The following is a 54,663-nucleotide window of genomic DNA, read 5'->3' as shown; positions in this document are numbered from 1 at the left end:
GCCCAGGCTCTGGTTTTCAGGGGAATTGACCCGTCCTCGCCGCGCGGCAGACTATCGCGGAGCCGCTCCATCAATCTCTGGCGAGCTGCGGGTTCGAGACTCATGCAATAGCCGGGCGCCGGCCCCGCACCCAGGGTGAAGGGGTGCCAGTAGTCTTCAAAGTCCTTGAACACAGCGGGCATCTCAATCCTCGTGGACTCGATGGAAATGAGGCCGGCCTTCTCCGCGAAATCGGTCAGTCCATCTTGTGTGCAAAATGGAAAACGCCTGTCCTCGGTGAGGTCGATGGCACCGGGGTCAAGCGCCGTCGCAGCGGTCCAGAAGGCCCGCATGAATTCCACCCCGCCGCCAGGATAATCCCACACGTAGAACCCGATCGTCGCTCCGCGGCGGGCCACCCGCCGCATCTCGGCGAGCGCCTTTTGCTTGTCGGGGATGAAGTTGAGAACGAGCGCCGAAACGACCATGTCCTTGCTGCCCGATTCGCCAGCCAGGGCCTGCGCATCGCCTGCGAGAAACGCGACACGCTTGTCCGGCACGTTTGCCCGCGCCTTGGCGAGAAAACCCTCCGACGGGTCTATGGACACCAGGCTCCTGGGATTGCAACGGGCCAGGATGGCTGCCGAGAGCGCCCCGGTTCCGCAACCTACCTCCAGCCAGTCCAGCCCTTCTGCCGGATCGAGCCAATCCAGGAACAATGGAGCGATCTGACCGCTCCATCGCCCCATATAGAGGTCGTAGCTATCTCCGGCCTGCCAAGCGTCGTGACGCGTTGCCTCAGTCATCGCAATCTCCTCCCCGGGACAATTTCACCATTGGACCGCAGCGAGAATACGCTCGCCTCTCTCGCAGGAACAGAGGGCCAGGAAAGTGTAACCCGGGTCATACTCGGATGCCTCGACTGGTTCTCCGCCCACCAGAAGCGGTCGACCCGAACTTTGCGCAAGACAGCTATACCGTTCGCGGTTAATCTTCTCAGGCTGCAATCCGGGCGGTGTTCGATGAAGAGCGAAGATCTGCTGGCCAACACCACCCGTCTCGGCCCGGTTCATCTGCGCGTCATCGATATTCCAGCTGCCTTGCCGCTCTGGCGTGACGTGGTCGGTCTCGCCGTCCTCGCCAATGATGGCGGGATCGCCGATCTCGGCGTCAATGGCAAGTCTCTGATTGTGCTGCATGCCGGAGCGACGACCGCCCTGCCGCCAAAGTCGCGCGATCTTTTTCATGTCGCCGTCCACGTGACGACGCGCAAGGAATTGGCCCGCGTTGCCGCGCGGCTTCGGGCATCCGGCGTCAGGCATGGCGCCCAGGATCACCTGGTATCCGAATCCCTGTACGTCTCCGATCTTTCCGGCAACGGCATCGAGATCTGTTTCGATACGCCCGACCGCTTCGCATCCAGCGCGGTGACGGCGGACGGCAGCGTCTCGCTTCTCGCCAGGGACGGCACCGCGCATTCCGGCCTCGAGCCGCTGGACCTCGACCGGTTGCTGCTCGAGCTCGACACTGCGGACGATTTCAAAGTCCCGCTGGCGGCGGATGCCTTCATCGGCCACATCCATATGCGCGCACGCTCGCCCGAAACGCTGATGGCGTTCTATCTGGGCGTGCTTGGTTTCAAGCCGCACATCCAGTCCAGATCGTTCGGATTGTTTGACTGCGGGACCGACGAACGCCGGCACATGGTCGCATTCAACATCTGGGCCGGCGCCGAACTGAAGGAACCTCCGCCTGGCTCGGCGGGCCTCGAGCATTTCACAGTCATGCTTTCTTCCCGGGAGGATATGACAGCCGTCGCGCAGCGGCTGCGCCATGCCAACGTGCCCGCAAGGCAGACGGAACGGACGCTGGACGTCTCCGATCCGGAAGGAAATCGCCTGCGGATGGTGGCCGCAGGCGACTGATTGGTCATCGGTCCGCTAAGCGGCTTCCGTCCGCACCGCCGCGAGCACGACCCCGTCAACCGCCACGACAAACACCGCCGACCAGAGCGCGCTCATGCCGAGTTTCGCGCAGGAAATATCCGAACCAGAAGGCGCCGATGGCGATCGGCACGTTTGTCAGAGCGAGCGGCGCGCGCCTCCTTGTGGCAGCGCGAATTGGCTCGGAATGCCCGGATTGCCGGTCGAAATTGCAGCCCACCCAATGTCACGCACAGTCGGCGAAATCCAGCATTCCGCTTGATTTTCCGCCGATCTTCACGCATTGTTGCGCTGCACAATATCGGGGTCGTGCCTACCGTTCTCGCGAAAGGCAGCCGGCTCCAGTCTGTTGAAATCGATCGCGCTTTGACGTCGGATCGGCCAGGCCGATTTTAAGCAGCAAGGGATTACCATACCAGGATGCTTCGCGACTTGTCCGCCTACAAGAAAATGATGATGCTCGGCATTATCGGGCTGCTGTTCGTCGCTGTCCTCGATGCCTTCAGCAACCTGCCGGTCGTTTCCGGCTGTGCGTTCTACGGCAATTGCGCGATCGCCGAAGCACCGATCGAGCTCAGTCTGGATCCGACAGAGCAATGAAGCCACCTGGGAAGACGGCGCTTATCGTCTATGACGGCGACTGCATCTTCTGCCAGAGCTATGTCCGCTTTGCCCGGCTGCGCGACGCGGTCGGTCCTGTCGAGTTGCTCGACGCGCGCTCCGGCGACCCGCGTGTTGTCGGGTTTCAGCGCCAAGGCTTCGACCTGAACGAGGGCATGCTCTTCGTTTTCGAGGACCGCGTCTATCACGGCGAGGAAGCCATCAATCTCCTGGCGATCCTCAGCTCCTCTTCGACGCTTTTCGGCTGGCTCAACCGCAGGATTCTCTCAAACAGGACGGCCGCGCGGCTGATCTATCCGGCGCTCAAGCTCGGACGCCGGGCCACCCTGAGGCTGCGCGGCCGCTCGCTCATCCCTGCCGACCTTGACCGGCGCTAGACATTTCCGGGCGAAATGTATGGCTTAAGCCGACTGCCCGGCGATGGTTCTCCCAGGGCGCTCAGTGCGTGCAGACCTTCGGCCGCGAGAAATCCACGAACTTGAACATAAGAAACTTGCGTTCGAGGAGGTTGGGCATTTCGTCCGCGAAGGTCGATGTGTTGGCGCGGGTAATCGTCTCGCCATCCTTCACGTAAGTCACCCAAGCCTCGGGCTTCCGGCGCAGTTGTTTCTTCAGATCGACGAGGACGTGGTAGTTGCCCGCCCGCGACTGCCGGACGAGATGGGGCTCCGAGGAATCAATGATCTTCACCACCTCGCTCTGATAGTTGAACAGGTATGGTGGTTTGGGAAAGAGCAGATGGTTGGTCTGGCCGCCTTCCGTGTGCAGATTGCTGAACATGTTGATAGAACTTTCCGTCTTGAGCCCGACATAGGGTGACAGGCAGGAGAGGAAGAACAAGCCCGGCACCAAATAGACCCAGAGCGGCTGGCGCGGCGAGGAAACGGTCCGGCAAGGCAGGTTCTGCAGAGCCACATAGGCCAGCACGACCATCGCCGCGCCGCCCACTACCGCCCAAATGAGGATCCAGACAGAGTGGACCATCATGTCGAAGGACCGCCCGGGAAAAGTATAGGTGAGCAGAATGACGAGAGTGACCGCGAATAGCATCACGGCCGCGCCCGGCAGCAAGATACCGATCCGGCCGAACGTTCGCGCAGCGGATTGGTAAACTCCAACGAGGTGCGATAGAGCGCCTCGCTAGCGGGCGTGGGGATGCTCAGCACATACAGCGCGAACACCAGGCCGGAAAAGTCCATGTACCAGGAATAGGCCGAGATCGGGATCACGTAATGGAAGACGAGTGCGAGGATGAACCCCACGGCGAAATAGCGCTTCCAGTGAGAGACACGATCGCGATCGCCTCAATGACGAAGGTGGCGAAGATGGCAAGATACCGGCCAAAGAGATTGTCCTCGAGGCCGAACGGACGAGCCAGCGGAGCGTATAGGCCCACCGCGCAACTCACGGAAGGGTCGAGGAAGTCGGTGTTGATCTTGTGGAAGATGCCGTAGAAATACATGATGGCGAGCAGCGACCGGGCGACGATCCGGATCTGTTGATAAAGGCCCATCCGGGCCAGGGCGGCGCCACGGCCGGCGGCCCGCAGATAGAGCACCGCTGCGCTGAGCAGGATAGCCCCGTTCATCACCGCCGTGATCGTCTTGTTATTCGAAGCGACCGGCATGCGCAGCGCGTATAGCACAAGCGATACCATCACGAGCCCGATCAAAAACTCGGTCCGCCGTGGGTACAGCAGGAGTAGCAAGCTGAACAGGACGACCGACCAGCTCAGAGCGGCAAAAAGCGGCCCCTTGTAGCCAAGCATGGCGTAGATATCACCGGCGATACTGAAGATCGCCGCCATTGCCCAGAAAGGGGTAAATGCGGTCAACCCGTCAAATGTGTCGTCCCGACCGCTGACGTTCGCGATTTTGCCGCGACCAATGTTCCATGACGGTATGGCGCCTGAGGACTGCTGCTGCCCTATAGACACTAGTTAGGCCCCCTCAAGGATCCTTTTGGCGGTTCTTTCGACGTCCAACTGGGGACGGCTTGCCGCCTTCGGAACCTTTGCTCTATGTTGCACTGCAACATCAGCACGGGTTTAGATAAGAGTCAATTCGGTGTCGTCGGTAGCTCCTCCTACTGGGCATCAGCCATTGAGAGACTGCTAGCAGGCACGGTGTAGAGCGGGATGCGTTCAAATTGAACTGGCCATCCCGCTCTATCTATTGTTTAGCTGTATTTCTGCGACGCCAAACTTAAAGCCACGCACGGAGCCCTTCGGATGCGACGCGCTTTAAGAGTTCGCCGACTATCGCTGTCTTGCCGTTTTGGGAAATTCCACTACGTCCGCCGGCGGGCGCTTGTACTGGGCTGCGGCAATTGCATCGATCAGAATATCCAGAGCCGCGCGAGCAGCGCTGCTCGTCTCGTCATCGCCGCGCAAATAGTGGCAGGCTCGTTCAAGATGGAGGTGGGCGGCGGCAAAGTCGCTGGTCATGGATTCTCCTTTTGCCCGCCTCCGACAAGGATGGCCCATTTCGATTTACCCAAAGGCGAATATCCACAGCTGGATTTGAATCAATTTTGGCCGATTAACCAGATCTTCAGCATCGCGAGGCGACCTTGCTGCTGCGGACATGTGTTGAGTTCCGCCTCAGGCAACAGACCCGCTCCGGAGACCGGGGCGGGTTTTTGCTTGAATGCTTCGGGTCGAAGCCGGCATCCGCAATTGGCGCGCAGGCTGGCGTCAGTTGGGGGACAGAAGAGGCCGAACGCCTATCCAAAGCATCCGTGGGCGTGCGCGGCAGAGCGACGAACCCATTACCACCGCAGGCCTCGGAGCCCGTTCCCGGGCCGGCGTGCTGCCCGCGTCAGGCCGCTTTGCGCTGCGATTTCCATGTCTCGTGGTGCTTGCCCCACGCCGACATGACTGTCACCGCATCGTTCAGGCTAAAGCCGAGCGGCGTGATCGAGTATTCCACGCGAGGCGGCACCTCGTCATAGGCGCGCCGGCGGATCAGCCCGTCGGCTTCCATCTGCCGCAATTGTTGCGTGAGCACCTTTTCGCTGACGCCAGGCAGCAACCGGCGCAGTTCGGCAAAGCGGTATGGCCGCAGGTGCAGTTCCCATAGCAGCGAGGTTTTCCACTTTCCGCCGATGGCCTGCAGCGCGGCAGCAAAACCGCAGCTGTCTGGTTCCTTGCGCCTCATTTGGCAGCTCCTGTCATGATGGCGATAGCTTACCTCAAGGTGCGTACTTCTCAACGCAGCAAGAATTTATATCTTCGGATCGAGCGCGCCAAACACAAAACGGACCCTCGGCGAGAGGGCCATCAGTCTATCGGAGAAGTTACTATGGCATCGAATGTCTGCGTGCTTGGCGCGGGCCGAATGGGCTCGTCCATTGCTCGAACGCTGCTCGACCGCGGCTATCCAACATGGGTCTGGAATCGAACCGTGGCAAAGTGCGACCCATTGGCGGCCCTTGGCGCGAAGGTCGCCCCGTCAGTGGAGGATGGAATCCGAGCGGCCGACGTCGTGATCATCAATGTTCTCGACTATGCCGCCAGCGACGCTTTGCTAAAGCGGGATGGCATCGCTTCGGCATTGGCCGGCAAAGCCGTCGTACAACTCACCTCCGGATCGCCGCGTCTGGCGCGGGAAGAAGCGCGCTGGGTGGAGGCACATGGTGCCGGATATCTGGACGGGGCGATCATGGCCACTCCGGATTTTATCGGGAAACCCGAAACCGCACTGCTTTATTGGGGTTCCCGCGACGTTTATAAGAAGCACAAGCCCCTGCTTTTCGCACTCGGCGGCGGAACGAGCTATGTCGGGGAGCTGCCGGGTCAAGCCTCTGCGCTTGATACCGCTCTGCTCACCCAGATGTGGGGCGGGCTCTTCGGAGCACTCCAGGGCATGGCCGTCGCCGAGGCCGAAGGTCTCGACCTGGCGACGTTCAGGAGCCATCTTTCCGGATTCAAGCCTGTTGTCGATGCCGCTCTGTTGGACCTGGTGGATAGAACGAATGCACGCCGTTTTGCCGGCGACGACGCGACGCTGGCGTCATTGGGCGCCCACTACAGCGCCTTCCAGCATCTGCTTGAGGCATGCGAGGAGCGAGGGCTCGACGCGGCTATGCCGCGCGCCATGGATATGATCTTTCGACAGGCGCTTTCGCTCGGGCGCATGGAAGATGATTTTGCATCTCTCGCGCCCCTGTTTCGAAATGGTTCGCCGCGCCAGAGCGGGGAGCCATCGAATGCATAGCAGCAACACGAAACGAACCGCGACCTGCTCATGCCGGAGCGTGGAACTTGTCCTCGCCGGAGAGCCGCGACGCGTCTATGCGTGCAGTTGCATGGAGTGCCAGCGCTGCACCGGAACGGCGTTCTCATACCGGGCCATCTACGCCGGTTCCGCCCTAGTCGGCCAGAAAGGCGAGACCAGATCCTGGCGCAGAACCGGCTCGTCGGGACAATGGCTGGAGCAGACATTCTGCACCACATGCGGGTCGGTCGTCTTGATGCGGGCAGAAGGGCTGAAGGATGCGCTGTCGGTATCGGTCGGCTGCCTGGAGGACCCGGAATTCCCACCCCCGATAATGCTCCATTGGCCCGAGAGAAAGCATAAATGGCTTTGCTTGGAGGGCGTGCCCGAAGCCGCCACCTCTTGAGCGGATCACCAAGCGCGATGCTTGGCTTGTAGCAGGCTCGGCATCCCAAGCTTTCCCTCGCAGCCCTCCTTTGCAACACTTTGCGCTCCTCGACGTTCTCCCAAGGCACGCTCCGAAGTTGCGGTTTGGCACCTGCATCGATGTGACGCTGGAGGAGACGCCATGGACATGGGCAACAGGAAGACACAGTTCAATATCTGGTACTGGATCGCCGCCTTCGTCGGGCTGATGATCTTCCAATATGTCTACACTGCCACGCAGCACGTCGCGCAGATTCCCTACAGCCAGTTTGAGACCCTGCTACGCGACGGCAAGATCGCCGACGTGCAGGTTTCCGATCGCTTCATCCAGGGCCGCTTCAAGCAGCCGCAGGACGGGAAGCCGCTATTCATAACCACGCGCGTCGAGCCGAATCTCGCGCGGCAGCTGCAGGAACACGGCGTCACCGTCACTGGCCAGATCGAAAGCACATTCCTGAGCGACCTGCTCTCCTGGGTCGTCCCGATCCTCGTCTTCTTCGGCTTGTGGATGCTGCTGATGAGACGCATGGGCGGTGGCATGGGCGGCTTGATGCAAATCGGCAGGAGCAAGGCCAGGGTCTACGTCGAGGCCAATACCGGCGTGAGGTTCGACGACGTGGCGGGTGTCGATGAGGCCAAGGCCGAGCTGCAGGAGATCGTGGATTTTTTGAAAAGCCCGCAGGAATATGGCCGTCTTGGAGGGCGCATGCCCAAGGGCGTGCTGCTGGTCGGACCGCCAGGCACCGGCAAGACGCTGCTCGCGAAGGCCGTTGCAGGCGAGGCGAAAGTTCCGTTCTTCTCGATCTCAGGCTCTGAATTCGTCGAGATGTTCGTGGGCGTCGGCGCCGCCCGTGTGCGTGACCTGTTCGAGCAGGCACGCGCCAGAGCCCCCGCAATCATCTTCATCGACGAGCTCGACGCGCTGGGCCGCGCCCGGGGTGCGGGCCCGATGATGGGCGGCCACGACGAGAAGGAGCAGACACTCAATCAGCTCCTGGTCGAGCTCGACGGTTTCGATCCGAAAATCGGCGTCGTGCTGCTCGCCGCGACGAACCGTCCGGAAATCCTTGACCCGGCACTTCTTCGCGCCGGCCGTTTCGATAGGCAGGTGCTGGTCGACCGGCCGGACAAGCAAGGCCGCGTCCAGATACTCCAGGTCCACATGAAGAAGGCGAAGCTGGCAGCGGATGTCGAGGCCGAGAAAGTTGCCGCGCTGACGCCGGGCTTTACCGGCGCCGACCTCGCCAATCTGGTCAACGAGGCGACCCTGCTTGCCACGCGCCGGAAGGCAGATGTCGTGACGATGGACGATTTCAACAATGCGGTCGAGCGCATCGTGGCGGGGCTCGAGAAGCGCAACCGGCTGTTGAACCCTAGGGAACGTGAGGTCGTCGCCTATCACGAAATGGGCCATGCTCTGGTAGCCATGGCGCTGCCCGGCGTCGACCCGGTGCACAAAGTATCGATCATCCCCCGCGGCGTCGGCGCGTTGGGCTACACGATCCAGCGGCCGACCGAGGACCGATTCCTCATGACGCGCGAGGAACTGGAGAACAAGATGGCGGTGCTGCTCGGCGGCAGAGCGGCCGAGCAGATCGTGTTCGGGCATCTGTCGACGGGGGCCGCCGATGACCTTGCCAAAGTGACCGATATCGCCCGCGCCATGGTTACGCGTTACGGCATGTCGGAAAAGCTCGGCCATGTGGCGCTGGAAAAGGACCAGCGCTCCTTCCTGAGCCCCAACCCACTCGCCGGCGGTCCGCGCGAGCACGATTACGGCGAGGCCACCGCCGAAGCTATCGACGCGGAAGTTCGCAGCATCGTCGACACAGCTTTCGCGCGAACCGTCGGCCTCCTCACTGAGCGACGGGATCTGCTGGAAAAGACGGCGCGCAAGCTGCTCGAAATCGAGACGCTCAGCGAGGCTGAACTCGCATCGCTCATCGGAGACGCCTCGGCACCGGAGGCATCCGAACCGGAATCGGGGAAGCGACCGACACGACGAGGCAAGGCTGCGGCTACAAACTTCTCGCGCCGGGCCGAGTGATGACCTTCCCCGTCCCGACGTGGTCCCCGGGTCCGAACCGCTCGTCCAAGAGCCCGATACGGGCTGCAAGATCGCCGTACATCGTCATGTTGCAGCCCAGGACAAAGCCGCCGGGACGGACATCAGGGGTCAGTCGCTCGCGGACCGGCGACCGTTTGATCGTGAACGGCAGATCCCTGGCATCGCCAATCTCGACGCGGCCTCCCCAGGTGACCCGTTCCCAGTGGCATAGTGTCGCTGCCAATCACTGAGATAGTCGCCCAGGAACTCGCAATCATCAACAACAAAGACCAGCACGGCTCTCGCACGCGCCAGGCCGGCGTTGCGGGCCGCCACCAATTCGCGTCGTGCGGCGCCGGTTGACCGGCTTATTCAGTAAAGGCTAATGAGGCAGCGTTACGCGACAGAACCTTGTGTTTTGTTTTTCGGATTTGGCGTTGCTCCGTCACGCTCCGAATCCGCCAGCTACGATAGGAGGCTGAATGACCGACCTCATTTGCCTCGAATTCGCCCCAATCACTGAAGAGCGGTGCTGATTGCAATGCTGGCGCCATCCGTTTACCAACTCTTGCAGACAAAACGAAGGCTCCAATGATCCAGGACAATGCCAGGGTAGGCGTCGTGGTGCCGATGTTCAATGCCGAGCGAACCATTCGCGCCACCTTGAGCAGCATCTGCCAGCAGGACCATCAGGCGCTGGACATTATCGTGGTGGACGACGGGTCGACGGACCAGTCCGCTTCGATTGTGGCCTCCTGTGCTGAGAGAGACCGGCGTATACGCCTAATGAGGCAGTCGAACGCCGGTGTTGCGCAGGCCCGCAACAGCGGTGCGGCCTCTACCGATGCGGAGTTTCTGGCGTTTGTCGACGCGGATGATCTCTGGGCCCCATCCAAGATCGCACTGCAACTGCGCGCCCTGCAGGAAGGCGGCTCTTCTGCGGGCCTGGCATATTGCTGGTTTGCCCAAATCGACGAGGACGGCCGGGTATTCTCACTATACCGACCCGATGCCGATGGCCGCGTTCTGCAACGGATGTGCAGAATGAATTTTGTCGGCAACGGAAGTTCGATGCTGATGCGTCGCTCCGCATTCGAGCAGGCGGGACAATTCGATCCCTCCCTGAGGGCCAGGAATGCACAAGGCTGCGAGGACCTTCTCATGTGCCTCAGGATAGCGGAAAGTTACGAATTCCGTGTCGTGCCTCAGCACCTGGTGGGCTATCGGATGACGAACGTCAACATGTCGAGCGATGTCATGCAGATGCTTCGTTCATGTGAAATCGTCCTTGCCGAGTATCGCGAAAAATATCCGCAGTTCGGCAGCGATCTCGATGCGCATCTGGTCGACATGATCCATTGGCTTGCCATCAGAGCCTTGGTCGGCGGGCGGCTGTTCGCAGCCGGCGACCTGCTGAAGAGATACTTCGTCCTGGAACCGCGCACGGCAATTTCCCGCCTGCCCAACATGATCGCCATGTACTGCCGGGCCAGGCTGGTTCCCCGCTGGGTCAAAATTCGAGTGAAGCGGATGCGAAACGAGAACGCCGAGTTTCGGCGCCTTTATGAAGAGACTATCTGGTGAATGCGAGCGTATTCCTGTTCGCGCGCTTGCAGCGGCTCTTCCGCCACGGGGGTCTAGGTGCACCTCGTGATCTGAGACCTTAAGCGCCGTCTTCGACGAGAGCGGACGGATCAATACTCCTCGGACCTGACTCGCGAAGCTGGCGCGGCGTCGGCGTCTTGAGGGCCACCTGGACTCGCCTTCGAAGCCACTCCGGAGGAAATGGCTGGCAGATGAAGGTCGGATCGGCGTCGAAAAAACGCCCGGAGGTACAGATGGAATGCGGTGAGGTCGGAACCATGCGCTGTTTAACGGCAAGCAGTCTTGGCACAAAGCGACACAGCCGCCGCCACAGGTCTTGTGCGGACGGCTTTGCGAAGACATGAAACAGCGCGGCCGGATCGATCCGTGTTGCGTGGACAAGCGGAGCAATGGCCGCGCCTGGCGACGTGCGGGCGGCTTCGCTGCCATAATACGCTGAGGCCACGCCATCGGACCAACGAAACAAGAAAGACGCTAGCTTGGGATGTCGCGTGCGGACTGTTTCAAGGACGATCCGGTGCGATGTCAGCATGACGACATACCTGGTCGACATAGAAGATAGTGATCGCCGGTAACCAATCAGATACTCGGGAACGACATCATAATCGCAGATCGCGGCAATGTTGAGCTGCATCTGCAAGTCTTCGGCTCCTTGGGCGCCTGCGGCTCTGAGCGAGGGGTCGTATCCCCCGGTTGCCGTAAGAACTGATCGCCTGATTAGCGGTGAACTTGCGTTGCCGATAAAATTCTCAACCAGCAGCCAGTTGTGGACGTCCCCGCGAGCGAGAGTTGGCGGGGAGCATTCGATCACCCAATCATCATCATCGATGACCCGATACCATGCGTAGACAAGGCCGAGAGACGGCCGCGACTGAAAGTGGCTGTGCTGCTTTTCCAGCTTTGTCGGGTGCCACACATCATCCGCATCAAGTGGCGCTATAAATTCACCCTTCGCCGCATGAATTGCCAGGTTTCTGGCGACAGCAACCCCTTGGTTCTGCTGTCTCAGAAGGGAAATACGCGGATCACTGGTTGCAAATGCCTCGACGATCTCAGCGGTCCGGTCGGTCGACCCGTCATCGACCACTATGATCTCTAGCTGTTTGAAAGTTTGCGAGGCGGCCGACTGAAGGGTGTGTCGGATGGTCTTTTCCGCATTGTAGGCAGGAATGATGACGGAAACTGCGGGTTGCATATCGAAAAAAAGCCTGCTTTTGATGAAGGATGAAAGGAAGACGGGAGCGCCACCGGCCCAAATACTAGCATGCTCGAGCGGGATAGTATCAAGCCGCCTGTCCCTACCGGCTACTTCAACATCTGAGAATTCGCCCGGTATTCGCACTTACGGCGGCGACATGTGCTAATATGCTGGTTTCAATCCGCCGAAACTCGTGGATGCCTTCATGCTTCCTCATTTCGCTCACATCCGTGCCCGTGGCCTCGTGGTCTTATTGCCATCAGCTATATGCTTGAACACTCACATGTATCGCGTTCCTGCCGATCGGGATGGCATCCGCGATCGGACGTGACCGTGGTTTTTACGGTTCCTGCGGCGGGAGACCGATGGTGATCCCGCGCGTTCTCCTGCAGCTTGGTCGGCTGGTGCGGCGTCGACGCCTGCGCCGTGCTCCCATCATACTGATGTACCATCGCGTTGCAGATATCGCCGTCGATCCGTGGAGCCTAGCCGTCCATCCGGCGAGGTTCGACGAACAAATCGAAGCGCTGACGCGGAGCCGGCGGGTGGTGCATTTGCATGAGCTGTTTGATGTCATCGCACGGGGAAAGCCAGGCAAACCGCTTGCGGTTGTCACGTTTGACGACGGCTATCACGACGTCTACAGCAACGCTCGCCCGATCCTGCAGCGTCACGACTGCCCGATGACGCTGTTTGTTGCGACGGGAGCAATCGGAAGCGGCAGAGAATTCTGGTGGGATGCGCTCACGCGCATCTGTCTTGAGACGCCTGAATTGCCTGACCAACTCGACATCACGATCGAGGGAGGCAGGCATCACTGGCTTATCCCGAAGATGGTGGATCAGGCCGGCCGTGACAAAGTCTACCGGGAGGTGTGGTCGGCGCTCCGAACGCTGCCGTATGAGCGACAGAACGCACACGTCGAAGACATTGCGAAATGGGCGGGCGTTGGTCTCGACGCCCGGCCAGAGCACTGTATTATGACTCCCGCGGAGGTTGGTGACATCAGTGACGACCTGATCACGATCGGCGGTCATACTGTCAGTCATCCCACGCTTCCTGCCCATTCCTTCGCGACCCAGCTTCGCGAGATCGTCGACGGCCGTTCGGCCTGTGAGCAAATGACCGGAAAACGCGTCCTCTCTTTTGCATATCCATTCGGAGACCATGACGCTCTGTCGGTATCTGCCGTCAGGGAAGCGGGATTTGAGTTCGCATGCACGACGCGCGCCGGGTGCGTTGCGCCCGAGGCAGACGTGCTGCGTTTACCTCGATTGTATGTCGGCAACTGGTCAGGGGACGAATTCTTGCGAAAAATCGAGGATCATCTGTTCTGATGAACGCACAGCAGATTACCATTATCACTCCTCGACGCGGCTGGTTTGACCTCGATTTCTGGCACCTGTGGCGCTATCGCGATCTGCTGCTCCTGTTCGCGATGCGCGACATCAAAGTCCGCTACAAGCAGACCTTGCTTGGTCCGGCTTGGCTGATCCTGCAGCCCCTGGCGCTTACCGCAGCCTTGACCACCGTCATCAGCGGTATCGCGGGCATTTCAACCGGTGGCCATCCCGCGCCAATCTTTTATCTGACAGCGCTGGTGCTGTGGTCGTATTTTTCCCAAGTCGTCTCCACCGCGAGCCAGGTCTTCATTGCTAACGGTCATCTTTTCAGCAAGATCTACTTCCCGCGACTCGTCGTTCCCGTGTCGTCGCTGCTGTCGAACAGTGTGGCTCTGGTGATCCAGCTTGGCGTCGCATTGGCCTTCTTGCTCTGGTACCAGCTGACAGGAAAAGTGGACGGGTTGTCGTGGCGCCTCGCGTTCTTTCCGCTGGTGATCATCCAGATCGCGGCATTCTCGTTGGCTGTTGGGCTTTGTCTAGGAGCGTCAACCGCGAAGTACCGCGACACAGCTCATATGACTCCGTTCTTGATTCAGATCTGGCTGTTCGTGACGCCGATCATCTTTCCTTTTTCGGCTATTCCCGAGCAGTACCGGACGCTGACCGGCTTTCTGAATCCGCTCGCTGTCATAATTGATGAAGGGCGCTGGTGCTTCTTCGGCACTTCGGCAGTCGGTGCGCCACAAATCGCTGCAGCGCTTGTCACGACCTCGGTCGTGCTGTTCATCGGCGTCGTGATCTTTCAACGCGTCGAACGAACGGCCATGGACATGCTGTGAAGGGAAAAGACAACCCTTGCGGCCCCGTAGAGAGTGAAGGTCGCCTTTCGTCGGCCGCCGCGCATTCTGAACAATGGGCACGACGCCGATGCCATTGATCTCCGTCATCACGCCTTTCCTCAACGTCGAGCGGTTTCTTCCGGCTGCGATCGAAAGCGTGCGCGCGCAAACCTTCACCGACTGGGAAATGCTTCTCATTGACGACGGATCATTCGACGGGAGCGTTGCAATCGCGGTGGCTGCAGCAACCGGCGATCCGCGAATCCGTTTCATTCGATCGAACGGCCAGCGTCGCGGTGCCGCCGCGGCGCGCAATGCCGGAATCGCGGCCGCGTCGGGCATGTTCTTCACGTTCCTGGATGGCGACGATATATTTGAGCCGGAAAAATTCGAGACGGAACTTGCGATCTTTGATGCGCATCCTCGCGCTAAGGTCCTTTACGGACCGACCCTGTGGTGGTTCCCCGATGAGCCGCACAGGAACTGGACCGACTCGATGCCACGCCAATCGGACCGTCTGCACATGCCGCCCGACCTGCTCGACCAGGTCATCGTGCGCCAGCGGGCTCATGTGCCGTGCATCTGCTCGATCATGGTTCACCGCGAAGCTTTGGTAGCGGTGGGCGGCTTCGATGAGGCGTTCGAGCTCTACGAAGACCAGACCCTTCTAGTAAAGCTGCTGTTGCGCTATCCGGTATTCGTGACATCCACGCCCACCGGCCGATACAGGCAGCACCTCGATTCGACATCGGCCAAGGCGACTGCTTCCGGCATCTACGATCGACTGCGCCCGCATGCTGCTCGCATTGGCTTCCTCGAATGGGTTGAGATGCATGCGTCGGCCTCGGGATTGATGACGCCGAAGTTGCAGCGGGCGCTCCGCTTTGCATTTGCGCGCTATCCGGCCCAGCGTCGGCCCCTGACACTTCGCGATAGGTTTGACCTCGCCATCGAAGCCGGACGCCGGTTCGCTCGGCGGCTGACGCCACGCCGCATCCTGTCGAAGGTGTTCAGGCTGCTGACGAGAGCCCGGAAGTAGTGGGCGGGACCGGTGGCGCGGATTGGATCGCGACCAAGCCTGAGATGTCTGATATTAACGATACCGTTTTACGTGAATGACAAGTCGCATCGCCTCGCTGGGGGCGACGTGCTAAAACTGACGAGTGTCCATCATTTCTGTGCCAAAATTCTGTTTGTGAGGCCTACGGTCGCGTTCGATTTCTGGCAACGAACACCCGCCCGTTGCCTCTCTGCGAAGCTAAGGAGAATTTGGCTGTTTCATGATCGCAGTCGTCATAACAACTTACAACCACACTCGCTTTCTCGAGGAAGCCATTCAGAGCTGTCTTCGTCAAAGTCGGCCGATGGATGAAATTATTGTCGTCGACGACGGATCCACCGACAATCCGGCATCGGTTGTCGAGCGTCATCCAGGCGTGCGCCTGATCAGGCAGGACAATTGCGGGCTCGCGGCCGCCCGAAACACCGGACTGGCAGCTTCCAGATCCGATTACATCACCTTTCTGGACGCGGATGATCGTCTCCTTCCGAATGCCATGGAGACGGGCGTGCGAATGCTGGTTGCGCATCCAGATGCGGTTCTCGCTTACGGAGCTCATCGCTTCATCAATGGAAGCGGTGCGATCGACTCAGACAAGCATCACATCGCGCTTATTGAAGATCCTTATCTTCAGTTACTGCGGACGGGAAACTTCATTGCGATGCATGCGACCGTGGTTTATCGGCGGGAGAGGCTCGCAGCCATGGGCGGGTTCGACGTTTCAATGCGGTCCTGCGAAGACTATGAGCTATTCTTGCGAATCGCCCGGCGCGGTTCGATCGTAACGCACGACGATGTCGTCGCCGAATATCGCATGCACGGCGACAACATGTCGAAGAATCGATCGATGATGCTCGCTGCAGCATTGTCGGTGCTTGACAAGCAGTTGGCAGGCCCGGTTGACGACGATGTGCGTCTTGCAGTCCGCGATGGTAGGCGGTTGTGGAAGACCTACTATACCGAGGAGTTGACTACTGAGGCCTTGCGCGCGATCCGCGCCGAACCCGCCAAAGCGATTCGCATGCTGCGGCAGGCTTTGCAGATGTCGCCGCCGACTACGCTGCAAACGGCGGCATTTAGGATAAAGCGCAAGGTCGGCAGGCATGTGCGACGGCTGCTCGGAGCTTCCGGCGCCGATTGGCGGGCTCCGCTCGTCGGTTCGGTGCGGTTTGGGGATTTCGCACGCACGATGCCGATGAGCCACTCATTTGGATATGATCGCGGCAAGCCAATAGATCGGTATTATATTGAGAATTTCCTACAATTGAATGCGGCCGACATACATGGCCGTGTGCTGGAAATCGGCGACAACAGCTACACGATGCATTTTGGCGGTGCTCATGTCGTCAAGAGCGACGTGCTGCATGTTGATCCCGATAATCCAAACGCGACCATCATAGGCGACCTGTCGCAGCCCGGAGTCCTGCCGTCAAACGCCTTCGACTGCATCATCCTCACGCAAACACTTCATCTGATCTTCGACATGTCGGCCGCGGTCGCTGCACTGGCCGAAGCGCTCAAGCCCGGGGGCGTGCTGCTGCTAACTGTTCCTGGCATCACCCCGGTCGATCGCGGCGAGTGGGGCAGCACGTGGTTCTGGTCATTGACGCAGGCGGCGTTGGCGAAGTTGCTTGCGAAATCCTTCAGCACGGCGAATATGGCGCTCGAAACCCACGGCAACGTCTTTGCGGCAGTCTGTTTTCTCCAGGGACTCGCCAAGGAAGAAGTTTCTGACCAGAAGCTCGACGTCCGGGACACCGCCTATCCTATCGTTGTCACGGCGCGCGTCGTGAAGGACGGGCTGACCGCGGATCAACCCGGCAGTCGAACCGCAAATGTTACGGCTTGAGATCGATGACAGAATTGCCAGCCGTTGAGGTCCGAGGACTTTCCAAGCGCTACCGGCGCGGCGCGATCGGCGTGCGCTCATTGCGTGAGGAGGTCGAACAACTTGTCGCGCGTTTGCGCTCGCGGGAAGCCAAAGCTTCCCTCAACGAATTCTTCGCCATCAAGAACATCACTTTTTCCGTTCCGACTGGCACCGTGTGCGGCATCATCGGACGCAACGGCTCGGGAAAGACCACGCTGCTCAAGGTTTTGACCTCGATCACGGCTCCGGATGAGGGCGAGGCAGTAATGCGAGGCCGGATCGGAAGCTTGCTGGAGGTAGGGGCCGGATTCCATCCGGATCTCGACGGGATCGAGAACATCTACCTCAACGGCGCGATCCTCGGCATGAGTAAGGCCGAGATCACGCGTAAGCTAGACCGGATCATCAAATTTGCCGATATCGGCAGCTTTCTCGAAACGCCGGTCAAGCGTTATTCGTCCGGCATGTATGTTCGGCTCGCCTTCGCGATCGCTGCTCATCTGGAGCCGGAGATTCTCGTCGTCGACGAGGTGCTTGCTGTCGGCGATGCTGAATTTCAAAGGAAATGTCTCGGCACGATGAAGAACGTCGCGGGTGAAGGTCGGACCGTGCTGTTCGTGAGCCACAACATGGCCATGGTTCGGCAGCATTGCACAAAAGCGATTTATTTGGACCGCGGCCTTCTGAAGGATTTTGGCGAGGCATCATCGATCATCGATGCGTACCTGTCGAACACCGCCCCGAGCAGCAACGGAACCGAGCGCGTTGGCGATGATGACCTCTGGATGCAAGTGGCTATTGTGTATCCGGGTACGCGCGAGCGCTGCAGCCAGCTCAAGTTTGGCGGCGATTACGATTTTGTGCTGAAGCTGGGCGCGAGGAATTCGTTTCACCGAAGCGTAGTTCATATCCAGATTTTTGATCAGGAAGGCAACTTGATCTCTGTGCTCGAAAGCCTCGCGGAAGGTGTTGGTCAATTTGACATAGTTGGGCAGGCAAAGGTCGTATTCAGCGTGCGATCGTTGGGATTGTTGCCTGGCACTTATAGCGCTGGAGCGGCTCTCTATGCGTGGGGAGAGGATGACCCGGACCTCGCAAGCGAGAACTTGCTAACGTTCGACGTTGTTGCGGCAACAGTCAATGACTCCTATTGGCCATATCTGAAAGAGCACGGGATTGTGCGACTGTCGCATTCTGCCCAATTGCTTGAGGTGGATTGAAGGCGCGTGGAGAGACGTCCTGGCGAATAAATCTTCGATGTAGTTCAATCCGTCGACCGCGCGACCGCAACGCTGAAATCGCGCGCCCTGCAAACTGAAGGACAATCCGGGCTTGCGGGAACGCCTGGGTCGGGCGGCGCGAAAGCGGATAGAGGAAAATTTCTCGCTTGCCGCAGTTGCCGCCGCTCTCGATTGCTTGTTGAGCAAGCGGTAGGGCTCTTCCGCAAAAAAGATCGTCACAACCGGCGGCGATACCAGGCCAGCGCCGTTTCGACGATCCGGTCGATTCCGGATTGCCCGGGTACCCAGCCGAGTTCCCGGGTCGCCTTGCTGGCCGCGGCTACAAGCGCAGGCGGGTCGCCTGCCCTGCGCGGACCGTAGGCCACAGGAAGGCGCGTTCCCGAAGCCCGGCTCACCGCATCGACCAATTCGTTCACCGTCGTTCCGGTTCCGGTGCCGAGATTGTAGACGTGGACTCCCGGATCGCGCAGAAGCTTCTCCCCTGCCAGAACGTGCGCACGGGCGAGATCGGTGACGTGGACATAGTCCCGCACCGCGGTTCCGTCCCTTGTGTCGAAGTCGGTGCCATTAATGGTAAAAATCCGGCCCGACCTAATCGCCGCCTCGATAGCGAGCGGAATGACATGCGTTTCCGGTTCATGCCGCTCACCGATCTCGCCGTCGGGATCACATCCGGCCGCGTTGAAATACCGCAGCACGACCGCGTTCAGGCCATGGGCAGAGGAGAGATCGTCCACCATTCGTTCTACGATGAATTTCGACCATCCATAGGGATTGATGGGCGACTGCGGGTGCGTTTCGTCAATCGGAGAACGAACGGGAACGCCGTAGGATGCGCAAGTGCTCGACAAGATCAGCTTGTCGACGCCGATCTTCAGCATTTCCTCGAGCAAGACCAGCGTCCCAAAACTGTTATTTCGGTAGTAGAGTTCCGGGCGCTCGACGGACTCGCCGACATAGGCGTAAGCGGCGAAATGCGCCACCACATCTGGCCGATATTGATGCAGCGCTGCCGCCACCGCTGCGACGTCGCAAATATCGCCCTCGACAAGCGGTCCCCATTTGACCGCGTCGCGCCAGCCGCGCGAGAGATTGTCATAAGATATGACCGACCAACCGGACTCCGCGAATGCCTTGCAGCAGTGCGACCCGATATAGCCGGCCCCGCCGGTGACCAGGACTGTCTTCATTCGGCAGCGGCGGGAACATTCCCCGATGAAACCAGGGTTTCGAAATAGGCAATGGTCGTGACGAGACCATCGCGCAACGCGATTCTTGGCTTCCAATTGAGCTCGCGCAAGGCACACCCGATATCAGGCTGTCGCTGCCTTGGGTCATCGACGGGCAAAGGTAAAAACCTGATCTTGGATCGGCTTCCGGTAAGTTCGATCACGAGATTGGCAAGTTCGAGCATCGTGAATTCGACCGGGTTGCCGAGATTGATTGGGCCGGTAACATCGTCGGCCGTGTGCATCAGGCGAACCAGACCGTCGATGAGATCATTGACGTAGCAAAATGAGCGTGTCTGCTGGCCGGTGCCGTACACGGTTATCGGCTTGTTTCGCAGTGCCTGCATGATGAAGTTGGAAATGACGCGGCCGTCGTCCGGACGCATTCTCGGACCGTAAGTGTTGAAGATGCGCGCTACCTTGATCCGCAGCCTGTGCTGCCGCCAATAGTCGAAAAACAGGGTTTCGGCACACCGCTTGCCTTCGTCGTAACAGGAACGGGGACCTATCGGGTTTACCCTGCCCCAATAGTCCTCGGTCTGCGGGTGAATCTCGGGATCTCCGTAGACTTCAGACGTGGACGCCTGAAGGATCTTTGCGCGAACCCGCTTGGCGAGCCCCAGCATATTGATCGCCCCATGGACGTTGGTCTTTGTCGTCTGGACCGGATCGAACTGATAGTGAACCGGGCTTGCCGGGCAAGCAAGGTTGTATATTTCATCAACTTCTATGTAGAGCGGAAATGTCACGTCGTGGCGAATGATCTCAAAGGATCTGTTGTCGAGCAAATGCGAGACGTTTCTCCGACTTCCTGTGAAGAAATTGTCGACGCATACAACCTCGTGGCCTTCAGCAAGCAACCGCTCGCATAAGAACGATCCCAGAAAACCTGCGCCCCCCGTCACCAAGACTCGCTTTGCCTGCTGCATTTTAGGGATCCTCACGCCAGTTCTTCACGCAATCGAATGCGCAAAGCCCTGAGGCGAGGATAGGAAAAAAATGCTGCGCAGCAAACACAAAATGTTAACGCACTTGAAATGGTCGCGTGAGTGCGCGGCGCACAATCCATGAAAAAGCCCTTAATTTGCCATTCTTTGACGGTTTTCGTCCGAACCTCAGCCTACCGGCAATCGACATTTGGGCGCTGCGCTGCATCATGATCGATTGCTAATTAAGGGAGATGGGTCCTGCACAGTCTTGACCCGGCTCCTATCACCGCCGATGAACGCCTCGCGACTGGGGGTCAAAAGCTGACATATGCGATGTCCACTTTCGACCCCCTGCATCCTCTCTCCGCCGTGCTACGCCGGTTGCAACTCCCTGCGCGGCAGCCGCGGGAAGGCGATCGCCACCGCCAACGCGCCGAGCCCGACCAGGGCCGAGCCGATGAACAGCCAGGAATAGCTGGCATAGGCATCGAACACCATGCCGCCGGCGAGCGGGCCGAAGGCCATGCCGATGCTGGACAGCATGGTTACAGCACCAAACACCGTGCCGAGGATGCGCTGGCCGAAATATTCGCGCGCCAGCACCGCATAGAGCGGCATCACGCCGCCATAGGTGGCGCCAAAGATGACGGCGAGCGTATAGAACTGACCAAGCTCACTGACGGCAAGGTAGGCTGCGATCACCACCGACTGTATCGCCAGACCGGTAATCAGCACCGGCTTGACGCCCAGCCGGTCGGCAAGCACGCCGTATAAAAGCCTGCCGCCCAGCCCCGCCAGGCCCTCGATGCTGTAGATGCTGACCGCCGCCATCGGCGCTATGCCGCACAGCATCGCATAGCTCACCATGTGGAAGATTGGCCCGGAATGCGCCGCACAGCAGGCAAAGAAGGTCAGTGCCAGAACGATGAATTGCGGCGAGCGCAGAGCCTGCGGAACCGACATGCCGGTATCGTCGGCGGCAAGAGCGGAGGCGGCGCCGTCAGCGGCAGGCTTGGGCGGCTGACGCACCAGCAATGCGGCCGGCACCAGCAGCGCCCACGCCGCGACGCCGATGACGAACATGGCTGTGCGCCAGTCATAGGCCGAGATCAGCCAGCGCGCGAAGGGCGAGATCGTCATGGGTGCCACGCCCATGCCGGCCGAAACCAGCGAAACGGCAAGGCTGCGGTTCTTGTCGAACCAGGCCGTGGTCAGCGCGATCATCGGCGCAAAGAAGGCGCTTGCCGCGAGGCCGACGAGCACGCCATAGGTGATCTGGAAGACAAGCAGCGAGCCGGTGCGGCTGGCCAGTACCAACGCCAGCCCGAGCAGCACCGCACCTATCATCACGACAATGCGAGCGCCGTAGCGATCGTAAATGGCGCCCCAGGCGAAGCCGCCGAGGCCCATTACCAGGAAGTTCAGCGTCATCGCGCTCGATATGCCGGCGCGCGACCAATCTGTGTCGAGCGCCATCGGTTCGAGGAAGATCGCCAGCGAGAACATCGCCCCGAGGGCGACGCAGGTCATCAGGGCGCCAGCCGCGACGATGACCCAACGATAGGAAATGCGCATATTTTTCTCCCGAGATCGTTTGGACACGGCGCGACTTCTTTCGAGCTTCGCCACACCGCTTGCGTCCGAAGGACGATGGCGACATTTCGAATCCTACAATCCGGTTGCATTTTTTATCCAGTCAGGAAATCGCGCCACTCAATTGCTCCATTGCATTGACCGTGCACCGCCCTGAGCTAGATTTCCAACCTGGCGATCAGGAGCTAACAGGCATGGAACTTCATCGCGGCCGTCTCATCGACCACGTCCAGCTGGTGGTCAGGGATCTCAAGGCCAGCCGCCGCTTCTACGAGGCGGTTTTCAAGGTGCTCGATGTTCCCATCGGCGGAAGCGCCGAGGATTATTTCTGGGCCGACGAGCTGTTCGTCTCCAGCATCGACAGCCGGGCGGCCAGCGGGCAACTGACGGGGCGCCACCACCTTGCCTTCCAGGCAAGGGACCGCGCGATGGTCGACGCCTTCTATAAGGCCGGCCTTGACGGCGGCGGCACGGACAACGGCGCACCGGGCGAGCGGCCCTACCATCCCGGCTACTATGCCGCCTTCCTGCTCGATCCCGACGGCAACAACATCGAGGCCGTCTTTCACGGGCCAGCCAACCGCAGCGCCGCTTCGGTGAAGATTGCGTTTTGATGACCTAGGTGACGAGGACAAGGTCTTGCTTGCGACGGCTATCCCGCCCGCCCTATCGCGTCAGCACCGCCATCTGGCTCGCCAGGAAGTCGACGAACAGCCGGCCGCGGACCGGTAGCTGTCGCCCATACGCATGGACGATGTGCACCGGCATGGTCGGCATCGCCACCTCGGGCAAGATGCGGACTAGGCGGCCGGCGTCGAGATCGTCCTGCACGGCAAACTGCATCAGATGCGCGATGCCGGCTCCGGCAAGCGCCGCTTGCCGGATGGCGCCGCCGTCATCGGTATCGAGCCGCCCGTTCGGCACGACTTCCGTGCCGTCGGCCAAGGTGACCGGATAGGGACGGCCGGCCATCTGGTAGCGGACGAAGTCGTGGCTCTGCAACGCCTCGATCGAGGCCGGCCGGCCACGCTGTTCGACATAGGCCGGCGAGGCCACCAGCACGATCGGCAGATTGGCGATCTTGCGCGCGATGAGCCCGGTGTCGGACAGCGCCCCCATGCGCACCGCGACGTCATAGCCTTCGCGGATCAGGTCGGCGTGGCGGTCGGTGACGCTAAGCTCCAGTTTCACCTCGCCGTGCTGAGCCAGGAACGCTTGCGCCCATGAGGCGATCAGGCCGCGCCCGAGTTCGACGGCTGCCGTGACGCGCAGCAGGCCGCGCGCCGTATCGGCCATATGGACGATGTCCTCGGCATCATCGAGCGCTCTGAGCAAAGGCGCGACCCGCTCGTAATAGGCGAGGCCTTCGCTGGTCAGCCCGAGCCGGCGCGTCGAGCGCTGGATCAGCCGCACGCCCAGCCGCCGCTCGAGCCGCGCCACGCTTTTCGACACCGCCGACGGGCTGGAGCCGACCAGCCGGCTGGCGGCATGGAACGAGCCGGCGTCGACTGTACGCACGAAGGCGACGAGACCGGCGGTCTTTTCGAGGATTGTGGTCATTCAAGAGTTCCAGGCACGAAAGAACCGATCGAGATGATCCTAATACGCTATCCGATCACTATTAAATACCGCCCATCATCAACAAAGGAGAAATTTGATGAGCAAGCTGAACGGCAAGGTCGCCATCGTCACCGGCGCCTCCAAGGGTATCGGCGCCGGCATCGCCAAGGGTCTTGCGGCGGCCGGTGCCGCCGTGGTCGTCAACTATGCTTCGTCGCGGGAAGGTGCGGACCGCGTCGTTACCGCGATCAAGGACGGAGGCGGCCGAGCCGTTGCCGTCCAAGGTGATGTGTCGCAAGCGGCTGACGTGCGCCGCCTGTTCGAGGCGGCCAAATCGTCGTTCGGCGCGGTCGACATATTGGTCAACAATGCCGGCGTGTTCGCGTTCGAACCGCTGGAAGCCGTGACCGAGGCCGAGTTCCACCGCGAGTTCGACACCAATGTATTGGGCACCATCCTGGCCATCCGGGAAGCGGTGAACCATTTCGGCACCAGAGGCGGCAGCGTGATCAACATCAGCTCGGTCGCCAGCCTCAACCCGCAGCCGAACTCGCTGGTCTACGCCGCCACCAAGGCCGCGGTGGATTCGATCACGCTGTCCATGTCGCGGGAGCTCGGCGCCCGCAACATCCGCGTCAACGCCATTGCCCCGGGTGGCGTCGACACTGAAGGCCTGAAACGTATCGGTATCGTCGGCAGCGAGTTCGAGAAGCAGGTCATCACCATGACCCCGCTCGGCCGCTTCGGCCAGCCCGACGACATTGCCCGCATCGCGGTGTTCCTGGCCTCCGACGACGCGTCCTGGCTGACCGGCGAGCGCATCACCGCCTCGGGCGGTTGGCGGTAGGCATAGAGGGCGAGGACCTGCCGTTTCACGGACCATGCCCTACGCAGCGCGATGACGGGAGCGATCTAAGCCCTATGTTGCGGCGAGGGAGGAGCGCCGTGCGATATCGATCACGGCGAGAAGCCAGGGAGATAACGGATGACGGACGACGAAAGAGCAATCCGAAAGCTGGTCGAGACCTGGATGGATGCGAGCAGGCGTGGAGACACCGCGACCGTCCTCAGCCTGATGACGGACGACGCGATCTTCATGGTTCCCGGCCGGGAGCCCTTCGACAAGGTGATCTTCGCGGCGGCCGCGCAGGAGATGGCCGGCGTTCATGTCGACGGCACGAACGAGATCGTTGAACTACAGCTTCTCGGCGACTGGGCCTTCATGCGCGGTCGTATCGATATGACCGCGACGCCGCCGAACGGGAAGCCGGTGCGTCAATCGGGATATACGCTGACGCTCCTGCGCAAGGAGGCTGATGGTGCGTGGCGGCTCGCGCGCGATGCAAACCTGCTGACCCAGCAAAGCTAGAGCCGGTCTCCGGCATCTCTGCACCGGAAGGCGCGCCATGGGGAGCGATAAGATGGCAAAGATGCGACGCAGGTCGTCTGAACAGCATTCCCCTCCTCCACCTGATCACACCGGCAAGAGGGCGTTCGGCTTGACATCGGCGATGGAGGCGAAAGTGTGCGTTTCGCGCACGCCGGGCAGTGGCAGGATGACCCGCTGCAGGAAATCCTGGAACACCGCCATATCGGCGATCCGCGCCTTGACCAGATAATCGAAACCGCCAACCACCATGTGGCACTCCAGAACCTCCGGAGCTTTCGCCACGGCTTCGGCGAAGCGGTCAAAGACGTGCGGCGCCGTGTGATCAAGCCGGACCTCGATGAACACCAGCGTTCCCCGGCCGACCTTGCGCGGATCGAGCATGGCCCGGACCGCGGTGATGAACCCGTCGCGGAACAGGCGCTTCACCCGCTGGCTGGTTCCGGTCGGCGACAGCCCGACACGCCCGGCAAGATCAAGCGTCGTCCGGCGCCCGTCCTCCTGCAGCAGCCGGAGCAGGCTGCGGTCTATCTGGTCGAGGTCGCCCATTTCACAATCCACGCTATCTAAGGGATCTGTGTGCTGATTTCACGCAGAGACGCCAAAATCAACGTATTTCATCACATAAAACCTCGCAATACCCTGCGCTTCCCTCACCCATTCAGGACAAACGTGGCGAGCCGATTTCGACGAACACAGGAGTGCAGGATGACCAAGGAAGCGTTCAGCCCAGCCGGCAAGAGTGCGGCGGAGATCAGCAAGGGAGCGACCGAGATCCTGGTGCTGAGCGAAGCCGACGTGATGGCGTGCATCGACCTCAGCCAGCTTCTCGATGTTCTGGAAGACGGCTTCAAGGCGCTGTCACAAGGCAAGGTCGTCAATCCACCCCGACCACAACTCGACATCCCCGGGGCCGGCTACAGCCTCGCCATGCCGGCCTGGATGGAGGGCATGAACCTGACCGTCAAGATCGTGAACGTCTTCGAAGGCAACCTGACAGTCGGCCTGCCCAGCCACCTCGCCACCATCAGCCTGTTCGATCCGCTGTCCGGCCTGCCAGTCTGCATCATGGACGGCACTTTCATAACCGCGGTGCGAACCTCCGGCTCCGCCGTGTTGTCGGTGCGCGCGCTTGCGCGCCGGGAGGCCAGGATAGCGACAGTGGTCGGCGCCGGCGTGCAGGCCAACCAGCACCTGCATCTGTTGCCGCTGGTGCGCGACTTTGCCGAAATCCGCGTCACCTCGAAGAGCTTCGACGACGCGGCGGCGCTTGCCCGGCTGCATCCGTCGGTGGTGGCGGTCGCCGACCTCGAGGCGGCAGTGCGCAGTTCCGATGTGGTGTGCCTGGCGACCCACTCCTATCAACCGGTGATCGACGCAGGCTGGGTCCAGCCGGGCACGCATGTCTCGTCGGTCGGGGTGGCGCCGCCCGGCGGTGAAATGCCGATCGAGCTCATCGGCAAATCCAGTCTTTTTGTCGAGACCAAGGATGCATTCAAACCGACCCCGGTCGGTTCTTGCGAGCTTGCCGGCATCGACCCTGATTTCGGCACCGAGCTTGGCGCCATGCTGCTCGATCGCGCGCCAGGCCGCGTTTCGGATCAACAGATCACCACCTACAAGGCGATGGGCATTGCGATGGAAGACATGGTCGCCGCCGATCTCGCCTATCGTTGCGCCCGGCGTGTGCGCAAGGGAAAGCTCGTCGTGCTGTAGGCGCGTGCCGCGAGCCAGGCTGGGATCGACGTTGCAGACAATGGCGCTTTCGCGGAGGCGGTCGGGCTAAAGGCCGACCCCTCAGGCCGGCTCGCGCTTCAGCGCCTGCGCCATGCAGTGGATGCCGCCGCCGGTCTTCGAGATCTCGCTCATGTCGACGGCCGCCACTTCGAAGCCGCGCGCCTTGAGCTGACCGATCAGCGTCTGGCTGGATGTCGGCGCGATCACCCTGTCCTTGCCCAGCGACATGAAATTGCAGCCGAGCGCCATCGTGTCCTGGAACGGCACGTCGATGATCTCGTGGCCCTTGCCCTTCAGCCAGTCGACGATGCCAGGCTCCGTGCAGGCGAGGCAGACGGCGGTGAGCTTCTCGGCGATCGGCACCACCATCAGGTCGATATGGACATAATATTCGTCGATGAAGGCGATGCGGGTCTCCCAGCCCTCCTTGTCGAACCAGGCCTGGACCTGGCGCGCGCCCTCCTCCTGCGTGCGGGCGCCGCCGCAGCCGATCAGCACCACGCCGTCCTCGATGACGTTGAAATCGCCGCCCTCGAAGGTGCCTGCGGTGACCATGTCGTAGATCGGGATGCCGAGCTTCTCATAGGTTCGGATCGCCGCATAGTTCTCGCCGCGCCGCCACCATTGGGACATGGCGGTGATGATGGCGCCATACGGCGTCATGACGCTGGAATCGCGCGAGTAGACCTGCATCGGCAGTTCCGGGGTCGGCTCGTGCCAGTGGATGTTGACACCGAAATGCTCGTAGGCTGCGACCAGGTCCTTGTGCTGCGCCTGCGCGATCTGGACGTTGCACGGCGCCTCGCGCAGATGCTTGCGCGACAGCGAGCTGGTCGAGAGGTGGCGCAGGAAATTCGGCGAGCCGAGCAGCACGTCGGTCAGGGCGTCGGTCTCGTTGGCGAAGCCCCAGGCGGTCAGCGGCTTGGTGTCGCCGGCCGGATTGCGGCGCTGCAGTGAAAACGGTTCGGTGACGATGCGATCATGGACGGTCATGGGGTTCTCCTGGCTTGAATGATCACGCGGCTTGATTGCTTGGTATCCACCAGTCCCGTCCGCGCGGGGTGGTGACATATTCCGGCCAGCGGAAATGGATCGGCGGTTCGTAGTCGCAGAGCGGCGCCAGCCAATTACTGCCACCAATGCCACCGCCGGTGCGGCTGACGAATTCGTCCATCGCGGCATCGCGGGCGGCCTTGTCTTCCAGCAGGCGAAGTGCCGCCAGGGCGATCGTCTTCGCGGCGCAGATGACCATCGGATCGATGGTGGCGGAAATGCCGCCCAGCGCGTTCATCGCCCAGGACGGATACGCCTGGCCGTTCTCGGACCGCAGCGCCGGCCGGGCGACATAGAACCGCGCCGTCGGCGCGTGCCACGACATGTCGGTATAATCGTCTGAGGTCGAATTGAGCTGCGATGGCGGCAGGTCGCGGCGCAGCAACGCCTCCGCTTCCTGCGGCGCGATCAGTTGCTCCAACTCGGCGATAAACGGCTCGTCGGTCGCCGTGCCGCCGGCATTGACCTGGATTTCGCGCGCGATCGCCTTGGCCGTCTCGTCCCAGCGCGGCGGCCCGACCGTCGACAGCGCCTCGTAGGCAATCATTGCCATGGCGTGGTTAGCCAGCCCCGGCCGCGACTTCGACACCCAGTGCCGCTCGTAGCGGCAGCCGCTCATTTTTGCGGCGGCTTCCGCATTGCGGTCGAGCACGGCGGTCACCTGCTCGGCCATCTCAAGCGTCGGCACGCGGATCATGTACTGGATCTCGGCCAGACCCGCCGGCAGGTTGTCGGCGGTCGCCTGCCCTGCCGTCAGGATCGCTTCGCTGATCGACCAACCGCCCTGATGCGGCAGCATGGAATCGCGCAGCGCCTTGGACGCCATGTACATCATCACAAGCGCGTCGTTGGCACCCGGCGCCCGCACCGCGGAATGCGCCTGCGGGATCGGCGCGCCATCGCTTGCGCGAACCCAATTTTCGGGTTCGTCGCACACAAAGCGGTAGATCATCGCGTAGGCCGCTCCGCAATGTGTGTCCCAGCGCGCCGTGTTGCAGAGCGGCAGCATGTAAAAGGGATGGAAGGAGATCATGCCGGCGAGGCCATCATAGTAGCCCTTTGCCGCATGGATCGGCTTCGATCCTCGCACTTTCTCCGCCGGCTCGCCGGTAAAATGCAGGGTGCCCGATATGCCGTGGCGCTGCATCGCCGCCTTGGCCGCCAGCAGACCACCGAGGCTGGCAATGCCCAGCCCCGAATGCGGATCGGTGTGGCCGCCGGCCTCAGCGCCTAGACCCGGACGCGGTCGCTTGACGGTCGCCGCATCCTGGCAATTGCCGGGTACCGCGTCATACTCGGCATACATGCCGATGGTCGGCCCGGCGCCGTTGGTCCAGTGGGCGCAGAAGGCGGTGGGCATCCCGCCGGAGCCTTCCTCGACCGAAAAGCCCTCGTGCTTCAGATGCTCGACATACCAGGCGGCCGACTGGTATTCGCGCCAGGCGGTCTCGCCGAAATCGAAGATCGTCCGCGTCCACGCCGACAGCGACGGCTGGATATCGTCGAGACAGGCAAGCGCGGTTGCTTGGGCCGAGGTGGTCACCGGTTCCTCCATGGGTGAAAGAAAGCAGTGAAGCGCCTCGCCAAAAAGTGATATGTTTTCCCGGCTCATGCAAATTCGGTTCACCTCTTGAGAATTCCATCGACGCAGGCGCTGCGCGCCCTCGACAGTTTTGCCCGCCACGGCAGCGTCTGGCGCGCCGCGGACGAACTGCATCTGACCCGCAGCGCCGTCAGCCATCAGCTTCGCCTGCTCGAACGCGATCTCGGCTTCGATCTGCTCGAGCGCATCGGCAAGGGCGTGGCGCTGACGCCGCGCGGCCAACGCTATGCCAGTGACGTGCGCAAGGCGCTGACGGTGCTGGGCGATGCGGTAACGGGCCATGCCGGCACCGGCGTCGGCGGCTCGTTCAGCGTCAGCTGCACGCCGGGGTTCGCCTCGCTGTTCCTGTGTACTCACATTGGCGAATTCCGGCAGATGTACCCCGATGTCGCGCTGCGTATCCTGACGCCGCGGCGGCTGGACGATGTCAGCAATGCCGACGCCGACGCCTTCATCGCCTTCGGCGTCGGCAATTGGCCGAACCGCGCGGTCGAGCTGTTGTGCGAAATCTCGTTCACGCCGCTGTGCAGCCCGACCCTGCTCAACAAGATCGGCGGGTTTTCCAAGCCCGCCGACGTGCTGCGCGCCAATCTCCTGCATCTCGGCGACACCGAGGACTGGGCGCGCTGGCTGGCGCTGTCGAAGGTCGAGAATCCCGACATCGAGGGCGGCATCTTCTTTTCCGACATGAACCTGGTCTTTTCGGCGGCGATCGCCGGCCAAGGCATCGCCATGGGCGACGAGCTGACCAGCCGCCGGGCGCTGAGCGAAGGCCGGCTGGTGCGCCCGTTCGACATCGCGATTAGTTCGCCGCGCTCCTATTTTCTCGTTTCCGAACATGCCAAGGCGGCGCATCCGGTGCTGAATGTTTTCAGTGGATGGTTGCGGTCGAAGCTGTCGGAGAACCAGCGTTAATCTCTCCCCTTGAGGGGGAGATGGCCGCGAAGCGGCCAGAGGGGGGTCGCTTCGGCTGGGCTCGGCCCGGTCTGCTTTCAAAGAAAGAGGAAGTCGCCACTCCACGCGAGACGACCCCTCTGTCGCCTTCGGCGACATCTTCCCCTCGAGGGGGGAGATTGGCGCCATAGATGAATCAAATTTGCCGGTCAGGCGAAAACTATTCGGTTGCGGTGAGCCGCCGCCCTGCCTACGATTTCAATCAGCATTGAGGACAAAGGCAGGATGCAGCAACCCGGCCGTGCCGCAGAGATCAAGGCAATCGGGATCGGCAAGAGCTTCGGCTCGTTCCGTGCGCTGGACGGCCTGACGCTCGATATCGGCCGCGGCGAGTTCCTGACCCTGCTCGGGCCGTCAGGTTCGGGCAAGACTACCTTCCTGATGATCCTTGCCGGTTTCGTGCAGCCGACTGACGGTCGCCTGTTCAGCGACGGCGTCGACATCACCGAGCGGCCGGCCGAGCAGCGCGCCGCCGGCATGGTTTTCCAAGGCTACGCCCTGTTCCCGCATATGTCAGTCGAGGCCAACATCGCCTTCCCGCTCAAGGTGCGCAAGAAATCGGCGGCCGACATCAAGCGACGCATCAGTGAGATGATCGAGCGCGTCGGGCTGAAGGGTCACGAGAAGAAACTGCCGTCGCAATTGTCCGGCGGCCAGCAGCAGCGCGTCGCGCTGGCGCGTGCCTTGGTGTTCGAGCCGGGCGTGCTTTTGCTCGACGAGCCGTTCTCGGCGCTCGACAAGGGCCTGCGCGGCCAGATGCAGGCCGAGATGAAGCGGCTGCACCAGGAAACCGGCACCACCTTCGTCTTCGTCACCCATGACCAGAGCGAGGCGCTGGCGCTGTCGTCGCGCGTCGCCATCTTCAACCACGGCAAGTTGCTGCAGGTCGGCGCGCCTGACGAGGTCTACGACCGGCCGGCCAACCGCTTCGTCGCCGAGTTCCTCGGCGAGATCAACATGCTGCCGCTGAAGGACGTGCGCAATGCCGACAACGGCGCCACCGGCCTGTGCGAAGACCGCACCATCACGCTGCGCGGCAATGCAAGCGCCGTCGGCAGCAACGCCATCCTGGCGATCCGGCCCGAATACATGTCGATCGCGCCCGAAGCGACAGCCGGCGAGAACGGCATCGCCGCGACTGCGGTCGCCTCGACCTATCTCGGCGCTGCGACACGGCTCGATCTCACGACGCGCCAGGGTGCCAAGGTGACGGTCTCGGTGCCGAACGAGGTCGCCGCTTCGGCACTCAGCAAGGGCAATTCCGTGTGGCTGACATGGCCGGCGGAAAAAGGTTTCCTCCTTCCGGATGGAGGACAATGACGATCGGTGTGGCGAAGCTGAAATCGCCAGGCTGACTTTCGGGAAATATCAACGACAAAAAGGGGAACTGACATGACTAGCAATTCGAAGATGAGCGAAACCAAGAAACACTCGATCGAGACGCTGTCCGCCAGGGCGGTGCGCGGCGAGATCTCGCGCCGGCAGTTCACGCAACTGGCCGCACTCGTGCTGGCCGGGACGCCGATGCTGCTGCGCTCGACCGGCGCCTTCGCGCAAGCCAAGGAACTGGTGCTGGTCAACTGGGGTGGCGACGCCATCACCGCCTATGACGCGGCCTATGGCCAGGCCTTCACCAAGGAGACCGGCATCACCGTCAAGATGGATGGCTCCGGCCCGACCGAGGGCGCGATCGCGGCGCAGTTCAAGAGCGGCGCCCCGACCTGGGACCTGGTCGACGTCGATCCGTTCTCGGCGATCACGCTCGGTGCGCAAGGCATGCTGGAGCCGATCGACTATTCGATCGTCGACAAGAAGAAGATGCGCGAGGGCTTCGGCTGGGAGCACGCCGCCTCGACCTATTTCTTCTCCTATGTCATCGCCTATGATTCCGAGAAATTCGGCAGCCAGGCACCGACCGGCATGGCCGACTTCTTCGACGTGACGAAATTCCCCGGCAAGCGCTCGCTCTACAAATGGGGCGTGTCGAGCTGGGAAGCGGCACTGCTCGCCGACGGCATCGCGCCGGCCTCGCTCTATCCGCTCGACCTCAAGCGCGCGCATGACAAGATCGCCGCCTTCAAGGAAAACGTCGTCGCCTATTGGGGCGGCGGCGCCGAAAGCCAGAGCGTGCTGCTAGACGGCGAGGCTTCGATGGCGATCGTCTGGTCGACCCGCGCCTCACTGATCGAGCAGGATTCCGGCGGCAAGATCAAGTTCATCTGGGACCAGGGCCTGATCTCGCCCGGCGCGCTCGCCGTGCTCAAGGGCAATCCCGGCGGCAAGGACGCGGCGATGAAGTTCATCGCCAGCGCCCAGGACCCGGAGAAGCAACTGATCATGTTCGACAAGCTCGGCCAGGGTCCGGCCAATCCGGCCACCGACGCGCTGATCCCCGCCGACAAGAAGCGCATCAACCCGGTCGACCCCGAAAACATGAAGAAGCAGATCCCGCTCGACATGGAGTGGTACGCCAAGAACTACGGGGCCGCACTCGACGAATACACGAAGATCATCTCCGCCTGATAGACCGGGGTAACCGGGGCCGAGATGAAAGCATATCTCTCCGACAGGATGGGCGCGGCGCTGCTGATGGCGCCGCTGCTCCTCTTCCTTGGCGCCGCCTACGCCTGGCCATTCTTCGGCGTTGTCAACTGGAGCTTCACCCTGCCCGAGCCGGGGCTCGGGCAGTATGGCACGCTGCTTAGTGACCCGCTGGTTCAGTCGGTGTTTGTCCGCACGCTGCGCATCGCCGCGATCGTCACGATTGTTTCGGTTGCCGCCGCCTACGCCATCACCGTGGTCTGGGTGCGCGGCACGCCGGCCCAGCGCGTGATCGCCGAGTTCTGCATCCTGGTGCCGTTCTGGATCTCGGTGCTGACGCGCGCCTTCGGCTGGGTGGCGCTGCTTTCCAATCGCGGCCTGTTCAACACCTGGCTGCAGGCGATCGGCTTCATCTCAGAACCGCTGACGCTGGTCCGCAACGAATTCGGCGTCATCGTCGGCATGACGCACTTCCTCATTCCTTTCGCCGTGTTTCCACTGGCGTCTTCGATGCGCAGCCTTGACGACCGCGTGCTGCTGGCGGCGCGCGGGCTGGGTTCCAGCCGCATGCGCACCTTTTGGTCGGTGTTCGTGCCGATGACCCGGTCCGGCATCATCGGATCGGCGCTGATCGTCTTCGTCTTTTCGCTCGGCTTCTTCGTGACGCCGGCGATCCTCGGCGGCGGCCGCAGCGTGATGGTCGCCGAGCTGATCTATCTCAGGATCTTCCAGAGCCCGGACTGGGGGCTGGGGGCGGCGATCAGCGTTGTGCTGGTGCTGTTCGTCGGCGCACTGATGGCGCTGGTGTTCCGTTATGTCAGGCCGAGGCAGCTGATCTGATGCCGACCTACCGCCCCGGCCCCGTCTCGCTGATCCTCGCCGCCTTGGTGGCGCTGTTCCTGCTGTTGCCGCTGCTTGCCGTCATTCCGGTGTCGCTGACGCCGACCCGCATGCTGGCGATGCCGTCCGGCGAATTGTCGCTGCGCCATTACCGGGCGCTGATCGAGGATCCGCGCTGGATCAACTCGATCCTGCTCTCGATCAGGATCGGCGTCTTCAGCAGCGCCTTTTCCACCGTGCTGGCGCTGTGCTTCAGCCTTGGCGTGTGGATGTTCCAGCCGCGCTTTACCGCCGCGCTGGTCGGCTTCGTGCTGCTGCCGATGGTGGTGCCGCCGGTGGTCTCGGCGATCACGCTCTACTTCCTGCTGACCTCGATCTCCGGTGCCAGCTCGTTCTTCGGCTACGATACCTGGCTCGGTGTCGCCATGGCGCATGCGGTGATGACGGTGCCCTTCGCCACGGTGCTGATCCTGGTGTCGCTCAGCCAGCTCGACCGGCGCATCGACCTTGCCGCGCGCGGCCTCGGCGCCACCGTGTGGGAGCGCGCCACACGCATCATCATGCCCAACATCAAATTCGGCATCGTCACCGCCGCCCTGCTGTCCTTCGTGCTGTCATGGGAAGAGATCGGCGTCACCCTGTTCATCACCTCGGTCAACGCCATCACGCTACCCAGGCTGATGTGGATGGGCCTGCGCGACAACATCGACCCGGCGATTGCCGCACTCTCGGTGATCCTGATCATCATCACGGTGCTGGTGCTCGCGGCGCGCAGTGCTGTGGTCAGGCTGCGCCGGGCGCAGTAGTGGTAGGCAGACGCGTGCCTGCCCTACCCGGGGTCGGCATGCGTTCGTTGCTATGCTGGTGAGTGGCTCGTTGGGACTCCGATTGGAACGGGACGCCCGCCGACCTTCTGGCGGCGGAACGCCGCTTTCACGCCATGATGACAGCCGCAAATGAAACCTTGTACCACGGCATGCGTTTTGGTGGGTTCAACTCACCAAAGGTTCCACCCATGGATCAAGGATGGTTTTCCAAGCCGGTTGCTGTTTCGGTCGGCATCACGGGAACGATCCGACATATTTCCAACGCACAACAGGCTGTCGAATTGCTGACAGGCCAGTGGCGCGACGCTGGCAGCCTGCAACATGGCGCCGCACTTCGCGCATGCCGCCGGGCCATGAGCGGCGATGTTACAACCGAAGCCGCAAGGGATGCCTTTGTCGGCGCCGCGCGGGAGGCGCATGTTCTGGTCGAGTGAGCGGCCGGGCCTGCTCGCCCTAGCCATCGAGCATTCGTCGTGAATTCAGGAGCCGGACGGAGCGCGGCTCGCCAGCGCGTCCCTTGGGCGCGCGTTTCAGGCACCATGCAGCCTTGGAATGACACTGACGTCTACTTCGCGTTCAGCATGCCAGGCATCGTAGCCGGCCTGCATCCTGAGCCAGATCGCGGCGCCGTCGCCGAACATCTTTCCAAGACGGGCGGCGACAGCCGGACACCGGCTTCTTCTCACGGATGATGTCGTAAAGCTGCTGGCGCGAGATCCCGAGCAGGTTGGCGATTTCCACCTTGGTCTTGCCGGTTGCGGGAATAATGTCATCGAGAAGCGCGCCGGGATGGGAGGGGCAGCGCTCGATCGGCCTTTTCGGCTCATAAGAGGTCATGGTTGATTATCCTTCGGTTTGGGCGGCCATGTCCCTTAGTAATATTGGATTGCCGGACCGGACCGAATACCTAGCAGAGCTATGACACGGCGTCGCGCTATCCCATCGCGTGGCGGATTGTCTTGGACAGACGGCTGAGGAATTCCGGCCTCGACGAGGCGTCAAGCTTCCACGACAGGACCGCCGTCGCCATTTTCCGCGGCAACACCCCGACCGACAGGAACCAGGCGGCAAGGACGGCGCGCCGGCGCAGGGACGCCGTCATTTCGAGGCTGGCGACGGCGCCCGCCGCCCCGAGCGCCAGCCGGGAATCATTGGCCACGGGGTGCTGGCGCCTGTCCGCGCAGAGCGACGCCAGCCGCTCTTCCAGGTGGACCGGATCGTGGCGGACAGCCTCCGACGGCACAATTGTTAGGCCAATCCCGGAGGCTTGATCCGACAGCGCCTGCATGCGGCGGAAATCGTGGGTTACCCTCCAGCGTGCCCGCTCGGCGAGCTTTTCACCGAAGACCGAATGGTTGGCGCCATGGATCCGGTAGGCGCCGACGCATTCCTCGATGGACTGGACGTGCCCATACATGGGCGCCAGCGTTGCAAGATAGCCATCGGCGCCCTGGCGGAACTCCGGCTCAGGAATCGGCATGATCGATTCCAGGGTTGTGCGGTCGAAGGCCAGCCCGCTGGTCACGGTTGTCTGGTAGCGGCCCTTGTGCAGCAGTTTCGGCATGACGTCACCGCTGTCGAAAGGCAGTTCGGGTGGCGGAAAGACATCCTTGATGCGTTGCCGCTCGTCGACGATATGCAGCCTGGACTGCACCTGGGCGGTTGCCGCATCCCAGGTGTCGACGATCGTGGAAACGGCGGTTGGATAAAGGTAATCGTCGGCGTCGAGGAACAGGACGATCTTGCCCGAGCTTGCCGCAAAGCCGGTGTTGAACGCGGCGGCATGCCCGCCATTTTGCGCTCGCGGGCATGAGAGGATCCTGTCCCCATATGATTTCATGACTGTCGTGGAATTGTCCTGCGATGCGTCGTCGACGACGATGACTTCGACGTCCGCGTAGTCCTGCTCGAGGGCGCTGTCGATGCTGCGTTTGAGGAAACGCGCGTAATTATAGTTCGGGATGATGATGGATACCGGAATCCTCGGGACAGACTGCATCGCACTGGACCTCGCATCTTGCTTTGGTTTCGGCAAAATCCCGCTCACGGGCCTGCCCCCTCTTCAAGTGCCCGACGAGTTTCCTGAGGAAAAGCCTGCGGTTTTCCATCAGGAGACGGGCTCGCTTTGCGACTTCGTACCGAGGCCGCCATCGCCTTCGAGGGCTGCCGCCTTGGTCGAGGTTGTGGTCGGCGGCAGCAAAAGCTCCGACGGTTTTCGGCCGGTCGCAACCGAGCCCGACGGAAATGTCTCGCCTTCGGTCGCGATCAGGTCGGGATCGAAGTGGACTGGCACCTTGAAGGCATGGCGGATACTGACCTTCAAATACGGCCGGAACAAGCCCCGCGCCAAGAACAGAACTCACAAGCCTGTTACATCTGAGGCAGCGCGCAGCGGCGTGGACTGTGGATAATCGCAGATATTGGAGGTTGGCGGCGGCTATCCCGAAGCCGGCGGCAGCCGGCTTCGGGATATGACCGTGCAGCCTGAACGGTCAGGCTGCCTGCAGCCCCGGCAGCGACAGATCGGCTTCCTCCGGCAGATCGCCGGCCATCGCGGCGGCAAACTTGGTCTGGTCGAGTTCCCCTTCCCAGCGCGCCACGACCACGGTCGCCACCGCATTGCCGACGAAGTTGGTCAGTGCCCGGCACTCCGACATGAAGCGGTCGACGCCGAGGATCAGCGCCATGCCTGCGACAGGCACGGTGGGAACTACCGAAAGCGTCGCAGCAAGCGTGATGAAGCCGGCGCCGGTGATGCCGGCGGCACCCTTGGAGCTCAGCATGGCGACGGCGAGCAGCAGGATCTGGTCGCCGAAGCTGAGCGGCGTGTCTGTCGCCTGCGCGATGAACAGCGCGGCCAGCGTCATGTAGATGTTGGTGCCGTCGAGGTTGAAGGAATAGCCGGTCGGGACGACCAGGCCGACCACCGAGCGGTTGCAGCCGGCGCGCTCCATCTTGGCCATCAGGCCCGGCAGTGCCGCTTCCGAGGACGAGGTGCCGAGCACCAGCAGCAGCTCTTCCTTGATGTAGCGGATCAGCGCCAGGATCGAGAAGCCGTTGTAGCGGGCGACCGCGCCAAGCACGACCAGCACGAACAGCAGCGCGGTCAGGTAGAATGTGCCGATCAGCATGGCGAGGTTGGCGATCGAGCCGATGCCGTATTTGCCGATGGTGAAGGCCATGGCGCCGAAGGCACCGATGGGCGCGGCCTTCATCAGGATGGCGACGAGGCGGAAGATCGGCGTGGTCAGTGCCTGCAGGAAATCGACGACCGGGCGGCCGCGGTCGCCAACCAGCGCCAGAGCGAGCCCGAACAACACCGAAAAGAACAGCACCTGCAGGATATCGCCCTTCGCAAAAGCGCCGGTGATCGTGTCGGGGATGATGTTCATCAGGAAGCCGACGATGCTGGTGTCGTGCGCCTTTTCGGCGTACGTCGCCACCTTTGTGGCGTCGAGCGTGGCCGGATTGATGTGCATGCCGGCGCCGGGCTGAACGACATTGGAGACGACGAGACCGACGACAAGCGCCAGCGTCGAGAACGTCAGGAAATAGATCATCGCCTTGCCGGCGACGCGGCCCACCTTCTGCAGGTCGGAAACGCCGGCGATGCCGGTCGCCACCGTGAGGAAGATCACCGGCGCGATCACCATCTTCACCAGCTTGATGAAGGCGTCGCCGAACGGCTTCATCGCCTCACCGGTTTCGGGATAGAAGTGGCCGAGAAGCACGCCGGCGGCGATCGCCGCCAGCACCTGCACATAGAGATGCCGGTAGAAGGGAATTTTGCCGCGCGGCTCGGCGGCAGCGAATGCTGTCTGCATGACGTCCTCCATTGTGCTCCGATCGAAAGCTCGACCTCCCGGAGCAATTGCGTTGACCCCCAGCAGCCTCGCGACCGCTGAAGTCGTGTTTGCAACTGCCGTGCCAAGTGCGCGGGAAAGAGCCTCCCCATTGATTTTATTGAATATTCCAGAACTCAAAGTTCCGTTCCGCACACAGAAAGTGCGGATATTCGCATAGCGGAATTGTGCTTTGTGCGAAATCATGCACAAATGGGAGATGCTGCAACGCCCCGCCGCTGCCTTGCCGTCGACGCCCGAGCAACTCGGCAGGCGGGCGCGCCGTGCTTGGCTGCTGTTTGCGGCCATCGCCCTTGTGATCGCTACGGCCGCGCTTTACGGCGCCGGCCTCTATGGCCGCACCACCGAGGTTGGGACACTGGCGGCGCAAGGTCGCACCGATGCCAATCTGAAGGTCGCGCTGCTGCGCGCGGTGCTGGAAAGCCCGCGTGCCCTGCCCCTGCTGCTGTCGGAAGACCAGCAGGTGCGCGACGCGCTGGCGCAGAAAAGTGGTGCTGCAATCGATGTGCTGAACCGCAAGCTCGAAGGGCTGGTCTCCGGCACTAAGGCTTCGGTGCTCTATGTCATCGGCACCGACGGGCTGGCGATCGCCTCCAGCAACTGGCGCGAGCCGATCAGCTTCGTCGGCAACGACTACCGGTTCCGCGATTATTTCTCCGCGGCGATGCAATCCGGAACCGCCGAATATTTCGCGCTCGGCAATGTCAGCAAACGCCCCGGCCTCTACATCTCGCGACGCGTCGGCGATGCTGCCGCACCGCTCGGCGTCGTCGTCGTCAAGGCGGAATTCGATCAGCTCGAGGCCGACTGGCACGAGGCGAACCGCCCGGCCTATGTTAGCGACGAGCATGGCGTCGTCCTGATCACCAGCGTGCCGTCCTGGCGCTTCATGACGACGGCGCGGCTTGCCGGGCCTGATCTTGCCGCCATCCAGGACAGCCAGCAGTTCGGCGACGCACTGCTGATGCCATTGCCGATCACGCGCCCGCAGGCGCTTAGCCCGGACATGTCGATCGTCCATGCCGTGACGCCCGGCGGCAGCGATGCGGAATATCTCAGGCTTTCAACCCTGATCCCTTCGACCCCCTGGCGGCTCGACTATCTCGTCCCGGCCGAGGCGCCGATCGCCGCCGCGATCCGTGAAATGCGGCTCCTTGCGCTCGGCGTCATTGTTCCGTTGCTCGGCCTTGCTGCGTATCTGTTGTGGCGTCGGCAGTCAGGACAAATGCGGATCGCCGCCGAACAGGCGGCGCGCACCGAGCTCGAACGCCGCGTCGTCGAACGGACCGAGGATCTGAGCCGCGCCCGTGACCGGCTGCAGGCCGAGATATCAGACCACCGCAGCACCGAAGCCAAGCTGCAGGTGGTGCAGCAGGATCTGGTCCAGGCCAATCGCCTCGCCATCCTCGGCCAGGTCGCCGCCGGCGTCGCCCATGAGATCAACCAGCCGGTCGCCACCATACGCGCCTATGCCGACAATGCCCGCGTCTTCCTCGACCGCAAGCAGACTTCGCCCGTCGAGGAAAACCTCGGCGCCATCGCAGCACTTACCGAACGCATCGGCACCATCACCGAAGAATTGAAGGCCTTTGCCCGCAAGGGCCGCACCGCCGCCGAGCCTGTCGAATTGCGCGGCATCATCGAAGGCGCCGTGGTGCTCTTGAGAAGCCGCTTCGCCGGCCGGCTCGACGCACTGGCCATCGAATTGCCGCCGCCGAGCCTCAAGGTCATGGGCAATCGGGTCCGGCTTGAACAGGTGCTGATCAACCTCTTCCAGAACGCGCTTGAAGCGCTGGATGGCCGCGACGACGCCAGGGTGCAGGTGTCAGTGGAAGACACGACGGATGGGGTCACGGTCGGCGTGTCCGACAACGGCCCCGGCATTCCGCCAGCGATCCTCAGATCTCTGTTCACGCCGTTCAACACATCGAAGGAAAAAGGCCTCGGCCTTGGCCTCGTCATCTCGAAAGACATCGTCGCCGATTATGGCGGACGCATCGAGGTTTCGAGCGACGATTGCGGCACCCGCTTCACCGTCCATCTTTCGAAAGCGGTGTAATGGCCAAGGCAGCATGACCAACGACGACGCAGCGCCGGTCATCCTGATCGATGACGACAGCGATCTCCTCAAGGCCACCGCGCAGACGCTTGAGCTTGCCGGCTTTTCGGTCTCCGCTTTTTCGGTGGCGGCCGAGGCGCTGGCGACGCTCGACGCCGGTTTTGCCGGCGTGGTGGTGTCGGATATCCGCATGCCTGAGATCGACGGCCTGCAGCTTTTCGACCGCATTCTGCGGCTGGATGCGGACATTCCGGTCATCCTCGTCACCGGGCATGGCGACATCGCCATGGCGGTCAAGGCGATCAAGGACGGCGCCTACGACTTCATCACAAAGCCCTTCGCCGCCGACCGGCTGGTGCAGAGCGTGCGCCGCGCGGCGGAAAAACGCCGCCTGGTGATGGAAAACCGCGCCTTGCGCGAGGCGGCTGGAGAGGCGCAGGACGGCCTGCCGCTGATCGGCCAGACGCCGGCGATGGAAAGGCTGCGCCGCACGCTGCGCCAGATCGCCGACACCGATGTCGACGTGCTGGTGACCGGCGAGACCGGTTCCGGCAAGGAAGTGGTGGCAAGCCTTCTGCATCGCTGGAGCCGCCGCGCCAGGGGTAATTTCGTCGCGCTGAATTGCGGCACGCTGCCGGAGACGGTCATCGAGAGCGAATTGTTCGGCCACGAGGCCGGCGCCTTCACCGGCGCGCAGAAGAAGCGGATCGGCCGCATCGAGCACGCCAGCGGCGGCACGCTGTTCCTCGACGAGATCGAAAGCATGCCGGTCTCGACACAGGTGCAGATGCTGCGCGTGCTGGAGATGCGCGAGGTGACCCCGCTCGGCACCAACGAAATGCGACCCGTCGACCTGCGCGTCGTTGCCGCCGCCAAGGTCGATCTCGGCGATCCGCGCCAGCGCGGCACGTTCCGCGAGGACCTCTACTACCGGCTCAACGTGGTGACGATCTCCATTCCGCCGCTGCGCGAGCGCCGCGACGATGTCGCCCTGCTGTTCTTCTATTTCGCCGAGCGCGCCGCCGCCCGCTTCCGGCGCTCGGTGCCCGCGGTGCCGGCCTCGGTGCACCGCCATCTCAGGGAGCATGACTGGCCGGGCAATGTGCGCGAACTCGCGCATTTCGCCGAGCGGTTTGTGCTTGGATTGGAGGAAGACGCCGGAGCGCCAGCCCCTGCCCCAGCCCAGCCGGATACCGCCATGAAGCTGCCGGAGCGACTGGAGCGCTACGAGGCCGACATCATCCGCGAGACGCTTGGCCGCAACGAGGGCGACGTCAGGCGCACGATCGAAGCGCTGGGGATTCCGCGCAAGACATTCTACGACAAGCTCCAGCGCCACGGCATCGTGCGCACCGAGTTTTCGAGGTAATGGTCCCAGCGCCTCGGTGCCTTGGACCGACCGGTTTCGATTGCCTCAGGCCTTCTTGCGGTAAGCCTCGAGCTCCGGATCGAGGTCGACGCTCACCGCATTGGTGAACACGGTCGTCGCCACCATGATGCCGGCGAAGGCGACCAGGTTGACGAGCAGCGGCTCATTGTAGCGGGCTTTCAGTTCGGCCCAGACCTCATCGGGAATGGCATTGGCGTCGGTCGCGATGGCCTTGCCGAAGGCAATCAGCAGCGCTTCATCGGCTGTCGGCTCGATGTTCTCGGGATCGAGCCCCATATCGATCAGCGCGCGGCGAAAGAAGGTCACCGGTATCTCGGCCCGGCACACCGCGGAAATCGTCAGCGAAAACAGCCAGATGGCGCGATCGTCGAGATCAGGTCGCAGCAGGTCGCGCAAGGTGAACCATTCGGCATAGATGCGATGGGCGGCCGGTGAATGCAGCAGGATGCGCTTCATATTCGTCATCCGACCGCGCAAGCGCAGTTCCTCGTCGTGCGCCGCGCGGATTTCAGGCGAGGCGGTGTCATAGTCGATCAGGGAAATGCGTGCCATGGGCGGGCCTCGGAGGATACGTGAAATTGGCCAATGAGGATGCGATCAGCCGGCGAGCGTGGTTACAAGCTCGGGCGTTTCACGCAGCGTGTTGCTGACCGTGCAGATCGTTTCCGCGTCCTCGACGATCCGCTTTTTCGTGGCCTCGTCGAGATCTCCCGAGATGTCGAGCGTGATCGTGAAGCGGCCGATGCGGGAAACGTCGCCCGCCGCCTTTTCGCCGCTCACATCGGCGCGGACCTCGCCGAGGCTGGCAGCGACACCCATACGCGCGGCAGCGATCCGCGCGCTCAGCACCATGCAGGCGGCCACGGAGGCATAGAGAAGGTCGAGCGGATTGAAGCCCGGCGCGCTGGCCCCGGTCACGACGTCGACCATGCCGCCGGTCGGCGTAGTGACGACCGGCAAGCTGCCCGGCGACAGCACGGCAACCGCGCCGGTGGTTCGCGTCCTGACCTTGAGCTCACTCATTCTCAAATATCCTTTCGGCCGGCCGGGCATGGCGTTGCTCCTGGCGTGCTCGGGGCCGGATACCGCAACATCCGCCGACGATCGTCAAGGTAGCTGGTCCAGCAGTGCTGCTTGAGCTCCCTAATATGCGTCAAATACCCATATCTCGCCTGCCAACAAGATCGTGACTGAACAAGGTGATAGAGGCGCATCCTGCCGGATTGCATCGGGTCAGGCCGCACCCGTTTGTCAGGAATGCGCGCCGGACCCGATTCCCGATTTCGGGGTCATGCGCTAGACTGGTTGCAACCGCAACCGGGCCGCCATCTCCATGATCGTCCAGACCTGCATCAATGGCGCGCGCAGCGCCGACTTCCACCCGCAACTGCCGCTTGACGCGGACGCCATGGCGCGAGACGGCGCAGCCTGCGTGGCCGCCGGTGCGGCCGAGCTGCATGTCCATGCGCGCGGGCTCGATGGCCGCGAAAGCCTCGCGCCGGCGGCGATGGACTCGACCATGCTGGCGCTCCGGCGCGCCTGCCCGGGAACGCTGATCGGCGTCTCCACCGGCGCCTGGATCGAGAACGACGATGAGCGCACGCTGGCGGCGATCGCCGGCTGGAGCGAATTGCCCGACTATGCCTCGGTCAATCTCTCGGAAAGGGCCGCGCCCGAGGTCATGGAGCGGCTGCGGCAGCGTGGCATCGGCATCGAGGCCGGACTCGCCTCCGTCACTGATGCCGAGCGCCTGGTCCGCCTCGACCATGGCAGCCAGGTGCTGCGCATCCTGATCGAGATCTCCGAGCAGGAACTGGACGTGGCGCTGGAGGTCAGCGACGGTATCGCGGCGGTGCTCGACCGTGTCGGGATACGTCGCGCCATCTTGCTGCACGGCGCCGACGCCACGGTGTGGCCCTTCGTGCGCAGGGCGGCGGAACGCAACTGGTCGACGCGTGTCGGGCTGGAAGACGGCAAGGCGCTTCCGGACGGCACGACGGCATCAGGCAATGCCGCACTGACGGCTGCTGCCGTCGCGATCTTCCGGGCCGGTCGCTGATTCATCCCATAGGTTTCGGGCGCCTTGCCCAATCTTTTCGGGACCCTGCGTCAGGCGACGTCCCGCAAAGTCGAACGCGGCGTCGCCGACTTGGCGCCGGCGCGATCCTCGTGAAGCGCGAACCCTGCGGCGCCCGGGTCGCCCAGTTCAGAGCGGAGCTGCATGCTCGGGATGTGGTAGTCCCCGCCATTCTGCTGCCGATAGGGAATCGGCCGGGTTGTCTCGAGCGTCCGCATCCTTTCGCGCAGGCGCTCCGCGACAGGCTCGAAATCGGCCTCCCCGAAACGATCCACTCTGTAGACCACGAACGGCGGAAGCACGTCGTAGCCCGGATAGTAAAGGATCCCGTGATTGATCGGGAACAGCAGGTCGTCGATCGGGCCGTTGACGCCGCGGGCGGAATAGTGCTCCTCCCAACCGCCGGTGGTCACGATCAGCATCGCGCGCTTGTCGGCGAGCGTTCCCTCACCAAAGCGGTCACCCCACCGCTTGTCGCTGTGCTCGCCGACGCCATAGGCAAAGCCGTAGGCGTACACCCGATCGACCCAGCCCTTGAGGATCGCCGGCATGGCGTACCACCACAGCGGGAACTGGAGGATCAGCGTGTCGGCCCACAGCAGCTTGTCGATCTCGGCTTTGACGTCATCGGTCAGAGTGTTGGTCGCAAAAGCTTTTTTGGATGCCCCAGCCGGCAGGAAGCGTGCTTCGGGCGGCCACGACGGAAAGTCGGCACGGTCCACCTCGGATTTCCAGCCATCGGCATAGAGGTCCGACACCCGGACTTCGTGGCACTGGGCCTCGAGTTCCCTGATGGCGACGTCACGCAGTGCGCCGTTGAGCGAACGCGGTTCAGGATGAGCAAAAACAAGCAGGACTTTCATGGATCAACTCCGAAGAAGGACAATGAAGGCTGAAGGTAGCCAGCCCCGGGGCGATCCGCTATATCCAGGCAATGCATAAGATTATGCCGAATAATGGATAGATCTGATGTGACCCTCGAGCGCATGCGCACCTTCGTTCGCGTCGCCGAGCGCGGCAGCCTGTCGGCGGTGGCGCGCGAGCTCGGAGTTGGGCAGTCGACGGTCACACGGCATTTGCGCGAGCTCGAGGAGGCCGTCGGGGTGTCGTTGCTCAGCAGGACCACCCGGCGGGTCACGATGACCGATGAAGGCAGCCGTTACTATGCCGACAGCGTCCAGATCCTGCGCCTCGTCGAGCAGGCCGGCGACGAGGCACGGGGCACGCGCGGCGCGTCGGCCGGCACGATCCGGATATCCTGCACGGCGGCGCTTGGGGTCTTGCACGTCAGCCGACTGATCTTCGCCTTCCAGGACCGCTATCCCGACATCGGGATCGATCTCAGCCTCACCGACGAACGCATCGACCTTGTGCGGGAGGGCGTCGACATCGCGCTTCGCCTCGGTCCGCTCACCGACAGCTCGATGAAACTGCGGGCGCTCGGCCAATCCCGGCGTCTGCTGGTGGCAGCACCGGCCTATCTGGCGGTGCGAGGCAGACCGGCTGTCCCGCAGGATCTGCCTGGCCATGAAGGCATCCGGATGTCGAACATCGCCGGAAGCGACACTCTCGCCCTGCAGGGGCCGGACGGTGAACGCCATGCGGTGCCTTTTGGCGGCCGATTTCGGGTCGACCATGGGCTTGCCGCGCGCGAAGCCCTTGTCGCCGGACGCGGTATCGCACCTGCCCATCACTGGCTTGTCGACGATCTCCTCGCGGCCGGCCGGCTGGAAGTGATCCTGCCGGACTACGCCCCGCCTCCCATACCGCTGAGCATGCTGATCGTTCCGGAGCGCGCGGGCATTGCCAGGGTCCGGCTGCTGGTCGATTTTCTCGCCGAGCGGATCGGCGGCATTCCTGGGATCGAGAAGCCGCGTTAGCCGGCGTGTCCTCGGTCGGCCACGACATCGGCAAAGCCCTCATGCCTTCTGGGACACATCATTCGGCCCTGTTGACAGACGGCCGAACGCTCTTGCGATTTCAAAAGATACACCCTAAGCTATTTTCATATCAGAAAGAAAACTCCATCATTTCTTTTCATTTATGAAAGTTTGAACGCTGCGGGAACATCTCGATCAGACCGACCGGCGACTTGTCAAGCTGCTGTCGCAGGATGCGCAGCTTGGCGTCAACCGGCTCGCCGAGAAGATGGCCGTCTCCGTCCCGACGGTGCGCATGCGGCTGCGCAACCTGCTCGACCGCAACCTGCTCAAGATCGTCGGCCTGCTCAACCTGACCGAGCGTCCAGAATTGATCTCGGCGATCGTCGGCATCAATGCGCAGGGGCGAGGCCGGGCTCGGGAACTGGCGCAGCGCATCGCCGAACTGCCTTTCGTGAACTCGGCCTCCGTCGTCACCGGACGCTTCGACATCATCGTCGACGTGACGGTGGCCGGCGATGTCGCCGATCTCTACCGCGTCACCAGCGAGCTGATCCCCGGCGCGGGCGAACCGGGCGAAGTCGTGCGCAGCGAGACGTTCGTCGTCATGGCCTCTTGCAACAAATGGGTCAGCCTGCCGGAAGGCTGCTGGTCGGACGAGACCAAGCGCGACGAAACTGGCCGAAAGGAAATGCCATGAAGATCGCGGTTCTCGGCGGCCTCGGCCTGCAAGGCCGGGCGGCGATCGCCGATCTCGTCGCCAGCGCCGGTGTCGAAGAAGTCGTCTGCGTCGATACCGCCCGGGATGGCGCAGCCCGACTTGGCGGCCTGACCGACCTTACCCGCGTGCGTTTCGTCGTGCCTGAGGGCGCGATCTCCCTTGCGTTGGCGAATGTGCTGGCGGGTGTCGACGCCGCCATCGATCTGTTGCCGCAGCCGCTGATGCGCGAGGCGGTGCAGGCCGCGATCGCGACGCGCACGCCGCTGGTCACCACCAATTACGGCAAGACGATCGCCGACCTTGCCCCGGCAGCGGAAGCGGCCGGCGTTTCGATCATGACCGAATGCGGGCTCGACCCCGGCATCGACCTTGTGCTCTACGCGCGCGCCGCAAGGCAGTTCGACGCCATCACGACAATCGATTCCTATTGCGGCGGCATCCCCGAGCCGAAGGCGATGGCCAAGCCGCTGTGCTACAAGGTGAGCTGGAATTTCGACATGGTTCTGATGAGCCAGAATCGCGACAGCGTGCTGGTCGAGGACGGCAAACGGGTCGATGTACCGGCCGGCCAGCAACATGAAAATCGCTTTATTCACGAGATCGCGGTCGACGGGCTGGGCAGGCTGGAAGCCTTCCCCAATGGCGACGCGCTGCATTATGCCGGCATGCTTGCCGCCGCCAAGGGGCTGCAGCGCTCCGGCCGCTATTCGCTGCGCTGGCCGGGCTGGTCGGCGTTCTGGGCGCCGCTGAAGGAGCTTGGCTTCCTATCCGAAGACAAGGTGCCCGGCGTTGGCGCCAGCCCACGCGAATTTCTCGGCCGGCTGCTCGGCCCACAATTGCAATACGGCGCCGATGAGAAGGACCTTTGCGTGATGCGCAACGTCTTTACCGGCACCCAAAGCGGCCGACGCAAGACGGTGACGTCGGACCTGATCGTCGAACGCGACCTCGCCTCCGGCCTGTTCGGCATGAGCCTCGGCGTCGGCTATCCCGCCAGCATCGTGGCGCAGATGCTGGCGCGGGGCGAAATTACCGAGCCCGGCCTGCTCAACCCACTGTTGCATGTGCCCGACGGCCGCTTTCTCGATGAGCTGGCCCGGCGCGGTATACGGGTATCCGAAACGATCAACTGGGACTGAAGATTTTCGAACGGTGGTCGCCGCCGGCAACGGCGCTGCCGCTCAAAAAGCACCCCCCAAGGGGTGAACAACAAAGTGAAAATAACAAACGACAACAAGGAGGAATGCCCAATGACGATTGCCAAGCTTTTCATCGCAGGCCTTGCGCTCGCCGGCCTCACTGCCGCGGCCAGTGCCGGAACGCTCGACGAGATCACCAAGCGCGGCGAATTGCGCGTTGCCGTGCAGACGCAGGGACCGCCCTTCTCGCTTGTCGGCGCTGCCGGCGAGCGCACCGGCAGTTCGGTCGAGCTTGCCGAACTGATGGCCAAGGAAATGGGCGTGAAGATCACCTTTTTGGATTTCGATTGGGACGGCCTGATCCCGGCGCTGCTGTCGGGCAAGGCCGATCTTCTGGTCGCCGACATGACGCCGACGCTGGCGCGGGCGATGAAGGTCGCCTTCACCAAGCCCTACATGTACACCGGCAGCACCGTCTTCACCAAGGCCGACGGCAAGTTCAAATCCACCGAGGATTGCAAGGCCAAGGGCACCAAGATCGCCGTGTTGCTCGGCGCCACCGGCGAGAAGGAGGCCAAGAAGGCCTTCCCCGACGCCGACATCAAGAGCTACAAGGGCGGCGGCCCGCTGCTGCTCGACGCCGTCAACAACGGCCAGGCCGATTGTGGCGTCAACGACGTCTCGGCGGTCAAGGGCCAGTCGACCGCCTACCCGGCCGGCAGCTTCACCATCATGCCGGACATGCTGTCGAAGGAGCCGCTGGCCTTCGCCACGCGCTATGACGAGCAGGACCTGCTGACCTGGATGAACCTTTTCCTCGATCAGGTCAGCCTCGACGGCCGCCTGCAGAAGAACCTCGACTACTGGGTCAATTCCGACGACTGGAAGAAAGACCACTAAGCAGCGGTAGATCCGAGCGGTTTCGCGAGCGCCTCGGCGCTTCGCGAAGCCGCTTGATCGCCTGAGGGACCCCTCCAACGATGCTCGAAAAATTCAGCTTCCGCACTATCGTCGAATATCTGCCCCTGTTCGGGCAGGGCCTCGTCACGACCGTGTGGCTGTCTGTCCTCGCCTTTGCCGGCGCGCTCGCCGTCGGCATCGTGCTCGCCGCCATGAACCTGCAACGCGGCCGGCTGTTCCGCATGCCGGCCAAGGCCTATATCGACGCGGTGCGCGCCACGCCCTTGCTGGCGCAGCTTTATTTCCTCTATTTCGGCCTGCCCCGGCTCGGCATCATCCTGCCTGAGCTCGTCGTCGGCATTCTCGCTCTGTCGCTGAACAGCGGCGCCTATGTCGCCGAGATCATCCGCGCCGGCATCCTGTCGATCCCGCGCGGCCAGGTCGAGGCCGGCGTCGCTTCGGGGATGACCTATATCCAGCGCATGCGCCTGGTCATCCTGCCGCAGGCGTTCAAGGTGACGATCCCGCCGTTGCTCGGGCAGGCGATCGTGCTGGTCAAGGATTCTGCATTGCTGTCGCTGATCGCGGTCGCCGAGCTGACGCGCGCCGGACAATTGCTCGCCTCCGACCGTTTCATGCCGGCGGAAGGTTTTATCACCATCGCCGCCTTCTACCTGCTGCTCTATTACGGGCTGAAGGGACTGGCGGCGCTGTCCGGGCGCTGGCTCGGCCTCGCGGGGGCACGGACATGATCTGGCAGCAACTGCAAAGCATCGCCGGCAGCTATCCCCTCGCCTTGCGCGGCCTCGGCATGACCGTGATGCTGTCGCTGATCAGCCTGGTGCTGGGCACGCTGGTCGGCTTTGGCCTCGGCATCCTGCGGACCGGCGGCAACCGCCTGATCAGCGCCGTGATCGGTGCCTGGGTCGACCTGATCCGCGGCACGCCGTTCCTGGTGCAGATCTTCTTGATCTTCTTCATCCTGCCGGAACTCGGCATCGAGCTCGACGCCTTCACCGCCGGCATCATCGCGCTGACCAATCTGGCCGCCTGCTTCATCTGCGAGATCGTCGTCGCCGGCATCCGCTCGGTGCCGACCGGCCAGGTCGAGGCAGCGCTGGCGTCCGGCCTGTCGCGCTGGCAGCGCATGCGCCAGGTGGTGCTGCCGCAGGCGATGCGCATCGTGCTGCCGCCGCTGGTCGGGCAATATGTGCTGCTGATCAAGGATTCCTCTGTTGTTTCGGCCATCGGGCTCACCGACCTCACCCGCGTCGGCTGGCTGGTGGTGCAGCGTGTGCCGAACGGCCTGCTGGTCTTCTTTCTCGTCGGCCTCGGCTATTTCATCGTCTGCTATCCGCTGATCATGCTGGCCCGCCGGCTGGAGCAGCGCATGGGTGCGGCCCATGGCGAGGTGCAGTTATGACGTCGAACCGCAGCAAAAATGGTACCGGCATGATCGAGTTTCGCGGCGTCAACAAATGGTTCGGCCCGCTCAATGTGCTGAAGGACATCACGCTCAGCGTCGAGCCGCGCGAAGTGGTCGTCGTCTGCGGGCCGAGCGGCTCGGGCAAAAGCACGCTGATCCGCTGCATCAACGGACTGGAGACGATCCGCGACGGCAACCTGGTGGTCGACGGCCAGCGCGTCGGCGACCCCGCCACCAACATGACGCGGCTGCGCACCGAGATCGGCTTCGTTTTCCAGTCTTTCAACCTCTATCCGCACAAGACCGCGCTCGAGAATGTGACGCTGGCGCCGATCCATGTGCGCAAGATCCCGCGCGCCGAAGCCGAGAAGGCCGGGCGCGAGCTGCTCGCCAAGGTCGGTCTTGCCGACAAGGTGAGTGCCTATCCCGCGCAACTCTCCGGCGGCCAGCAGCAGCGCGTCGCGATTGCCCGNGGTCGGTCTTGCCGACAAGGTGAGTGCCTATCCCGCGCAACTCTCCGGCGGCCAGCAGCAGCGCGTCGCGATTGCCCGCTGCCTCGGCATGCGCCCCAAGATCATGCTGTTCGACGAGCCGACCTCGGCGCTCGACCCCGAGATGATCTCGGAAGTGCTCGACGTCATGGTCGCGGTGGCCGAGGAAGGCATGACCATGATGGTGGTGACCCACGAGATGGGCTTTGCCCGCAAGGTCGCGCAGCGCGTGGTGTTCATGGATGCCGGCGCCATCGTTGAGAGCGGCACGCCCGACGAGTTCTTTTCGCACCCGAAGACCGACCGCAGCCGCGCCTTCCTGAGCAAGATCCTGCGGCATTAGAGTTCTAACTCTACTCAGTTGGCTGGCTGCCGATGGCCGAGATCGGTGGATAATGTGCGAAAAGTCCGCAACTATGCCCATTGGGACGCTTGGTAGAACATCATTGGCGATGCGGAAGCGAAGGTCGTCGCCTGAAGCATTGCAAAGCTATCTGATCTTGATGACAACCTTGCCCTTGGCGCGGCCCTGCTCGATGTAGGCCAATGCCTCATTGGTCGACTCAAACGGGAAGACGCGATCTATGACCGGGCGGATGACGCCCGACTCGATGAGAGACGTGATCTTGGTCAACTGCTCCCCATTGGCCGCCATGAACAGGAACGAATATCGGACACCTGCGCGTTTGGCCCGCCTTCTGATGCCGGCGCTCAAAAAGCGCATGACCAAGTTCAGCACCACGCTCAGACCCTTCTCCCTGGCAAACCCAGCATCGGGCGGACCGGAGATCGAAACGGCGAGGCCACCTGGCTTCAACACACGCAGGGACTTTTCGAGGGTCTTGTTGTCCTGGCTGTTCAGGACGACGTCGTAGCCCGAAAGGACTTTCTCGAAGTCATCCTTCTTGTAGTCGATGATGACATCGGCGCCCAGCTTCCTGACCGTATCCATGTTCGACGCGCTTGTTGTCGTGGCGACCGTCGCGCCGAGGTGCTTTGCCAATTGAATGGCGAATGTCCCCACTCCGCCGGAGCCGGCCTGAATGAAGACCTTCTGTCCTTTCTTCAGGTTCGCCCTTTCGACCAGCGCCTGCCAGGCGGTCAGCCCCACCAGGGGAATGGACGCAGCCTCTTCCATGCTGAGGTTCTTCGGTTTCAGGGCCACGTCCGCATCATTTATGGCGATGTACTCGGCGAAAGCCCCGATCCGACCGTCGCGCGGTCGCGCATAGACCTCGTCGCCCGGTTTGAACTGTCGGACTTTCGAGCCGACGCGAATGACCGTTCCGGCAACGTCATGGCCTGCAACGAAGGGCCGGCGATAGGGCAGGATGAGTTTGAATTCTCCGTCCCTGATCTTGGAGTCCAGCAGATTGACGCTGGCGGCATGGATCTGCACCAGCACGTCATTCTCCCCTACTTCCGGTTCCGGAAGCTCTCCAAGTCGCAGGGGAGAGTTCTTTGCGTATCGATCGACGATGAAGGCCTTCATTGTAGCTTTCCCAAATTGAGGAGACCCGGAGCGCCCGGTCGACATCTCCGATACGTTGCCCTATTGCATTACGATCACTTACTGATAGTATGATCATAATGCAATAGCTGATCGAAGGAGAAAAAACATGCGCTACGAGAAGGGCAGGAAGGACGCATCGCGGCAACGGATCATGGATGTGGCGACCGAACGGTTTCGTTCCGATGGCATCGCTGCATCAGGTCTCGCCGGCATCATGGGCGAGGCGGGACTGACCAATGGAGCTTTCTATCCCCATTTTCCGTCCAAGGCGGCGCTTGTGCGTGAGAGTTTGGCGGTCGCCCTGGAGGTTCAGGCGACCCAGATTCAGGAGCTGTTGGCCGCCGGCGGCCCGTCAATGGCCATCGACGCCTATCTGTCGGCGGAACACCGAGACAATCCAGGCAAAGGTTGCGCTTCAGCCGCGCTGTTGCCCGAAATTGCGCGTGAGTCGGCCGAGACGCGCCAAGTTTACGCCGAACACCTGCTCAAGCTGGTAGGCCAGGTGGCGGCCGAACTGACGCCCGACGCCCGCGACCCCGAGGCTGTCGCGTTCGGTGTCTTTGCGACCTTGATCGGCACGCTTGAGCTGTCCCGCGCGGTAAACGGAACCGAACTGTCCGATCGCATTCTTGAGGCTGGCGCGGTGGCGGCGAAGGCGCTGCTCCAGCCCCGCGAGAACGACAAGCCTGAAGAAGGGAAACCATCATGAACGTGCATCAGCTATCGCGACCTGCCGCGATCGTCAAACACAGGGACGTGCCGACGAAAACGGTCGACGTCGGCGGTACGAAATTCGCCTACAGGGAGCTCGGGCCCACAACCGGGATACCGGTGATCTTTCTTACCCATCTGAGTGCGGTTCTCGACAATTGGGATCCCCGGGTCGTCGATGGTATTGCCGCAAAACGGCGAGTTATCACCTTCGATAACCGTGGGGTTGGTACATCAGGCGGCTCCACTCCCAAGACGGTGGAGGCGATGGCCCGCGACGCGATCGCCTTCATCCGGGCCCTCGGTTTCGAGAAGGTCGATCTGCTTGGCTTATCTCTTGGCGGCTTCATCGCCCAGGCGATCGTTCAGATGGAGCCTAATCTGGTTCGCAAGATCATCCTCGCGGGAACCGGCCCAGCCGGGGGTACCGGCATCGACAGGGTGACGTTCGTCACCATCTTCGACATGATCCGCGCCGCGCTAACCATCAAGGACCCAAAGAACTACCTCTTCTTTACCCAAACCCCCAACGGCAAGAAGGCGGCGCGCGAGTTTCTGCGGCGATTGAAGGAACGGACCAATGACCGCGACAAGCCCATCGCGCTCGGCGCCTTCAACCAGCAGCTCAAGGCAGTTCGTGCCTTTGGCCAGGAGCGCCCTGCCGACCTGTCGCGTATCCGACACCCGGTCCTCGTGGTGAATGGCGATCACGACAGAATGGTGCCCACCAGCAATTCCGTCGACCTGGCACGGCGCTTTCCCAATGCCGAGCTGGTCCTGTACGAGGACGGCGGGCATACGGCCATTTTCCAGTATCACGGCGCCTTCGTGGAAAAGGCCCTGGACTTCCTTGAGGCCTAGCGGCGGCCGCTTGGTCCGATCCATCGGGTGACGACCAGCTGTCGTCTGCAGATGCAAGGTTGAACGCCTCCAACGGGGTCATGGGCGCGAGCTGCTTGCCAAGGTCGGCCTGCCTCGGCATGCGCCCCAAGATCATGCTGTTCGACGAGCCGACCTCGGCGCTCGACCCCGAGATGATCTCGGAAGTGCTCGACGTCATGGTCGCGGTGGCAGAGGAAGGCATGACCATGATGGTGGTGACGCACGAAATGGGCTTTGCCCGCAAGGTCGCCCAGCGGGTGGTGTTCATGGATGCCGGTGCCATCGTCGAGAGCGGCACGCCCGACGAATTCTTCTCGCATCCCAAGACCGACCGCAGCCGCGCCTTCCTGAGCAAGATCCTGCGGCATTAGGGTCAAACTCACTCAGTTGGCTGCGCCGATGGCCGAGAGGGTGGAAGGCGGCCCTTCGCTGGACGTTCCCTAACACGACAGATACGCGCCCAGGCTTCTCTTTAGGGCGGCCATTGCCGCACTTCCACCCGTCGCTTCCCTCATGCGGGCATCAAATCGATGACCCGCATGATCGCGACTGCACTGCTCGTGTTCTGGGTGCCTTCTGTAGTAGCGCCATTAGCGCAGGCCCAAACATCGCCCTTCTTGACTGTGAACTTTTCTTTGTTGTGAACGACCGAAAGTTCTCCCTCAGTCATGTGGCAGAGCATGTCGTTCGTCATCAAGTTGTCAGATGTCTTCGCTCCGGGTTGGATAACAACATCGCGCAGTTTGACCGTTGCATAGGCTGGTATAACCGACTTGCGCTCACCAAGCGCTACAACTCTGACGCCGGGTGAAACCTCCTTGCCCTCATCGGGGCCGTAAGTCTGGGCGGCTGCTGGTGTCGCCCAAGTGATCAGAGGCGTTGTGGCCAGTGTAAGACCGAGAGCAAGTGTGGATCTACGATTGACGGCTTCCATTGTTTCCTCCCTGTTCAAAAGTTGGTCGGAAAGGT

At 62.2% G+C, this 54,663-nt stretch carries 55 protein-coding genes and 4 pseudogenes (1 of these 59 running past the window's edge); 35 read left to right on the top strand and 24 right to left on the bottom strand.

Going from position 1 to position 54,663, the window contains the following annotated elements:
• On the bottom strand, positions 1-785 hold the 5' portion of the coding sequence (locus CIT26_RS33435) for a class I SAM-dependent methyltransferase (protein WP_095496524.1). 19 nt of this gene lie to the left of the window's left edge; 785 of the gene's 804 nt are visible here — the first part of the coding sequence; its start codon is at positions 783-785; its stop codon lies beyond the left edge, outside the window.
• A 216-nt stretch (positions 786-1,001) separates the two neighbouring features.
• On the opposite strand from CIT26_RS33435, the gene CIT26_RS33430 reads away from it, so the two are divergent.
• From CIT26_RS33430 to CIT26_RS33420, 3 genes are all read left to right on the top strand, one after another.
• Positions 1,002-1,904 carry a VOC family protein gene (locus CIT26_RS33430; RefSeq protein WP_095496523.1) on the top strand — a complete coding sequence of 301 codons (903 nt, stop codon included), beginning with the start codon at positions 1,002-1,004 and terminating at the stop codon, positions 1,902-1,904.
• Between the two features lie 474 nt (positions 1,905-2,378).
• A complete protein-coding gene (locus CIT26_RS36930) occupies positions 2,379-2,522 on the top strand; it encodes a hypothetical protein (RefSeq protein ID WP_167391626.1) in 144 nt (47 codons plus the stop codon).
• Positions 2,519-2,920 carry a DCC1-like thiol-disulfide oxidoreductase family protein gene (locus CIT26_RS33420; RefSeq protein ID WP_095496521.1) on the top strand — a complete coding sequence of 134 codons (402 nt, stop codon included), beginning with the start codon at positions 2,519-2,521 and terminating at the stop codon, positions 2,918-2,920. The genes CIT26_RS36930 and CIT26_RS33420 overlap by 4 nt, the downstream gene beginning before the upstream one ends.
• A 61-nt stretch (positions 2,921-2,981) precedes the next feature.
• On the opposite strand, the gene CIT26_RS37185 is transcribed toward CIT26_RS33420, so the two are convergent.
• The 5 genes from CIT26_RS37185 to CIT26_RS33405 form a co-directional block, all read right to left on the bottom strand.
• Entirely contained in the window at positions 2,982-3,614 is a 633-nt protein-coding gene (locus tag CIT26_RS37185) for a hypothetical protein (RefSeq protein ID WP_206072845.1), read from the bottom strand.
• Positions 3,593-3,805 carry a hypothetical protein gene (locus CIT26_RS37180; RefSeq protein ID WP_206072844.1) on the bottom strand — a complete coding sequence of 71 codons (213 nt, stop codon included), beginning with the start codon at positions 3,803-3,805 and terminating at the stop codon, positions 3,593-3,595. Before CIT26_RS37180 ends, CIT26_RS37185 begins: the two co-directional genes overlap by 22 nt.
• Entirely contained in the window at positions 3,769-4,377 is a 609-nt protein-coding gene (locus CIT26_RS37175; protein ID WP_206072843.1) for a hypothetical protein, read from the bottom strand. Before CIT26_RS37175 ends, CIT26_RS37180 begins: the two co-directional genes overlap by 37 nt.
• 423 nt (positions 4,378-4,800) lie before the next feature.
• Positions 4,801-4,989, bottom strand: a complete 189-nt coding sequence (locus CIT26_RS33410; protein ID WP_095496520.1) for a hypothetical protein — start codon at positions 4,987-4,989, stop codon at positions 4,801-4,803.
• A 373-nt stretch (positions 4,990-5,362) separates the two neighbouring features.
• Positions 5,363-5,701, bottom strand: coding sequence for a winged helix-turn-helix transcriptional regulator (locus CIT26_RS33405; RefSeq protein WP_095496519.1), 339 nt, complete (start codon positions 5,699-5,701; stop codon positions 5,363-5,365).
• Between the two features lie 15 nt (positions 5,702-5,716).
• Between CIT26_RS33405 and CIT26_RS33400 the strand changes: the two genes are divergently transcribed.
• The 3 genes from CIT26_RS33400 (at position 5,717) to ftsH (ending at position 9,233) form a co-directional block, all read left to right on the top strand.
• Complete coding sequence (locus CIT26_RS33400; protein ID WP_245319652.1) at positions 5,717-6,760, top strand: NAD(P)-dependent oxidoreductase; 1,044 nt, start codon at positions 5,717-5,719, stop codon at positions 6,758-6,760.
• Complete coding sequence (locus tag CIT26_RS33395; RefSeq protein ID WP_342587047.1) at positions 6,687-7,166, top strand: GFA family protein; 480 nt, start codon at positions 6,687-6,689, stop codon at positions 7,164-7,166. The genes CIT26_RS33400 and CIT26_RS33395 overlap by 74 nt, the downstream gene beginning before the upstream one ends.
• Positions 7,167-7,328: 162 nt before the next feature.
• Positions 7,329-9,233: an ATP-dependent zinc metalloprotease FtsH gene (gene ftsH / locus CIT26_RS33390; protein ID WP_095496516.1), complete on the top strand. Its 1,905-nt coding sequence runs from the start codon at positions 7,329-7,331 to the stop codon at positions 9,231-9,233.
• A gap of 25 nt (positions 9,234-9,258) precedes the next feature.
• On the opposite strand, the pseudogene CIT26_RS38100 reads toward ftsH, so the two are convergent.
• Positions 9,259-9,581: pseudogene (locus tag CIT26_RS38100) on the bottom strand (glycosyltransferase family 2 protein); the annotation flags it as partial.
• 243 nt (positions 9,582-9,824) lie between these two features.
• Between CIT26_RS38100 and CIT26_RS33380 the strand changes: the two are divergent.
• Positions 9,825-10,817, top strand: coding sequence for a glycosyltransferase family 2 protein (locus tag CIT26_RS33380; RefSeq protein WP_095496515.1), 993 nt, complete (start codon positions 9,825-9,827; stop codon positions 10,815-10,817).
• Between the two features lie 79 nt (positions 10,818-10,896).
• Here the strand turns inward: CIT26_RS33380 and CIT26_RS33375 are convergent, their stop codons facing one another.
• On the bottom strand, positions 10,897-12,033 hold the full coding sequence (locus CIT26_RS33375) for a glycosyltransferase family 2 protein (protein ID WP_143747973.1): 1,137 nt from the start codon (positions 12,031-12,033) through the stop codon (positions 10,897-10,899).
• A gap of 371 nt (positions 12,034-12,404) precedes the next feature.
• Between CIT26_RS33375 and CIT26_RS33370 the strand changes: the two genes are divergently transcribed.
• From CIT26_RS33370 to CIT26_RS33350, 5 genes are all read left to right on the top strand, one after another.
• Entirely contained in the window at positions 12,405-13,373 is a 969-nt protein-coding gene (locus CIT26_RS33370) for a polysaccharide deacetylase family protein (protein WP_167391625.1), read from the top strand.
• A complete protein-coding gene (locus CIT26_RS33365) occupies positions 13,373-14,218 on the top strand; it encodes an ABC transporter permease (protein ID WP_167391624.1) in 846 nt (281 codons plus the stop codon). The genes CIT26_RS33370 and CIT26_RS33365 overlap by 1 nt, the downstream gene beginning before the upstream one ends.
• A gap of 88 nt (positions 14,219-14,306) precedes the next feature.
• Complete coding sequence (locus CIT26_RS33360) at positions 14,307-15,257, top strand: glycosyltransferase family 2 protein (protein WP_167391623.1); 951 nt, start codon at positions 14,307-14,309, stop codon at positions 15,255-15,257.
• Between the two features lie 241 nt (positions 15,258-15,498).
• The gene (locus CIT26_RS33355) at positions 15,499-17,127 is read left to right on the top strand and encodes a glycosyltransferase family 2 protein (RefSeq protein ID WP_095496510.1); all 1,629 of its coding nucleotides are present in this window, start codon (positions 15,499-15,501) and stop codon (positions 17,125-17,127) included.
• A 5-nt stretch (positions 17,128-17,132) separates the two neighbouring features.
• Complete coding sequence (locus CIT26_RS33350) at positions 17,133-18,368, top strand: ABC transporter ATP-binding protein (RefSeq protein ID WP_095496509.1); 1,236 nt, start codon at positions 17,133-17,135, stop codon at positions 18,366-18,368.
• Between the two features lie 236 nt (positions 18,369-18,604).
• On the opposite strand, the gene galE is transcribed toward CIT26_RS33350, so the two are convergent.
• From galE to CIT26_RS33335, 3 genes are all read right to left on the bottom strand, one after another.
• A complete protein-coding gene (gene galE, locus CIT26_RS33345) occupies positions 18,605-19,579 on the bottom strand; it encodes a UDP-glucose 4-epimerase GalE (RefSeq protein WP_095496508.1) in 975 nt (324 codons plus the stop codon).
• Positions 19,576-20,547, bottom strand: a complete 972-nt coding sequence (locus CIT26_RS33340; protein WP_095496507.1) for a UDP-glucuronic acid decarboxylase family protein — start codon at positions 20,545-20,547, stop codon at positions 19,576-19,578. The genes galE and CIT26_RS33340 overlap by 4 nt, the downstream gene beginning before the upstream one ends.
• Before the next feature lie 372 nt (positions 20,548-20,919).
• Positions 20,920-22,122 (bottom strand): MFS transporter, encoded by a 1,203-nt coding sequence (locus CIT26_RS33335; RefSeq protein ID WP_095496506.1) that lies wholly within the window; start codon positions 22,120-22,122, stop codon positions 20,920-20,922.
• A 212-nt stretch (positions 22,123-22,334) separates the two neighbouring features.
• Here CIT26_RS33335 and CIT26_RS33330 point away from each other — a divergent pair, with 212 nt between their 5' ends.
• A complete protein-coding gene (locus tag CIT26_RS33330; protein ID WP_095496505.1) occupies positions 22,335-22,754 on the top strand; it encodes a VOC family protein in 420 nt (139 codons plus the stop codon).
• A gap of 52 nt (positions 22,755-22,806) precedes the next feature.
• On the opposite strand, the gene CIT26_RS33325 is transcribed toward CIT26_RS33330, so the two are convergent.
• Positions 22,807-23,700 (bottom strand): LysR family transcriptional regulator, encoded by an 894-nt coding sequence (locus CIT26_RS33325; protein ID WP_095496504.1) that lies wholly within the window; start codon positions 23,698-23,700, stop codon positions 22,807-22,809.
• Between the two features lie 97 nt (positions 23,701-23,797).
• On the opposite strand from CIT26_RS33325, the gene CIT26_RS33320 reads away from it, so the two are divergent.
• Both CIT26_RS33320 and CIT26_RS33315 read left to right on the top strand, forming a co-directional pair.
• Complete coding sequence (locus tag CIT26_RS33320; protein ID WP_095496503.1) at positions 23,798-24,547, top strand: SDR family NAD(P)-dependent oxidoreductase; 750 nt, start codon at positions 23,798-23,800, stop codon at positions 24,545-24,547.
• A 138-nt stretch (positions 24,548-24,685) separates the two neighbouring features.
• Positions 24,686-25,069, top strand: a complete 384-nt coding sequence (locus tag CIT26_RS33315) for a YybH family protein (protein WP_095496502.1) — start codon at positions 24,686-24,688, stop codon at positions 25,067-25,069.
• A gap of 105 nt (positions 25,070-25,174) precedes the next feature.
• Here the strand turns inward: CIT26_RS33315 and CIT26_RS33310 are convergent, their stop codons facing one another.
• A complete protein-coding gene (locus CIT26_RS33310) occupies positions 25,175-25,636 on the bottom strand; it encodes an Lrp/AsnC family transcriptional regulator (RefSeq protein WP_095496501.1) in 462 nt (153 codons plus the stop codon).
• A gap of 159 nt (positions 25,637-25,795) precedes the next feature.
• Between CIT26_RS33310 and CIT26_RS33305 the strand changes: the two genes are divergently transcribed.
• Positions 25,796-26,803: an ornithine cyclodeaminase family protein gene (locus CIT26_RS33305; protein WP_095496500.1), complete on the top strand. Its 1,008-nt coding sequence runs from the start codon at positions 25,796-25,798 to the stop codon at positions 26,801-26,803.
• A gap of 81 nt (positions 26,804-26,884) precedes the next feature.
• Here CIT26_RS33305 and CIT26_RS33300 read toward each other — a convergent pair whose 3' ends face one another.
• Together CIT26_RS33300 and CIT26_RS33295 are read right to left on the bottom strand one after the other, a co-directional pair.
• The gene (locus CIT26_RS33300; protein WP_095496499.1) at positions 26,885-27,817 is read right to left on the bottom strand and encodes a dimethylarginine dimethylaminohydrolase family protein; all 933 of its coding nucleotides are present in this window, start codon (positions 27,815-27,817) and stop codon (positions 26,885-26,887) included.
• A 22-nt stretch (positions 27,818-27,839) separates the two neighbouring features.
• Positions 27,840-29,432 carry a zinc-binding metallopeptidase family protein gene (locus tag CIT26_RS33295; RefSeq protein ID WP_167391633.1) on the bottom strand — a complete coding sequence of 531 codons (1,593 nt, stop codon included), beginning with the start codon at positions 29,430-29,432 and terminating at the stop codon, positions 27,840-27,842.
• Between the two features lie 75 nt (positions 29,433-29,507).
• Between CIT26_RS33295 and CIT26_RS33290 the strand changes: the two genes are divergently transcribed.
• From CIT26_RS33290 to CIT26_RS33265, 6 genes are all read left to right on the top strand, one after another.
• Positions 29,508-30,395 (top strand): LysR substrate-binding domain-containing protein, encoded by an 888-nt coding sequence (locus tag CIT26_RS33290; RefSeq protein ID WP_095496498.1) that lies wholly within the window; start codon positions 29,508-29,510, stop codon positions 30,393-30,395.
• Between the two features lie 264 nt (positions 30,396-30,659).
• Positions 30,660-31,754, top strand: a complete 1,095-nt coding sequence (locus CIT26_RS33285) for an ABC transporter ATP-binding protein (RefSeq protein ID WP_095496497.1) — start codon at positions 30,660-30,662, stop codon at positions 31,752-31,754.
• 90 nt (positions 31,755-31,844) lie between these two features.
• Positions 31,845-32,957, top strand: a complete 1,113-nt coding sequence (locus tag CIT26_RS33280) for an ABC transporter substrate-binding protein (RefSeq protein WP_095496562.1) — start codon at positions 31,845-31,847, stop codon at positions 32,955-32,957.
• A 24-nt stretch (positions 32,958-32,981) separates the two neighbouring features.
• Positions 32,982-33,815 carry an ABC transporter permease gene (locus CIT26_RS33275; protein ID WP_095496496.1) on the top strand — a complete coding sequence of 278 codons (834 nt, stop codon included), beginning with the start codon at positions 32,982-32,984 and terminating at the stop codon, positions 33,813-33,815.
• Positions 33,815-34,621: an ABC transporter permease gene (locus CIT26_RS33270; RefSeq protein WP_095496495.1), complete on the top strand. Its 807-nt coding sequence runs from the start codon at positions 33,815-33,817 to the stop codon at positions 34,619-34,621. Before CIT26_RS33275 ends, CIT26_RS33270 begins: the two co-directional genes overlap by 1 nt.
• A gap of 134 nt (positions 34,622-34,755) precedes the next feature.
• Entirely contained in the window at positions 34,756-35,076 is a 321-nt protein-coding gene (locus CIT26_RS33265; RefSeq protein ID WP_245319651.1) for a DUF982 domain-containing protein, read from the top strand.
• A gap of 96 nt (positions 35,077-35,172) precedes the next feature.
• Here the strand turns inward: CIT26_RS33265 and CIT26_RS33260 are convergent.
• The 4 genes and pseudogenes from CIT26_RS33260 to CIT26_RS33245 all read right to left on the bottom strand — a co-directional run bounded on the left by CIT26_RS33260 (position 35,173) and on the right by CIT26_RS33245 (position 38,466).
• Positions 35,173-35,479 (bottom strand): annotated as a pseudogene (locus CIT26_RS33260) (HigA family addiction module antitoxin).
• Between the two features lie 97 nt (positions 35,480-35,576).
• On the bottom strand, positions 35,577-36,641 hold the full coding sequence (locus CIT26_RS33255) for a glycosyltransferase family 2 protein (protein WP_095496494.1): 1,065 nt from the start codon (positions 36,639-36,641) through the stop codon (positions 35,577-35,579).
• A 108-nt stretch (positions 36,642-36,749) separates the two neighbouring features.
• The gene (locus CIT26_RS33250; protein WP_167391622.1) at positions 36,750-36,992 is read right to left on the bottom strand and encodes a hypothetical protein; all 243 of its coding nucleotides are present in this window, start codon (positions 36,990-36,992) and stop codon (positions 36,750-36,752) included.
• A 142-nt stretch (positions 36,993-37,134) separates the two neighbouring features.
• On the bottom strand, positions 37,135-38,466 hold the full coding sequence (locus CIT26_RS33245) for a dicarboxylate/amino acid:cation symporter (RefSeq protein ID WP_245319650.1): 1,332 nt from the start codon (positions 38,464-38,466) through the stop codon (positions 37,135-37,137).
• A 238-nt stretch (positions 38,467-38,704) separates the two neighbouring features.
• On the opposite strand from CIT26_RS33245, the gene CIT26_RS33240 reads away from it, so the two are divergent.
• Both CIT26_RS33240 and CIT26_RS33235 read left to right on the top strand, forming a co-directional pair.
• Positions 38,705-40,564, top strand: coding sequence for a sensor histidine kinase (locus tag CIT26_RS33240; protein ID WP_206072848.1), 1,860 nt, complete (start codon positions 38,705-38,707; stop codon positions 40,562-40,564).
• A gap of 13 nt (positions 40,565-40,577) precedes the next feature.
• Positions 40,578-41,933, top strand: a complete 1,356-nt coding sequence (locus CIT26_RS33235; protein WP_095496490.1) for a sigma-54-dependent transcriptional regulator — start codon at positions 40,578-40,580, stop codon at positions 41,931-41,933.
• Between the two features lie 45 nt (positions 41,934-41,978).
• Here the strand turns inward: CIT26_RS33235 and CIT26_RS33230 are convergent, their stop codons facing one another.
• A complete protein-coding gene (locus CIT26_RS33230) occupies positions 41,979-42,506 on the bottom strand; it encodes a carboxymuconolactone decarboxylase family protein (protein WP_095496489.1) in 528 nt (175 codons plus the stop codon).
• A gap of 45 nt (positions 42,507-42,551) precedes the next feature.
• Positions 42,552-42,977, bottom strand: a complete 426-nt coding sequence (locus CIT26_RS33225) for an OsmC family protein (RefSeq protein WP_095496560.1) — start codon at positions 42,975-42,977, stop codon at positions 42,552-42,554.
• A gap of 310 nt (positions 42,978-43,287) precedes the next feature.
• Between CIT26_RS33225 and CIT26_RS33220 the strand changes: the two genes are divergently transcribed.
• Positions 43,288-44,013, top strand: a complete 726-nt coding sequence (locus CIT26_RS33220) for a 3-keto-5-aminohexanoate cleavage protein (protein WP_095496488.1) — start codon at positions 43,288-43,290, stop codon at positions 44,011-44,013.
• A 50-nt stretch (positions 44,014-44,063) separates the two neighbouring features.
• Here the strand turns inward: CIT26_RS33220 and CIT26_RS33215 are convergent, their stop codons facing one another.
• Positions 44,064-44,894, bottom strand: a complete 831-nt coding sequence (locus CIT26_RS33215) for an NAD(P)H-dependent oxidoreductase (RefSeq protein WP_095496487.1) — start codon at positions 44,892-44,894, stop codon at positions 44,064-44,066.
• A 93-nt stretch (positions 44,895-44,987) separates the two neighbouring features.
• Between CIT26_RS33215 and CIT26_RS33210 the strand changes: the two genes are divergently transcribed.
• From CIT26_RS33210 to CIT26_RS33180, 7 genes and pseudogenes are all read left to right on the top strand, one after another.
• Positions 44,988-45,911, top strand: coding sequence for a LysR family transcriptional regulator (locus tag CIT26_RS33210; protein ID WP_095496486.1), 924 nt, complete (start codon positions 44,988-44,990; stop codon positions 45,909-45,911).
• Positions 45,912-46,089: 178 nt separating this feature from the next.
• On the top strand, positions 46,090-46,611 hold the full coding sequence (locus CIT26_RS33205; protein ID WP_095496485.1) for an Lrp/AsnC family transcriptional regulator: 522 nt from the start codon (positions 46,090-46,092) through the stop codon (positions 46,609-46,611).
• A complete protein-coding gene (locus CIT26_RS33200) occupies positions 46,608-47,771 on the top strand; it encodes a saccharopine dehydrogenase family protein (protein WP_095496484.1) in 1,164 nt (387 codons plus the stop codon). The genes CIT26_RS33205 and CIT26_RS33200 overlap by 4 nt, the downstream gene beginning before the upstream one ends.
• A 111-nt stretch (positions 47,772-47,882) precedes the next feature.
• Positions 47,883-48,671, top strand: coding sequence for an ABC transporter substrate-binding protein (locus CIT26_RS33195; RefSeq protein ID WP_023799181.1), 789 nt, complete (start codon positions 47,883-47,885; stop codon positions 48,669-48,671).
• An 80-nt stretch (positions 48,672-48,751) separates the two neighbouring features.
• A complete protein-coding gene (locus CIT26_RS33190) occupies positions 48,752-49,423 on the top strand; it encodes an amino acid ABC transporter permease (protein WP_095496483.1) in 672 nt (223 codons plus the stop codon).
• Positions 49,420-50,094, top strand: coding sequence for an amino acid ABC transporter permease (locus tag CIT26_RS33185; RefSeq protein ID WP_095496482.1), 675 nt, complete (start codon positions 49,420-49,422; stop codon positions 50,092-50,094). Before CIT26_RS33190 ends, CIT26_RS33185 begins: the two co-directional genes overlap by 4 nt.
• Before the next feature lie 29 nt (positions 50,095-50,123).
• Positions 50,124-50,931 (top strand): annotated as a pseudogene (locus CIT26_RS33180) (amino acid ABC transporter ATP-binding protein).
• Between the two features lie 147 nt (positions 50,932-51,078).
• Here CIT26_RS33180 and CIT26_RS33175 read toward each other — a convergent pair.
• Positions 51,079-52,080, bottom strand: coding sequence for an NADP-dependent oxidoreductase (locus CIT26_RS33175; protein ID WP_095496481.1), 1,002 nt, complete (start codon positions 52,078-52,080; stop codon positions 51,079-51,081).
• A 127-nt stretch (positions 52,081-52,207) separates the two neighbouring features.
• Between CIT26_RS33175 and CIT26_RS33170 the strand changes: the two genes are divergently transcribed.
• The 3 genes and pseudogenes from CIT26_RS33170 to CIT26_RS33160 form a co-directional block, all read left to right on the top strand.
• The gene (locus CIT26_RS33170) at positions 52,208-52,810 is read left to right on the top strand and encodes a TetR/AcrR family transcriptional regulator (protein WP_095496480.1); all 603 of its coding nucleotides are present in this window, start codon (positions 52,208-52,210) and stop codon (positions 52,808-52,810) included.
• The gene (locus tag CIT26_RS33165; RefSeq protein ID WP_095496479.1) at positions 52,807-53,673 is read left to right on the top strand and encodes an alpha/beta fold hydrolase; all 867 of its coding nucleotides are present in this window, start codon (positions 52,807-52,809) and stop codon (positions 53,671-53,673) included. Before CIT26_RS33170 ends, CIT26_RS33165 begins: the two co-directional genes overlap by 4 nt.
• A gap of 110 nt (positions 53,674-53,783) precedes the next feature.
• Positions 53,784-54,065, top strand: a pseudogene (locus CIT26_RS33160) (ATP-binding cassette domain-containing protein); the annotation flags it as partial.
• Between the two features lie 140 nt (positions 54,066-54,205).
• Here CIT26_RS33160 and CIT26_RS33155 read toward each other — a convergent pair.
• Positions 54,206-54,628: a hypothetical protein gene (locus tag CIT26_RS33155; RefSeq protein WP_095496478.1), complete on the bottom strand. Its 423-nt coding sequence runs from the start codon at positions 54,626-54,628 to the stop codon at positions 54,206-54,208.
• Positions 54,629-54,663: the final 35 nt, after the last annotated feature.

This window comes from Mesorhizobium temperatum, from assembly GCF_002284575.1.
Lineage (GTDB): Bacteria > Pseudomonadota > Alphaproteobacteria > Rhizobiales > Rhizobiaceae > Mesorhizobium > Mesorhizobium temperatum.
This window is presented reverse-complemented; position numbering and strand designations above follow the sequence as displayed.

What these genes read in the sequence shown, in the direction of transcription:
- CIT26_RS33295 (WP_167391633.1), bottom strand. Translation starts at nt 29,432, where the DNA reads ATGGAGGAACCGGTGACCACCTCGGCCCAAGCAACCGCGCTTGCCTGT.
- CIT26_RS33375 (WP_143747973.1), bottom strand. Translation starts at nt 12,033, where the DNA reads ATGCAACCCGCAGTTTCCGTCATCATTCCTGCCTACAATGCGGAAAAG.
- CIT26_RS33395 (WP_342587047.1), top strand. Translation starts at nt 6,687, where the DNA reads ATGATTTTGCATCTCTCGCGCCCCTGTTTCGAAATGGTTCGCCGCGCC.
- CIT26_RS33210 (WP_095496486.1), top strand. Translation starts at nt 44,988, where the DNA reads ATGGATAGATCTGATGTGACCCTCGAGCGCATGCGCACCTTCGTTCGC.
- CIT26_RS33360 (WP_167391623.1), top strand. Translation starts at nt 14,307, where the DNA reads ATGCCATTGATCTCCGTCATCACGCCTTTCCTCAACGTCGAGCGGTTT.
- CIT26_RS33400 (WP_245319652.1), top strand. Translation starts at nt 5,717, where the DNA reads ATGATGGCGATAGCTTACCTCAAGGTGCGTACTTCTCAACGCAGCAAG.
- CIT26_RS33285 (WP_095496497.1), top strand. Translation starts at nt 30,660, where the DNA reads ATGCAGCAACCCGGCCGTGCCGCAGAGATCAAGGCAATCGGGATCGGC.
- CIT26_RS33325 (WP_095496504.1), bottom strand. Translation starts at nt 23,700, where the DNA reads ATGACCACAATCCTCGAAAAGACCGCCGGTCTCGTCGCCTTCGTGCGT.
- CIT26_RS33430 (WP_095496523.1), top strand. Translation starts at nt 1,002, where the DNA reads ATGAAGAGCGAAGATCTGCTGGCCAACACCACCCGTCTCGGCCCGGTT.
- CIT26_RS33265 (WP_245319651.1), top strand. Translation starts at nt 34,756, where the DNA reads ATGATGACAGCCGCAAATGAAACCTTGTACCACGGCATGCGTTTTGGT.
- CIT26_RS33270 (WP_095496495.1), top strand. Translation starts at nt 33,815, where the DNA reads ATGCCGACCTACCGCCCCGGCCCCGTCTCGCTGATCCTCGCCGCCTTG.
- CIT26_RS33305 (WP_095496500.1), top strand. Translation starts at nt 25,796, where the DNA reads ATGACCAAGGAAGCGTTCAGCCCAGCCGGCAAGAGTGCGGCGGAGATC.
- CIT26_RS33175 (WP_095496481.1), bottom strand. Translation starts at nt 52,080, where the DNA reads ATGAAGGCCTTCATCGTCGATCGATACGCAAAGAACTCTCCCCTGCGA.
- CIT26_RS33225 (WP_095496560.1), bottom strand. Translation starts at nt 42,977, where the DNA reads ATGAGTGAGCTCAAGGTCAGGACGCGAACCACCGGCGCGGTTGCCGTG.
- CIT26_RS33275 (WP_095496496.1), top strand. Translation starts at nt 32,982, where the DNA reads ATGAAAGCATATCTCTCCGACAGGATGGGCGCGGCGCTGCTGATGGCG.
- CIT26_RS33420 (WP_095496521.1), top strand. Translation starts at nt 2,519, where the DNA reads ATGAAGCCACCTGGGAAGACGGCGCTTATCGTCTATGACGGCGACTGC.
- CIT26_RS33300 (WP_095496499.1), bottom strand. Translation starts at nt 27,817, where the DNA reads ATGACCGTCCATGATCGCATCGTCACCGAACCGTTTTCACTGCAGCGC.
- CIT26_RS33410 (WP_095496520.1), bottom strand. Translation starts at nt 4,989, where the DNA reads ATGACCAGCGACTTTGCCGCCGCCCACCTCCATCTTGAACGAGCCTGC.
- CIT26_RS33185 (WP_095496482.1), top strand. Translation starts at nt 49,420, where the DNA reads ATGATCTGGCAGCAACTGCAAAGCATCGCCGGCAGCTATCCCCTCGCC.
- CIT26_RS33155 (WP_095496478.1), bottom strand. Translation starts at nt 54,628, where the DNA reads ATGGAAGCCGTCAATCGTAGATCCACACTTGCTCTCGGTCTTACACTG.
- CIT26_RS33245 (WP_245319650.1), bottom strand. Translation starts at nt 38,466, where the DNA reads ATGCAGACAGCATTCGCTGCCGCCGAGCCGCGCGGCAAAATTCCCTTC.
- CIT26_RS33235 (WP_095496490.1), top strand. Translation starts at nt 40,578, where the DNA reads ATGACCAACGACGACGCAGCGCCGGTCATCCTGATCGATGACGACAGC.
- CIT26_RS33195 (WP_023799181.1), top strand. Translation starts at nt 47,883, where the DNA reads ATGACGATTGCCAAGCTTTTCATCGCAGGCCTTGCGCTCGCCGGCCTC.
- CIT26_RS33340 (WP_095496507.1), bottom strand. Translation starts at nt 20,547, where the DNA reads ATGCAGCAGGCAAAGCGAGTCTTGGTGACGGGGGGCGCAGGTTTTCTG.
- CIT26_RS33405 (WP_095496519.1), bottom strand. Translation starts at nt 5,701, where the DNA reads ATGAGGCGCAAGGAACCAGACAGCTGCGGTTTTGCTGCCGCGCTGCAG.
- CIT26_RS33335 (WP_095496506.1), bottom strand. Translation starts at nt 22,122, where the DNA reads ATGCGCATTTCCTATCGTTGGGTCATCGTCGCGGCTGGCGCCCTGATG.
- CIT26_RS33255 (WP_095496494.1), bottom strand. Translation starts at nt 36,641, where the DNA reads ATGCAGTCTGTCCCGAGGATTCCGGTATCCATCATCATCCCGAACTAT.
- CIT26_RS33380 (WP_095496515.1), top strand. Translation starts at nt 9,825, where the DNA reads ATGATCCAGGACAATGCCAGGGTAGGCGTCGTGGTGCCGATGTTCAAT.
- CIT26_RS36930 (WP_167391626.1), top strand. Translation starts at nt 2,379, where the DNA reads ATGCTCGGCATTATCGGGCTGCTGTTCGTCGCTGTCCTCGATGCCTTC.
- CIT26_RS33190 (WP_095496483.1), top strand. Translation starts at nt 48,752, where the DNA reads ATGCTCGAAAAATTCAGCTTCCGCACTATCGTCGAATATCTGCCCCTG.
- CIT26_RS33200 (WP_095496484.1), top strand. Translation starts at nt 46,608, where the DNA reads ATGAAGATCGCGGTTCTCGGCGGCCTCGGCCTGCAAGGCCGGGCGGCG.
- CIT26_RS33240 (WP_206072848.1), top strand. Translation starts at nt 38,705, where the DNA reads ATGCTGCAACGCCCCGCCGCTGCCTTGCCGTCGACGCCCGAGCAACTC.
- CIT26_RS33320 (WP_095496503.1), top strand. Translation starts at nt 23,798, where the DNA reads ATGAGCAAGCTGAACGGCAAGGTCGCCATCGTCACCGGCGCCTCCAAG.
- CIT26_RS33330 (WP_095496505.1), top strand. Translation starts at nt 22,335, where the DNA reads ATGGAACTTCATCGCGGCCGTCTCATCGACCACGTCCAGCTGGTGGTC.
- galE (WP_095496508.1), bottom strand. Translation starts at nt 19,579, where the DNA reads ATGAAGACAGTCCTGGTCACCGGCGGGGCCGGCTATATCGGGTCGCAC.
- CIT26_RS33315 (WP_095496502.1), top strand. Translation starts at nt 24,686, where the DNA reads ATGACGGACGACGAAAGAGCAATCCGAAAGCTGGTCGAGACCTGGATG.
- ftsH (WP_095496516.1), top strand. Translation starts at nt 7,329, where the DNA reads ATGGACATGGGCAACAGGAAGACACAGTTCAATATCTGGTACTGGATC.
- CIT26_RS33350 (WP_095496509.1), top strand. Translation starts at nt 17,133, where the DNA reads ATGACAGAATTGCCAGCCGTTGAGGTCCGAGGACTTTCCAAGCGCTAC.
- CIT26_RS33220 (WP_095496488.1), top strand. Translation starts at nt 43,288, where the DNA reads ATGATCGTCCAGACCTGCATCAATGGCGCGCGCAGCGCCGACTTCCAC.
- CIT26_RS33170 (WP_095496480.1), top strand. Translation starts at nt 52,208, where the DNA reads ATGCGCTACGAGAAGGGCAGGAAGGACGCATCGCGGCAACGGATCATG.
- CIT26_RS33280 (WP_095496562.1), top strand. Translation starts at nt 31,845, where the DNA reads ATGAGCGAAACCAAGAAACACTCGATCGAGACGCTGTCCGCCAGGGCG.
- CIT26_RS33230 (WP_095496489.1), bottom strand. Translation starts at nt 42,506, where the DNA reads ATGGCACGCATTTCCCTGATCGACTATGACACCGCCTCGCCTGAAATC.
- CIT26_RS33355 (WP_095496510.1), top strand. Translation starts at nt 15,499, where the DNA reads ATGATCGCAGTCGTCATAACAACTTACAACCACACTCGCTTTCTCGAG.
- CIT26_RS33310 (WP_095496501.1), bottom strand. Translation starts at nt 25,636, where the DNA reads ATGGGCGACCTCGACCAGATAGACCGCAGCCTGCTCCGGCTGCTGCAG.
- CIT26_RS33215 (WP_095496487.1), bottom strand. Translation starts at nt 44,894, where the DNA reads ATGAAAGTCCTGCTTGTTTTTGCTCATCCTGAACCGCGTTCGCTCAAC.
- CIT26_RS33365 (WP_167391624.1), top strand. Translation starts at nt 13,373, where the DNA reads ATGAACGCACAGCAGATTACCATTATCACTCCTCGACGCGGCTGGTTT.
- CIT26_RS33165 (WP_095496479.1), top strand. Translation starts at nt 52,807, where the DNA reads ATGAACGTGCATCAGCTATCGCGACCTGCCGCGATCGTCAAACACAGG.